Here is a 57,496-nt window from a genome sequence, read left to right on the forward strand (position 1 = left end):
CTTGAAAGAGTATCTTAAGCTTTTAAAGGACGAGAGAAATTTCCGCCTTTTAAGCACCGTCCAGCTCATGTGCTACTTTGGTGTGTGGTTCTCGCACACCGGCATCTTTACGCTACTTATCTCGCTTGATGCTCCTGTTTGGGCGCTTACACTAAGTGCGGCGATGGCGTTTATCCCAGGCGTTGTCATCGCTCCGTTTAGTGGCATTTTGGTTGATAAATTTAGCCCAAAACCGATGCTTGTTATCATGATGGCGGTTGAGACCATAAGCGTTTTTATGCTGCTTTTTATAAACTCACTTGATTATTTATGGTTGCTTTTGCTTATCATTTTTGTCAGAAACGGCGTTGGCGGGATGTATTTTCAAGTAGAAATGAGCGTGCTACCAAAAATTTTAAGCAAAGAGAGCCTAAAGCTTGCAAACGAGATCCACTCGATCATCTGGGCGGTCTCATACACCGCTGGCATGGGGCTTGCTGGCGTTTATATACACTTTTTTGGCATCAAAAGCGCCTTTTTGCTCGACGGAGCTCTTTATCTTTGCAGTTTTGGCTTTTTATATCTTTTAAAGCTAGACGAGCTAAAGCCAGAATTTATAGAAAAACCTCTAAAAATGCTCAAAAATGGGCTTAAATATCTAAAAGAAAATAGGCTCATTGTGCATCTTATATTTTTGCACGCCTTTGTTGGTATCACTGCTTATGACGCATTGATCGCGCTTCTAGCCGATTATAAATACGCAAATTTGCTCTCAACTTCGCTGGTTATTGGCCTACTAAACGCCTCAAGGTCGATCTCGCTTATGTTTGCACCGGCCATACTTAGTAAATTTATGAATAAAAAAACTCTCATCTACATCTATATCGGTCAAGGGCTTGGCATCATCATCTGGGCGCTCTCTTTGCGAAATTTTTATCTCTCACTCATTGGCATCATCTTTGCAGGATTTTGCACCTCAAGCCTTTGGAGCTACACCTACACACTGCTTCAGCAAAACTGTCAAAAAGAGTTTTACGGCAGAGTGATCGCGTATAATGATATGGTTTTTCTTGGATTTAGCGCGCTTATCTCATTTGCGATCGGCTTTTTATACGAGCTTGGACTAAGCGTGGAGATGATCGCAACCTTTATGGGAAGCCTCTTTTTCATTGGAGCCTTTTACTACCACGTAGTTTCAAAAAGGTATGAGATAAGATAGTTGCATATAAATGGCTAGAAATCAAGCCATTTATATTTGCTTACTTTCTAGCGGCTTTTACTGCTTCAAGTAGCTCTTCAAAGCCTGCTTTACTTGAGTGCTCGACATCTTTTAGTATCTCGACACCTGCTAAATGTCCCTTATCTTTGTCAGCAAAAATCGCCATAGCCTTATCTAGTCCGTGATGGACATTTTCGTGGTGCGCAGCTATGCTTGAGAGGGTTCTTGGATCTTTGATGATGGTATTTTTCACATCCTTTTCATACCACTTGCCAAATCTACACTCATGCACGTCTTGAATTTTATTTATCTCGCCAAGCAAGACGCCTCGGTAGCCATTTAGCTTCATGTTGATGTGATCTATCTTGCCGTTGCTTACATTGACCTCGTTTGTTACGTTTAGAGCTTGATTTAGGATGTTTTGCGTGTTGGCATTTACGCTTGAGATGTTGCCCTCAAAGCCTCCTAAAATTTGCATCGCATTTGCTGAAATTTTAGAAAAACTCTCGCTCATTTCGATCATTGTGTTTGCGCTTTGCTTAAGGCCATTTATATTTACTTCAACCTCAAGCGTAGCCTTTTGTGTGCGCTCTGCAAGCTTTCTAACCTCATCTGCAACGACTGCAAAGCCTCGTCCATGCTCGCCCGCACGAGCTGCCTCGATAGCAGCATTTAGCGCTAGCAAATTTGTCTGATCTGAGATATCTTTTATGAGATTTATGATCTCAACGATAGAATTTACGCTTCCATCAAGTGAAGAGGCGTCATTTGAGAGATCGCCGCTCATCTGGCTTACTTGCTCGATCGAGCTTAAAATTTCAGCCGTTTGAGACTTGAGCTCGCCTGTTTCTTTGAAGGTTTTTTCATTTAAATGGTTTATATTTTCAAGCATTTTTAGGTTTTCTTCGATGGTTGATTGTAAGAAATTCATACCATCTTGATAGCTAGTAAGCAGCAAATTTACAGCCTCTTGCTTATCCTTAGCTTGCTCTTTTGGCTCGCAAGTTTTGGCATTTTTTAGCTCATTTTTAAGTGCTAAAATCTCAGCCTTTAAAGCTTCATTTTCTCTTTCTAAAGCTTCATTTTTACTACCAAGCTCTTTGCTTTTGCTGTCAAAAAACATTTTTCATCCTTTAAAATTTGTAAATTTTGCGTAATTATAACTCTTTTTACTTAAGCCAGTCGTCTAAAATTTTAATTTGCTCTTCAACGCTTTTATTTGCCGTGCCACCTTTTGAAGTGCGGGCCTCTTTTGAAGCGTGTAGATCTAGAAATTTAATGGCATTTTCATCTAAATTTTCATCGACACTTTTTAGCTGCTCTTTGTTTAGCTCACTTAGATCAAGCCCCAAGCTTTCAGCCTTTGCGACAGCCTTGCCGGTGATAAAGTGCGCCGTTCTAAATGGGATATTTTTCTCACGCACTAGATAGTCCGCTAGATCAGTGGCACTTAGATGCCCTGTTTTTGTCGCTTTTAGCATGTTTTTTTCATTAAATTTAGCCGTTTTTATCATCTCATTTAGGATAGTAGCCGAGCTTAAAATGGTCGAAACGCTATCAAAAACGCCCTCTTTATCTTCTTGCATATCTTTATTGTAAGCAAGTGGCAAACCCTTCATCGTCGTTAGCAGTGCTACTAAATTGCCATTTACACGCCCATTTTTGCCGCGTATGAGCTCGGCGACATCTGGATTTTTCTTTTGAGGCATAATGGAGCTACCTGTGCTGTAAGCGTCGCTAATGCTTACAAAGCCAAATTCCTGCGAGCTCCAGAGTATGAGTTCTTCACAAAGCCTAGAAGCGTGCGTCATAAAAACGCTAATGTTAAATAAAATTTCAAGCGCAAAATCGCGGTCACTCACGCTATCCATCGCATTTTGCGTGCAGCCTGCAAAGTCAAGCTCGCTTGCAACGATAGTTCTATCTATCTTGTGCGGCGTGCCTGCAAGGGCTGCTGAGCCAAGCGGACTTAGGTTGTTTCGCTCATACGAGCTAACAAATCGCTCAAAATCCCTCTTAAACATAAACGCGTATGCTAGCAAATGGTAGCTAAGGCTTACTGGCTGGGCATGCTGAAGGTGCGTGTAGCCTGGCATTAGCGTATCTTTGTGGTTTTTGGCTAAATTTGCAAGCGTGGCGATGAGCTCTTTAATGAGAGATGAAATTTCTAAATTTTTCTTCAAAACGTAAAATTTAAAATCAAGCGCAACTTGGTCATTTCTGCTTCTAGCTGTGTGAAGCCTGCCTCCAAGCTCAGCTCCGATGATCTCGCTAAGGCGCTTTTCAACGGCCATGTGGATATCCTCGTCCTCTATCTTAAAAGCAAATTTACCAGCCCTTATCTCAGCCAAAACCTCATCAAGCCCCTTTATAATCGCTTCTGACTCGTCTTTTTTCAAAATTCCGCAAATGCCAAGCATTTTAGCGTGCGCCTTACTGCCAGCGATATCCTCTTCAAAAAGATTTTTATCAAAATTTATAGAAGCGTTAAATTCCTCAAGCAACTTCGAACTAGCCTCGCTAAATCTGCCCTCCCACATCTTTTTATGTGCGTTTTCATCTTTTTTCATAGCTTTGCCTTTGATTAGTTTTGCGTGATTTTAACAAAATGGTGCTTAACTAGGCTTTTACAAGCATTTTAAAAATAAAATTTTTTGATCAAAAAAGAGAAATGTAATATAAAAATTATGCTAGAGTAGTAAAAAAGTTATATATATAATTTACATTTAAGGTTATTAAAATATAATTCGCCCAGCAACTTTTTAAAAACTATTTCAAGTTTTTTGATTTATTGCCGATATAGTTTTAAATGAAGAAATAAACTAAAAAGGAAGGATGATATGCAAATAGATGCAAATATGAACTCAAATGTTTTCTATCATAACGGCTACACATCTATATCATCAAGTAGCGCTAAAACCAGCATATTAGTATCTTCTGGCTATGGTACAAAAGATATCGTTAGAAGTAATGATGTGCATGTCGAACAAAGAGAAGAAGTTAGACAAAAACCTACAATTATTAGAAAAGAAGATGTCACAGAGTTACAAAAAAATTTAGAAAAATTACAAGATCAAAGAAGTGATATAGCTGATCAAATTTCAAGCATTCAATACCTGAAAGATCGTGATTCTATGCAAATGCTTCATCATCTAAATTTAGAACAATCAAGCATTCAGAATAACATTTTAAGTATTAAAACTCAGATGACAGAAATGGTACAGGCTTAAGACTAAGCCTTACCGATAATAGTTTTTAAAACCAAACAAAAATCCTCTAAAAAGTATCCCATTGACTTATAGAAGTTACTGCTAGCATTTTGTTCAAGCTCTTTTGCAAGTTGCTCGGCATAAGGCAAGAAAAATGAGAGGCTAAAAGCAGCAAGAAGCTGCATAGACTCTTTTGTTGCCTCTTTTTTTAAGATATTTGCTATCAAAATGAGCTGATTTGAGATGCTATCAACCTCACCCATTTTTGGCTCAAAATTTATAGCCTTGTAAAATTGTGCCAAATCATCTTTTGCGCTTGAGAAATAGTAGCTTGCTTCAAATTTTGCCTTCAAAATGACAAAATCATCACACAGAGCCGCACTGCTCTCATCTTTGATAAATTTAGCGTAAAGCTCATTTCCTTTTACGTTCGCATCACTCTTTGTCTGCGTTATCCACGCACTTGTCTTTTTGATACGCATAAAAGATGAGACACCCAAGATGCCATTAAAATTTGTAGCAAGTGCAGCCGCTACGACGCTATAAAGCTCTCCAAGTCTCAAATTTAATCCTTAAGCTTCAAATATCTAAGTCTAAGCGCATTTAACACAACAGTGACCGAGCTTAAGCACATCGCCATAGAGCCATAAACTGGGCTTAGAAGCAGCCCAAAGACAGGATAGAGAACTCCAGCAGCCACTGGTATGCAAATGGCGTTATACATAAATGCCCAAAATAAATTCTCTTTTATGTTAGCAATAGTCGCATTTGCAAGCTTTACAAGCCCGCTCACGCCACGCAGATCGTTTTTTACAAGCACGATATCACCAGCGCCTTTAGCGATGTCTGAGCCTGAGTTCATAGCGATGCCAACACTTGCTTCTTTAAGTGATGGCGAGTCGTTTATGCCGTCCCCAACAAAGATCACGCCACCTCGGCTCATGAGCTCTTTTACCTTGTTAAATTTATCCTCAGGTAGCATATTTGCGTAGTATTCGCTCACATTTAGCTTGCTAGCGATATTTGCCACTACTTTTTTATCGTCACCTGATAGGATCACACTTTGTAAATTTAGCCTTGCAAGCTCGTTTATAACGCTATTTGCCTCATTTTTTAGCTCATCGCTTAGCGTTAAAAAGCCACTAAATTTTTGATTTAGCGCGCAAAGTATGACGCCGCTTCCATCATTTGTAGCCTCTTTTATCGCCTCAATATCAGCTTCATTTAGCAAGATATTGTTTGCTGCGAGCAGTTTTTCATTGCCTATTATTATCTTGTTACTTTCATCTTCATAGACGATGCCTTGACCAACTACGTTTTGAAATTTGCCATTTAGCTTTTGTAAATTTATGTAATTTTGTTTTGCGTATCTTACGATCGCTTTTGAGATCGGATGCTCGCTTAAATTTTCAGCAGATGCCACTAGCTCTAGCTCTTTTTCGCTCAAATTTGAACTCTTGACGCTGATTAGCCCCTTACTTAGCGTGCCAGTTTTATCAAATGCTACAAATTTAGCATCTTTTATAAGCTCCAAAACCTCTGGATTTTTCACCAAAATCCCAGCTTTTGCACCACGCGCGAGGGAGCTTACGATTGCTATTGGCGTGGCAAGTCCTAGTGCGCATGGGCATGAGATGATAAGCACGCAGATCGCGCTAGAGATCGCATAGGCGAAATTTCCACTAAAAATTATCCATATTAAAAATGTAAGAACTGAGATCGCCACCACACTTGGTACAAAGATGTTTGCTATCTTGTCAGCCAGCCGTCCGATAGGCATCTTTTTAGAGCTAGCGTCGCTTAATAGGCTTAAAATTTGAGATAGCAAGCTTTCAAAAGAACTCTTTGTCACTTTGACGCTTATGTAGCCATTTGTGTTTAGAGTGCCGGCAAATACGCTATCTCCCACCTCTTTATAAACTGGCAAGCTCTCTCCTGTAAGCATAGAAGCATCTATCTCAGCGCCACCTTGAACTATCACGCCATCACTTGGGATGTTGTAGCCATTTTTTACGATGACGATGTCGCCTACTTTTAGCTCATTTACATTTACCTCTTTGCTCTGTCCGTCTGGCATGACCAAAAAGGCGGTTTTAGGCGAAATTTTAAGTAGTGTCTTTAGGTAGTCGCCTGCCTTTGCCTTTGAGCGCTCTTCAAGATACTTACCTAGCAAAACAAAGGTTATTATCATCGCTGCGCCCGAGATATAGACGTTTTTTAGATCATCTGGGATGAAATTTGAAAAGATCACAACAAAAAGCGAGTATAAAAACGCACTGCCGCTTCCAAGAGCTACAAGCACGTTCATATCGTAGTTTTTGTTTTTAACAGCCTCTATGGCGTGAGCAAAGAAGTCTTTGCCACTAAAAGCTAGCACCAAAAATGCTAAAACTAGCATGAGTAAATTTACTAGCAAGCTCTGAGGTGCGAACATCTCAAGCGCCATTATCACGATGCTTGCTATAAATGCAAATATAAATTTATTTCTGATCGCAGTTATATGCTCGTCTCTTTTGGCTTCAAATTCATCAATATTTGTCGCCACAAAGTAGCCAAGCTTCTTTATCTTTTGCTCTAAAACTTCACGCACGCTGGCGTCTTTTAGGACAAACTCACCGCTTGCGTTTGCAAAATTTACATTTGCTTCAAGCACCCCATCTATCTTTTTAGAAACTTTCTCGATAGCGTTTGAGCAATTTACGCAGCTCATTCCCGCTATATTTAGCTTGACTTTTAAAGGCATATCAAAGCTCCTTTATAACGTCAAATCCCAGATCAGCCATTTCTGATTTAAATTTCTCTACATCGCCATCTTTTATATCGACGCTTACTTGCCTTGGCTCTTTGCTAAGATCGACTTTTATCTCGCCAAAGTCATCTTCAAGTGCGTTTTTTATAGTATTTGCGCAGTTTTGGCAATGCACGTTATTTACCTCAAATGTTTTCATATTATCTCCTTTATCATGTGGTCGTATTCGTGTAAATTTATGATCTTTTTGGTGTTAAATTTAAAGCCAAGACTCTCGTAAAATTTACGAACTTTTGGCTTATTTACATCAACTATCAGCGAGACCTTTTTATGTCCTAGCTCTTTTGCTTTGGCAAATGAGTGCAAGATAAGCTCTTTTGCTAGCCCTTGGCCTCTAAATTTCTCATCTACAGCGATGCTATCTATATAAAACTCATCATCAAAGCACTCTTTTTCTATCTGGGCATCTTTGCCAAGCGCCTTTAGATGCTGAGAAATTTCTCTATCAAACTGCCACGCGTCGCCACCAAAATAAGCACACATAGCAGCGATGATCACGTCGTCACGTTTATAGACATAAACATTTTTATAACTAAGTCTGTTTGTCTCGCTTTTAAAAAATTTCTCTAAAATTTCGTCGCTTTTTGCAGGATCGTCGTAGCCACTTAGCTTGTAGGCGATATCCTCCATCGCTAAATTTAGTAGTTTTATGCAGATTTTTGCATCTTGTTTTTGAGCATTTTTTATCATGGCATGATTATATGCCTTTAGCTTAAATTTTTACCAAATATTATTTTCAAATTTGCAAATTATGCACTTTAACAGGCAAACTAAAAATGTTTTAAAAAAGTATAAAATTTTTTTAGTTATAATCCGTAAAAAATTTATTTAAGGATATTTATGGGACGAGCATTTGAGTACCGAAGAGCGGCAAAAGAAGCTAGATGGGATAAGATGAGCAAGGTATTTCCAAAACTTGCAAAGGCTATAACTGTAGCGGCAAAAGATGGCGGATGTGATCCAGATATGAACCCAAAACTTCGTGCAGCCATCGCAGCAGCAAAAGCTGAAAATATGCCAAAAGATAACATCGATGCGGCTATAAAAAGAGCAAATGGCAAAGATAGCGCTGATATCAAGACTATCTTTTATGACGGCAAAGCAGCTCACGGCGTGCAAATCATCGTTGAGTGCGCTACTGACAACCCAACAAGAACAGTTGCAAATGTAAAAGCGATATTTAGCAAAAATGGCGGAGAAATTTTGCCAAGTGGCAGCCTTAGCTTTATGTTTACAAGAAAGAGCGTTTTTGAGCTTGAAAAACCAAGTGCAGATATCGAAGAGATCGAGCTTGAGCTGATTGATTACGGACTAAGCGACATCGAAGAAGATGAAAACGCACTATTTGTTTATGGCGATTATGCAAATTTTGGCACACTTCATGAAGGCATAGAGAAGCTAAATTTAGTAGTTAAAAAAGCTTCACTTCAGTACTTACCAAATCAAACCGTGAGCCTAAATGAAGAGCAAATGCTTGAGGTCGAGAGGCTTCTTGACAAGCTAGAAGACGACGATGACGTCCAAGCAGTTTATACAAATATCGAGTAAAAAGGAGCAACATGCGTTTTGATGAGTTAAAAGTTTATGATATAAATTTAGACGAGCTAAAAAAAGATAAATTTGCAGTTTTAAAGACAGAAAAAGGCGATATCAAACTTGAGCTTTTTGCCGAGGATGCACCGCAAGCTGTTGCAAATTTTGTCCATTTGATAAAAACAGGCTTTTATAATGGCCTAAATTTTCACAGAGTTATACCAAATTTCGTCATCCAAGGCGGCTGCCCAAATGGCACAGGCACAGGCGGTCCTGGCTGGAGAATAAAATGCGAATGCGATAACCAAAAGGTAAAACACGAGCGTGGCAGCCTTAGCATGGCTCATGCAGGTCGCGACACTGGCGGATCGCAGTTTTTCATCTGCCACAGCAAGCAACCTCATCTTGACGGTGTGCATACAGTCTTTGGAAAGTGCGCTGATGACGAGAGCTTAAAGGTGCTTGATGCTATCAGACAAGGCGACAAGATCCTCTCAGCAGAGATCAAAGAGAGCCTATAAAAGGGGAATTTATGGATAGTGCAAAAACGCAAAAAAGTCTCTTTGTGAGGCTATTTACCAATCTCGCCATTTGGGTTGTGATAGGTATAGTTGGCGGTGTTATCGTTGGTATGGTCGCACCTGAGCTTGGCATAGCGAGTAAGCCAGGCATTGATTATTTTATAAAAGCCCTTAAAATTTTAATCGGCCCTATCATCTTTTTAACAATCGTCTCAGGTATCGTCGGACTTGAGAGCTTAAAAGATCTTGGCACCATCGGACTTAAGGCGTTTATCTACTTTGAGATAGTTAGTACGCTTGCTCTTGCTGTTGGTATCATCTTTGGCGAGACGCTTCGTCCAGGACACGGCATGAACCTTGACTACACTCAGCTTGACGCCTCAAGCGTAGCTAAATTTACATCTCAAGCTGGCAACATGGACGCAAATAGCGGCTTTTTAGCACATACGCTTCACCTTTTAAGAGGCGCTGTGCCAGTAGATGACATCTTCCCTTACGTGCATATACTTGATCCATTCATAAAGTCAAACACACTTCAAGTGCTTTTCATGGCGATAGTCGTTGCCATCGTGCTTTCACTACTTGCTCATGATAAAAAGCAAGCTTGTCTAAAACCGCTTGAATTTATCCAGCACTACGTCTTAAAGCTACTTACTTGGCTTATGCTATTTAGCCCAGTGGCTGCCTTTTCGGCGATGGCTTATCTGATCGGTAAATTTGGCATCGGAACGCTTCTTGGCATGATGGAGCTTCTTGTCGTTATGGCACTTGCAAGCTGCTTTTTCATCTTTGTCGTGCTTGGCGTCATTTGCTACTTTGCCAAGGTCAATGTCTTTAAATTTATGCGCTTTATCTCAAAAGAGGTCTTGGTCGTTTTTGCGACAAGCTCGAGCGAGACAGCTCTTGCACCACTTATGCAAAAGCTAGAAGCAGCTGGTATAAATAGAGGCGCAGTTGGTCTTATCATCCCGACTGGCTACTCATTTAACCTTGACTGCACCAACATCTATCTAAGCTTAAGCGTTATCTTCTTAGCTCAAGCGTTTAATATCCCGCTAAGTTTTGAGCACCTAATAAGCATACTAATCGTGCTAATGATCACAAGTAAAGGCGCGGTTGGCGTTACAGGATCTGGCTTTGTCGTCCTTGCTGGCACACTAAGCGCACTTCCAAGCACTGGCATACCAGTCGTCACCGTGGCTGTGCTACTTGGCGTTGATAAATTTATGTCAGAGATGCGTGCTGTTGGTAACCTTTGCGGCAATGCCGTTGGCTGCATGATCGTATCTATCTGGGATAAAAAGGTCGATATGGAGAAATTTAGATACGCACTAGATCATCCAGACGAATTTCACTTCCACTCATAATAGAATTTTTAAGGGGCAAATCGCCCCTTTTTATCATAAAATTTACTTCAAAACTTAAAGTGCTTATCCCCTATTTTTACAATACCAAATGAAAATTTAGAAATTTTATTTTTAAATATAGAAACTAATATTATAATTATTGAAAATTTTAATTTGGAGGAGTTATGAAGACATTAGGCATCATAGGCGGCATGGGACCACTTGCCACGGCTGATTTATACAAGAAGATCATCGATATAACCCCAGCAACTTGCGATCAAGAGCACCTACACATCGTTATCGACTCATACGCTCAGATAGAAGATAGGACAAAATTTATCATGGGCGAGGGAGAAAGTCCGCTTCCAAAGCTAATTCAAAGTGCTAAACTTTTAAAAAATGCTGGCTGCGAGGCGATGCTAATGGCTTGTAACACAGCTCACTACTTTGCTCCAAGCATAGAAAAAGAGGCTGGAGTAAAAATTTTGCACATTGCAAAAGTTACAGTAGATGCCTTGCAAAAGAAATATCCACACGCTAAAAATATCGCTGTCATCGCAACAAGTGGCACAAAAAAGGCTGGCGTTTATGATCAAATTTTAAAAGAGCGCGGGCTAAAGAGCGTGGATTTTAGCAAAGAGACGCAAGATGTCATCATGGAGTGCATCTACAAAGGCGTCAAAGCTGGCAAGCTAGAAGAGTATGTGCCGGTATTTTACGAAGTGCTTTCAAACATTGAAGCTGACGTTTATATCGCAGGTTGCACCGAGATACCGATGTTTTTACCATTTATCAGCAGCGAGTATAAATTTATAGATGCGACATTTGAGCTAGCAAAAGCTGGCGTAGAATTTGGACTAGAAAAGAGAGTATTTTGATTAAATTTGGCCAGATATCTGGCCAAATTTTCGTTTTAACTACAAAGATTGCTTATATTAAAAAATTTTTGGGTGATTTTTAGAGCTTAAAAAGTGTGGTTTTATAGCGAGAAGCTTTAGAAAGTCTAGTGAAATTGAGTGTTTTGCTTTAAATTTAGCTGGTTCGTTTTGGCTAAATTTTAGTTCTAGCTACAAAGATCGTTTGTATTAAAATTTCTGATGTCAGGCGATTAAATTTTTAAGGCTTATAAAGAGTAATTTTTTTGTTGAGAAAATTTTAGAAAATCTAGTTAAATTTGACCGAGCTATTTCGCAAAATGTTTTAAATTTTATATTAGAAATTTGAAAAAGAGCTATATTTTATAGCTCTAAAATTTTTACTATTTGATAGTTTAAATTTAAAAAGCCTTGCAGGCAAAATACCCGCAAGGGCATAAAATTTTTAAGCTTTTGGACCAGCTTTGGCGTACTCAACGCCCTCTTTTACATCTTCGTAGCGTTTGAAATTTTCAACAAACATCTTTGCAAGCTTGTCGCGTGAAATATTGTACTCAGCTGGGTGTGTCCATGTATTTATTGGATTTAGCAGTTTTGTCTCGACACCATCGAGCTCTTTTGGGATAGCGAAGTTAAATTTATCAAAATTTTCAAATTCGCATTTTGTGATGCTGCCGTCTAAGATCGCATTTATGCAAGCACGAGTTGCTTTTATGCTCATACGCTTGCCAACGCCGTAAGCACCGCCGCTCCAGCCTGTATTTACAAGATAGACATTAACGCCGTGTTTATCGATCTTCTCACCAAGCAGTTTTGCATAGACGGTTGGGTGAAGTGGCATAAATGGCTCGCCAAAGCAAGCACTAAAAGTAGCTACAGGCTCAGTTATACCACGCTCTGTGCCAGCAACTTTTGCTGTATAGCCACTCAAAAAATAATACATCGCCTGCTCTTTTGTCAGCTTTGCAACTGGAGGAAGCACGCCAAAAGCGTCAGCACTTAAAAAGATGATATTTTTTGGATGGCCTGCGCTTGAGCTTGGCTCGTAGTTGTCGATGTGATAGATCGGATAGCTCACACGTGTGTTTTCAGTCTTTGAGCCATCTTTGTAATCAACCACTCCGTTTTCATCAGCCACTACGTTTTCAAGTAGAGCGTCACGCCTGATCGCTGCGTAAATTTCTGGCTCGCTACTTGGATCAAGGTTGATACATTTTGCGTAGCAGCCGCCCTCAAAGTTAAACACGCCATCATCGTCCCAGCCGTGCTCGTCATCGCCTATTAGTTTGCGTTTTGGATCGGTTGAAAGTGTCGTTTTGCCAGTGCCAGATAGACCAAAAAATAGCGCTGTATCGCCCTTTTCGCCTACGTTTGCAGAGCAGTGCATGCTTAGCTTGCCCTCAAGTGGCAACCAGTAGTTCATCATAGAAAAAATGCCCTTTTTCATCTCGCCGCCATACCATGTGCCACCGATCACTGCGACATTTTCTTCAATGTTAAAAATGACAAAGACTTCTGAATGTAGCCCGTCAGCCTTGAAGTCCTCATTTTTTGTCTTGCAAGCGTTATATACTACAAAATCAGGCTCAAATTTAGCCAGCTCCGCTTCACTTGGGCGGATGAACATATTTTTTACAAAGTGCGCTTGCCACGCTACTTCGGTGACAAAGCGGACTGATTTTTGGCTCTTTTTGCTAGCTCCACAAAATGCATCCTGGATGAAAATTTCTTTACCACTTAGCTGCTCTTTTGCTTTTTTAAGAAGCTTGTCAAAAAGCTCTTTTGTGATAGGCTGATTTATCTTGCCCCAAGCGATGTATTTTTGGCTTGGATCTTGCTTGACAAAGTACTTATCTTTTGGGCTTCTGCCTGTAAAAATTCCAGTATCAACCATAAATGTGCCGTTACTTGAGACTCTGCCCTCATTGTTTGCCTTTTCAAGCTCAAAAAGCTCGTCGTAGCTTAGATTATGATTTATCTTTTTGATCTCTTTTAGACCTAGCTCGTCTAGCTTATTTATCATGTTGTTTCCTTTTAAATTTTCGTTTCTTTATAAATTCTGACCTAAAAGTCATCAAAATGTTAATCAAATTTCGCTTAACACTATCTTTTTAAAATGGGCAAATTTATTTAAATTTAGCCACCACTTGATTGTTTGCGACACTTTGACCTTTGCTAACCTCAATAGAGCCTATGATGCCGTCTTTTGGGGCCTTAACCTCTATCTCCATCTTCATCGCTTCAAGCACGACTATGGCCTGACCTTTTTTGACATGGTCACCTGCGCTAACTAAAATTTTATGCACAGCGCCTGGCAAGCTTGCGACGATATCATTTTCTGTTGCGCCTGCTGCTGCACTTTTGGCACTTTTTACGCTCTTGCCTTCAACTTCAGTGATTGATTTTACTTGGATGCTGTCGTTAAAGCCTTCGCTTACTTCGACATTGTAACGGCTGCCATTTACGACGACACTATATCTGCCGCTTTGAGTTTGTCTGCCCTCATTTGCCTTAGCGTTTGGATCGATCTTTCTTACATTTACTTTGGCTTCGCCTTTTAAGAACGCGATGCCTTTTTCTTTACAAGCTGCTGCTATAAAGACGTTTTCTTCGGTAACTTTGATCTTATTTTGTTTTAAAATTTCTTTTACATGTGCAAGTGACTTGCTCTCATCTTTATCAGCTATATCAACTGCGTGTTTTGTGGTTGGTTTTAGCCCTAGTTGCTCGCTAGCAAGCTTAATAATCTCTTTATCAGGCGTAACTGGGGTCTTGCCAAAGTAGCCAAGCACCATTTTGCCGTATCCCTCAGCGATCTTTTTCCACTTGCCAAACATAACGTTATTAAAGGCTTGTTGGAAGTAAAACTGACTAACAGGGGTCACTGAAGTGCCGTATCCGCCCTTTTGCACCACTTCGCGCATAGCAAGGATGACCTCTGGGAATTTATCTAAGATATTGTTATCTCTCATCATCTGGGTATTTGCAGTGAGCGCGCCACCAGGCATTGGTGAAAATGGTATTAGAGGGCTTACTTGCACAGCTTCAGGCGGCAAGAAGTACTCTTTTAAACAATCATTCAAAACGCTTTCGTATTTTAAAATTTTCTCCACGTCAAGTCCGCCAAGATCGTAGTTTTTGCCTTTCACTGCGTGAAGCATGGTTAAGATATCTGGCTGACTTGTGCCGCCACTTACTGGGCTTGCAGCTAGATCTATGCCATCAACGCCAGCTTCAAGCGCTGCAAGATAGCAAGCCACACTTACGCCTGCAGTTTCATGTGTGTGAAGTCTGATATGAGTTTTTTCTGGCAACAATTTTCTAGCCATTTTTATGGTTTCATAGACCTTTTGTGGGCTGCTTGTACCACTTGCATCTTTGAAGCAAACGCTGTGATAAGGGATATTTGCATCTAAAATTTCTCTTAAAATTTTCTCATAAAATTTAACGTCGTGAGCTCCTACACAGCCACTTGGCAAGTCCATCATAGTAACGACGACTTCGTGTTTTAGCCCGTGATGAGCGATCCTCTCGCCTGAATATTTTAAATTTTCAACATCATTTAGTGCGTCAAAATTTCTAATAGTAGTGGTTCCATGTTTTTTGAAAAGTTTTGCGTGAAGGTCGATCAGCTCGCGGCTACCGGTGTCAAGTGTGACGGTATTTACGCCCCTGCTTAGAGTTTGAAGGTTTGCTTTTGGTCCTACGATGCTTCTAAATTTATCCATCATCGCAAAAGCGTCTTCATTTAGGTAAAAATAAAGGCTTTGAAATCTCGCTCCGCCGCCAAATTCAAAATGCTCTATGCCAGCCTCTTTGGCTGCTTCAAGCGCGGGCAAAAAGTCATTCATAAGCACTCTAGCGCCATAAACTGACTGAAAGCCATCTCTAAAGGTCGTATCCATAACATCGATAAATTTCTTTGCCATATTTCACCTCATTAAATTTATAAATTTACTAAAAAGCGGTCATAAAAAATGGCTAAATTGGGCAGAAACTCAAATTAGCCATTTTGCTTGCTTTTGGTATTTTACAACCAAAAACTTTTATATCATTTAAAAAGTGAGAGTAAGAAGTTAAATAATCCGCCGTGGCTCGCATCAAGCATCGGCTTTATCTCCATCAAAAAGACGCAGAAAAAGACTAAAACTGCTACTTGGATGATGATGTAAGGCACCACGCCTTTATAAATAGCAGCTGTTTTTATCTCAGCAGGTGCGACTGATCTTAAGAAAAATAGACTAAAACCAAATGGCGGTGTCAAGAATGAAGTTTGTAAATTCATAGCAACTAGGATCGCTAGATAGACTGGATTTATGCCAAGTTTTGCGGCGATTGGCACCAAGATAGGAAGCACGATATATGAAATTTCAACAAAATCGATAAAAAAGCCAAGCACAAAGATAACAGCCATACTAAAGATGATAAAGCCCCACTTCTCACCTGGTAAATTTGTCATGAAATTTTCAACTATCTCATCGCCTCCAGTGTAGCTAAAGACCATAGAAAAGGCAGTCGCACCAACAAGTATGGCAAAGACTAGAGCTGTAGTTTTTACGCTCTCAGCCAAAGCCTCTTTCATCATAGAAAATGAAAATGTCCTATAAAACATAGCGAGGATGATAGCACCCACGCAGCCAAATGCCGAACTTTCTGTCGGCGTAGCGATACCTGCAAAAATGGATCCTAGCACACAAATAACTAGTAAAAGCGGTGGGAAGATCGCAGTTAGCGCTCTAACAATCTGCTTAAATTTACTAACGCCGCTCTCATCTTTTACGATAGGAGCGACCTCTGGTTTAAGATAAGCAACTATCAAAATATAAACTATATAAACCCCAACTAGCGTGAGTCCTGGCACAACAGCTTGGTGAAAAAGCTCGCCAACTGGCACTGAAAAGATATCGCCCAAGATAATAAGCACGATAGAAGGTGGGATGATCTGACCAAGCGTACCAGCAGCGCATATCGTGCCACATCCTAGGGATTGGTCGTATTTATACTTTAGCATTACAGGCAAGCTTATAACGCCCATAGCAACAACGCTAGCACCTACAACGCCAGTTGATGCAGCAAGAAGCGCTCCAACTAAGATAGTGCTTATCGCAATACCGCCACGAATTTCACCAAATAGCATGCCCATGCTCTCAAGTAGTCTCTCAGCTAGCTTTGACTTTTGAAGCACGACGCCCATAAAGACAAAGAGTGGAACTGCTATAAAAATTCTACTCTCCATGATAGAGAAAATCCTATAAGGCATGAAGTTAAACATATCTTTAAACACTTCTATACTGCCAAGTAGTCCATCGCCATCGCTAAGGCTCTCTACAACACTACCAACCATGCCAAATATCATCGCAACCGCGCCAAAGGTAAATGCCACTGGAAAGCCAATGCCAAGCATCAATAGTGCGGCTATAAACATTATTAATCCCGCCATATTTTCTCCTTACTAGCTTTCTTATAGCGATTTAAATTTTTTATAAAAAAGCCGATCGCAAAAAATACAAGCACATAAAATGAAAAAGGGATCATCGCTTTTATGATCCATCTATGGGTAAGACCGCCTGGATCTGCACTGGCCTCTGCTGAGCTGTAAGCATCTCCTACAAATCCAAATGATAAATTTGAAACCAAAAGCGCAAATGGTATGATAAAAAATACAGTGCCAAGCATATTTACAAGGGCTTTATTTCTTTCTGAAAATTTAGCATAAAAGATATCAACTCTAACATGTGCGTCCTCTTTTAGAGCATAGCTCATGCCAAGTAGAAATATCACAGCAAAAAAGTGCCACTCAAGCTCCTGAAATGCAACGTTGCCGTAAGAGAAAAAGTATCTTGCCACAACATTAAAAAATACGTCTATTATCATCAAAGCCATAATAAACATACAAATATAGCCGACTATATCACCAGCTTTGTCAAAAAATCTCTCAATCTTATCCATTAAAAACCTTTAACAGTTCATTTACCATGATGATGAGCACACAAACTGGTGCTACATATCTTAGTAAAAAATACCATGTATTAAATACAAAATCGCTCATATATGGGCTAAATAGCACATATAAAGCATCTCTTTTCATAAAATATCCTACAAATATCGCTCCGCCGATACCGCTAATTGGTAGCAAGATATTTGAAGCAGTAAAATCTAGGAAGTCAAAGAAATTTTTACCAAATATCATGAATTTATCGCCAACATTTTCTATATTTGATAAAAGACATAAAAATCCCACTATGAAAATCCCAGCTCCAACTATGCTAAGAGCCTTTCTTCTACTCATGCCATACTCTCTGATCAAGAAAAATACAAATGGCTCAACGATAGATATCGCTGAAGTGATACCAGCAAAGATAAGCGCAGCAAAAAATGCCACCGCTAAAATTTGACCTATCACGCCAAGCTTAGCAAAGAGCGTTGGTAGCGAGATAAAGACAAGTCCTGGACCTTGAGACGGAGTAGCTCCAAATTCAAATATAAAGGTAAAAATAACAAGACCTATCATAATAGCAAGAGCGATGTTTATAAAGACGATACTTAGCGTTGAAGTGGCTAAATTTGTATCGTCGCTTAGGCTAGCTGAATAGGTAATGATCGCTGCCATGCCAAGAGATAGCGTCCAAAATGCAAGTCCAAGAGCTAGCAAAAGTGAGTTAAACGAAATTTTACTAAAGTCAGGGATGAGTAAGAACTCGGCTGATTTAGAAAAGCCATCCATCGTCATAGAAAATATAAGCATGATCAAAACCATGATAAATAGGCTTGGCATCATCCAAACATTTAGCTTCTCTATGCCGCTTTTTACGCCTTTTGAAAGGATGTAAAAGCAAGCTGCAAATGCTATAACAAAATAAAGCGTCTGCTCTCCAAGACCATGCGTCAAAAGATCGTTAAATATCACTTTTGAGCTATCTATATCGCTTGGCAAGCCAGAAAAAGATAGGACAAAATACTTAAAGACCCAGCCGATGATCACGATATAGTATGACGAGATGATGGCCGCTGTCACCATGGCTAAAATTCCAACCAGTTGCCATAAATTTTTATTTTTAGCTGCTAGCTTTCTAAAAGCATTTACACTGTCGCTCTCGCTAAGCTTGCCGATACTAAGCTCTGCCATAAAGATAGGCACGCCGACTAGAAAAGTTATCAAAAGATATAGGATAATAAACGCCGAACCGCCGTTTTCACCAACCATGTATGGAAATTTCCATGCATTGCCAAGTCCGACAGCCGATCCAGCGACTGCTAGGACATAGCCTATTTTAGAAAATTGTTCTTTTGCCATATTATGAGATCTCCCTTATTAACACCACCAGAACTAAAAGTGGAGCCACAAATCTAATTAAAAAATACCAAATTTTAAATATAACCTTGCCCATATAAGGCACAAATAGCTCTTTTAAAAGCTCAAATTTCATAAAGTAGCCAACAAATATTGCAAACAAGATGCCACCAAGTGGAAGCATGATGTTTGAGCTAAGGTAATCAAGCAAGTCAAAAAAGCTCTTACCAAAAAATGTAAGTGCATCTTTAAATTCGCTTGTGCCACTTAATGCACATAAAATTCCTAAAATATAAACCACACAAGCAACGATTAGGATCGATTTGTTTCTACTAAATTTTAGGCTTTTGCTTAAGAAAAATATAAATGGCTCAACCATCGAGATAACCGAGGTGATGCCAGCAAAAAATAGTGATATAAAAAATGTAAATGCCAAGAAATTTCCAAGCAAGCCAAGCTTAGCAAATAGCGTCGGTAGCGAGATAAAAGCAAGTCCTGCGCCTTTTGATGGCTCTGAGCCAAACTCAAATGTAAATGTAAATACGATAAGGCCGATGATGACGCTTATTATGATGTTCGCAAAGACGACATAGAGCGAAGAGGTAAATAAATTTGTATCATCACTTAGACTTGATGAGTAAGTAAGTATGCAGCCGATACCAACGCACATCGTAAAAAAGGCAAGTCCAAGAGCGTTTAAAACAGCTGCTTGATCTATCTTTGAAAAATCAGGCACTAGTAGAAATTTAGCCGCTTTATCAAAGCCCTCCATGCCAAAAGAGTAGCCAAGCATAAGCAAAAGCAGGATAAAAAGAGCTGGTATAAGATAGACATTTATGCGCTCGATGCCGCTTTTTACGCCTTTTGTAAGGATGAAAAAGTAGGCAAAAAATGCAATACTAAAGTATAAAATTTGCTCACCTATGCCATTTGAGGTGAAATTTACAAAAAGTGTCTCTGAACTTGCGATATCTTGAGGTAGCTCACTAAGACTTAAAATGACGTATTTTAAAACCCAACCAATGATGAGCGTATAAAAAGATGCGATGAATAGCCCAGTCACCATGATAACACCGGCAAATTTCCAAGAGCTTGCCCCTTTTGTAGCTAGAGATTTAAACGCTCCAACCGTATCTAGGCGTGAAATTTTACCCATCGCCATCTCAGCAAAAAATATGCTAAGACCAACAGCAAAGGCAAAAAATAGATATATAAGAATAAATGCCGAACCGCCGTTGCTGCCGACCATGTATGGAAATTTCCAAGCATTACCAAGACCGATAGCCGCTCCAATTATTGAGAGGATAAAGCCAATTTTACTAAATCTCTCTGCCATTATTTACCTGCCATCTGGTAGATCATTATCGCACAAATGGCAACTGGCACGACATATCTTAAGAAAAAGTACCAAATTTCAAAAAATGCTCTTCCCATAAAATCTCCAAAGAGCAGATACAAACTCTCTTTTTTAAGTTTATAGCCAACAAAAAAGCTAAATACGATAGCGCCTATTGGCATCATGATATTTGATGTGAGAAAGTCAAGCGCGTCAAAAAATGGCTTGCCACAAACGTTAAAAGCACTTGATGTTTCTGAATAATATGAAAGTATGCAAAAGATGCCCAAGATATAGACAAAAGCGCCGATGTAAAGAAGCGCCGTCTTTCTTGAAATTTCAAATTTTCTAACCAAATAATAAGCAAAAGGCTCAATCATCGAAACTGCGCTTGTGATGCCAGCAAACAATAGCGATATGAAAAATGCAACCGCCATGACGTTGCCAACGATGCCAAGCTTTGCAAAAAGCGTGACAAGCGAGATAAAGATAAGGCCTGGACCACTTGCCGTGCTATCAGCCCCATAAGCAAATATAAAGGTAAATACGACAAGCCCCATCATAATGCCTATTAAGATATTTATAAATATGATAGAGAGTGTTGATTTTATTAAATTTGTGCGCTCTGGTAAATTTGCAGCGTATGTTGGTATGACGCCGACGCCCATAGATAGCGAGAAAAACGCAAGGCCTAGAGCCTGCAAGATAACATCTGGCGTGATCGCACTAAAATTTGGTACAAATAAAAATTTAGCCGCCTTAACAAAACCATCTCCCATGCTAAGTGCGTAAAAAAGCATGCAAACGAGCAAGACAAAAAGGCTTGGCATCATCCATATATTTAGCTTTTCGATGCCACTTTTTACGCCTTTTGAAACGGCAAAAAATACCATTAAAAAAACCAAGCTAAAGCAAAGCACAGCACTGCTTAGGTCATTTGATAAAAGTGTGTTAAACTGCTCGCCTGCCGCTTTTGTGTCAGATAAAAGTGGCGAAAAACTAAGATAGATATACTTTAATATCCAGCCAATAACAACCATATAAAATGAAGCTATAAGTATCGCGCCGATCATGAAAAAGCCAGAGAGCGACCAAGCTTTTTTATTTTTTGGAGCGAGCTTGTAAAGAGAGCTTACGATGTCGCTTTCGCCAAGTTTGCCGATGCTAAGCTCTGCTAAAAACGCCACAAATGCGATAGCAAATGTAAGAAGCAAATATAAAATTATAAATGCTGAACCGCCGTTATTTCCCACCATTGTAGGAAATTTCCAAGCATTGCCAAGACCCACAGCAGAACCAGCCATAGCAAGGACAAAGCCTATCTTTGAAAATTTCTCGTTTATCATTGAAAACCTAAGATTAAGAATAAATTAAATTCTTTCAAAGATAGCATAAAAAAACTTTCATTTTTCTAAGCCAAGAATTTTTTATAGGCAATTTAAATTTTTAGTGTTTTTATTTGAAACAAAGTTTTGTTTTTGTAATATTACGGCTCATAAAGTTTAAGTAGGGGACAGATCCGAAAGAGCTTTAAAATTTTAAAGGAGCAACGATGAAAAAGATCGTGTTTTTAATTCTTGGTCTTGCTGCATTCGCATTTGGCGCTGACGGCGAGATGATCAGATCATATTCAGTTATCGCTGGCGGTATCGGCCTTGGCCTTGCAGCTCTTGGCGGTGCTATAGGTATGGGTAACACAGCTGCTGCAACTATCAGCGGAACAGCTAGAAACCCAGGTGTAGGTAGCAAACTTATGACTACAATGTTTATCGCTCTTGCGATGATCGAAGCACAAGTTATCTACGCACTTGTTATTACACTTATCGTTCTTTACGCAAACCCAATGCTTGGCTAACGTAAAGCTTAAATTTAGCCCCTTTTTTGGGGCTTTTGTTCTTTCTGCGATCATGGTGGAATTGGTAGACACGCTATCTTGAGGGGGTAGTGCCATTAGGTGTGCGAGTTCGAGTCTCGCTGATCGCACCATCTTATCTCTCTTTCTAAATCAAAACCTTAAATTTCTAAGCTATAAAAAAGGAAAATTTTATGTTAGATAAAAAACTTGCTTTAAAACAATTACAAAATGAAGCAGACGATGCCGCTATATACTCGCTTCTTGAAGCTAGCGAAAAAGACGATGAGAATAAAAAAATACTTCGAAAATTAATTGCAGAAGAGAGACGCCACTATGCTTTTTGTCAAAAGATAACTGGCGAAAGCAGAAGTGCAAATTTATTCAAAGTCATCTTATACACAATACTTGTTAAAATTTTTGGTACCTCTTTTACTCTAAAATTTATGGAATCACGCGAAGAAAATGCGGAGAAATTTTATCTTGACATAGTAGATGAATATCCTGAAGCTCGTGATATTTACGAAGAGGAGATGAACCACGAAAATAGTCTAATCTCCATGCTAAAAGACACAAAGCTCGTAAATGCTGGTGGCATCGTGCTTGGCATGAATGATGCTTTAGTTGAGCTAACAGGCACACTTAGCGGCATCGCGCTTGCATTTTCAAATACAAAATCAGTTGGCGCAACAGGCCTTATCATGGGCGTGGCAGCTGCACTCTCTATGGCTGGCTCAGCGTATCTTGAATCAAAAGAAAATCCAAGTGATGAGATCAAACCGCTTACCTACTCACTCTACACAGGCGGTTCATACATCATAACAACGGCATTTTTGATACTTCCATTTTTCATCTTTACAAGCGGTCTTTACGCCGTCTTGTCGATGTTTTTCTTTGCGCTAGTTGCCATCATTACTTACAACTTTTATATAAGCGTGGCAAAGGAGCTTAAATTTTTACCAAGAGTGATTGAGATGTGCGTGATAACTTTTGGCGTTGCGATCATATCTTTTGGCATCGGCTTTTTGGTTAAACACTATTTTGGACTAGATGCTTAATCCAAAATTTCATACCAAGTGTAACTATCATCCCCAAAATTCCCACTAAAAAGTGGTTTTAAATTTAGATCAATGCTCAAATTTTCACCAATTTTGAAATTTGAGCTTTGATATATAAGTAGCCATTTTACATTTGCTAGCTTGCCCTCTTTTGCAAGTTTTAAAAACTCGCCAGCTCCTTCAAACATGCAAAGTCCTTTTAGATCAAGCTCTTTTTGAATGCTGACTTTGCGATCTGGCACGCTAAAAAGTGGCAATGTTTCATCAAATTTATCGCTTCTTGAGTAGATTATGACGTCTGGGTTTTTGCCATTTTTTATAAGTCTGGTATCGAGCCTTGGTCGGTCTGTCCGCACTGTGTTGCCACCGATCACCAATGTGTCTATGACGCTTCTTAGTTTATGCACATGCGTGCGGCTAAGCTCATTTGTGATGATGCCACCACTTGCCACGCCATTTTTACTAAGAGCGATTTTTAAAAAGCTAAATCCACCATTTTGATATGCCAAAAATGGCTCAAGCAGCTTATCACAGCGCTCTTTTAAAATGCCAAATTTAACTTTCACTCCAGCACTTTGAAGCAAATTTCCACCGCCACTTGCTATTTTATTTTCATCGTGGCTGCCAATTATGACCTCGCTAAAGCCAAGCTCTTTTAGCAAATTTGCACAAGGTGGCGTTTTGCCATGATGCGAGCAAGGCTCAAGTGTGACATAGGCTTTTGCATTTTTTAATAAATTTGAGTGGTAATTTAGTATAAATTCGTAGCTGAATTTTGGCTCTAAAAGACTAAATTCGTTCTCTTTTATATCGGAGCTAAATTTAGAATTATATGCTTTTATAAAATCATCTTTAAATTTTTCACTTTTTTTGCAAAGCGCAAAGAGTATCGCTGTCGGTTCAGCGTGTAAATATCCAGCCTTTTCATGAGCCTTGCAAGATAAAATTTGCCCATTTTCATCAAGGACAAGGCATCCAACGGCTGGATTTGGGTGGGTCAGGATCTGAAATTTCCAAGCCTCACTTAAAGCAAGACCCATGTAAAATTCCTCGTTCATCCATGCCTCTTTAAAAAACACACCAGCCTTTGCCAGTGTGTTTTCATAAATTTACGACAAGCCGTCGATCTTGCCCTCTGCGTCTATCCTCATATTGACCGCAGCTGGCACCTTTGGAAGTCCTGGCATCAGCATGATCTTACCGCAAACCGCGACGATAAAGCCAGCTCCAGTTCTAATGTCAAGGTCTTTTACACTAAAAGTAAAGCCCTTTGCTCTGCCCAAAAGCTTCGCATCATCACTAAAAGAGTACTGAGTTTTTGCGATACAAACTGGCAAATGGCTCAAATTTAGCTCTTTTATCATCTCAAGCTTTTTAAGAGCGGCCTCTTCAAAGACCACCTCGCCAGCTCCATAAATTTCCTTAGCGACCTTTTCTATTTTAGTTTTTGTATCGTCACTCATCTCGTATGTGAAATTTATCTTGCTTGGCTTATCGCACGCTTTTAAAACTAGCTCAGCTAGCTCAAGCGCACCTTTGCCACCTTTTAAGAAATTCTCGCAAACTGCTACTTCTACGCCAAGCTTTTGGCAGTACTCTTTTACGAAATTTATCTCTTCATCGGTATCAAAGCCAAATTTATTAAGCGCCACAACCACGTTTTGACCAAATTTACCTTTTAAATTTTCGATGTGTCCACCAAGGTTTTCTATGCCTTTTTTAAGTGCGTTCATATCTGGTTTTGTGATCTCGTCTTTATTTGCTTCGCCGTTATATTTTAGCGATCTGATCGTGCTTACAAGCACCACAGCGCTTGGTTTAATCTCGGCAACCCTGCATTTTATATCTAAAAATTTCTCCGCGCCAAGCTCCGAGCCAAAGCCAGCTTCTGTGATGACGTAGTCAGCCAAATTTAGAGCTGTTTTTGTTGCGATGACTGAGTTGCAGCCGTGTGCGATGTTTGCAAATGGGCCGCCATGCACAAGCGTAGGTGTGTGCTCTAGTGTTTGAAATAAATTTGGCTTGATCGCATCTTTTAAAAGTATGCAAACAGCGTCTTGGCAGCCTAGATCACGCACGTAGATAGGCTTTTTATCGCTATCATAAGCAACCATGATGTTTGCCACGCGCTCTTTTAGATCAGAAAGACTTGTGGCTAGACAAAGCACAGCCATGATCTCGCTTGCAGCGGTGATGTTAAAGCCATCTTCTCTTGGCACGCCGTCCGTTCTGCCGCCCTGACCCACAGTGATAAATCTAAGCGCGCGGTCGTTCATATCCATACAGCGCTTCCATAAAATTTTCTCGATTTTTAGTGGGTTTTCTTGATAGAGGCTATTATCTATCATCGCTGAAATGAGGTTATTTGCCGAAGTTATCGCGTGAAAATCGCCAGTGAAGTGTAAATTTAGATCCTCCATCGGCGCAAGCTGCGAGTAACCACCACCTGCTGCTCCGCCCTTTATGCCAAAAACTGGTCCCAAAGATGGCTCGCGAAGTGCTAGGCAAACCTTTTTATTAAGTGAATTTAGTGCGTCAGCTAGACCGATCGACATAGTCGTTTTGCCCTCGCCGTATGGGGTTGGATTAGTCGCGGTGACTAAGATGAGCTTTGAGTTTGATGGCTCAAGTCTAGGGGAAATTTTGGCCTTAAATTTGCCGTAAAGCTCAAGCTCGTCTTCGTTTAAGCCTAGTTTTGCGGCAACTTTACTGATGTGTTCAAGTTTAGTTTGGTGAGTTATCTCGATGTCGCTTAGCATTTTACCACTCCAAATATGTTTTTGCTTTTTTTATCTCACTGATGTTGATCTCAAAAATTCCCTCTTCGTTTTCTACTGCGATGCTCTCTTCGTCCGCTTTTACGAGTCTTCCTGCAAATTTCTCAGCCTCTGTTTGAACTTTAACTAGCTCGCCAACACTCGCTTTAAAATGAGATGGCTTGCTAAGCTTTCTCTCAAGGCCAGGCGAGCTAACCTCAAGGTTATAATCCCCGCTAACTGGCGGTGTCACGTCAAAGATAGGCGAGAGCAGACGGCTCACTTTTTCGCAATCATCAAGGCTCACTCCGCCATCTTTTGTGATATAAACTCTAAAAATAGCCCTGCCATTTTCATTTGCGATCTCGCTGTCGTAAAGCTCAACGCCGCATTCGCGTATTAGTTTGTCTAAGTTATCCATTTTTGTTTAAATCCTTTGAAATTTTATCAAACAACTTATCCATATGGTTTTGATACTCTAATCTATCGTCAAATTTAAAGTGAAAATTTGGACACCTATACCAGCCCTCAGCCGCCATGCAGTGGTTTTGCAAGTGCCTACAAACGCGCTTTAAATGCCCCAAAATATACTCTTGCTCGCGCTCATCAAACATCATCTTGTCAAGATAGACAAAGGCGTCGTATCTGCCCTTTTTGCACTCGACGTCAGTGACGCAAAGCCCCTTTAAAATGCTATCTTCAAGAGTGGCTAGAGCCTCTGGTATGAGCTCTTTTAGCACACTCTCTGTTCTCATACGCTTTATTTCGTTAGCGTTCATAGAGTAGCTTTCTCCTTGACTTCTTTGAAGCTTTCGATGTAGTCATTTTCTCTAATGTCGTTGAAATTTTCGATACCAACGCCACACTCGTAGCCTTTAGCAACCTCTTTTACGTCATCTTTGAAGCGTTTTAATGAGCTAACTAAGCCCTCATAAACGACCACACCTTCTCTAATAAGGCGAATTTTTGCCCCTCTGTTTATCGTGCCCTCAGTGACGATACATCCAGCGATAGTGCCAACTTTTGGCACGTGGATCACTTGGCGAACCTGTGCTTGGCCAAGCTGCTCTTCTCTGATGATAGGTGACATTAGTCCGCCTAAAATCGCCTTCACGTCGTCGATTAGATTATAAATAACATTGTAAGTTTTTATCTCGACGCCGCTCTCTTTTGCCTTCTCTTTTATCTCGCCAGTTGGCCTTATGTTAAAGCCAAGGATGATACAGTCGTTACTTGCACTTGCAAGTGCAACGTCGCTTTGCGTGATGCCGCCAACGCCTGAGTGGATCACATTTACTCTGATCTCGTCATTTGCTAGTTTTTCTAGGCTTGCTTTTAACGCTTCAAGTGAGCCGCCAACGTCAGCTTTGATGATGACTGGAAGTGTCTTTAGCTCGCCCTCAGCGATCTTGGCGCTAAGCTCATCGATACTAACCTTTGTGCTCTTGCTAAGCTCTTTTTGGCGGATATATTCAGCCTTTTTCTGCGCGTATTCACGAGCCTCTTTATCAGTTTTTACGCCTATTAGCGTCTCGCCAGCCTCTGCTATCTCGCTAAGACCCACTATCACGCCACATTCGCCTGGTTTTATCTCTTTTAGTGGCCTACCCTGATCATCAAGCAAGCTTCTTATCTTACCGTATGCAACGCCTGCTACGACTGTATCTCCGACATGAAGCGTGCCGTTTTCAACGATGATGGTAGCTACTGGACCACGGCCTTTTTGAAGTGAGCTCTCGATGACAGTTGCTTTTGCGTTTGCCTTTGGATTTGCCTTTAGCTCCAAAAGATCAGCTTGTAAAAGCACGATCTCAAGTAGATCATCTATGCCCATACCTGTTTTTGCAGAGATCGGCACAAATTCATACTTGCCACCCCACTCTGTTGGCATGATGTCAAGCTCAGCAAGAGCGGTTTTTACTAGATCAGGATTTGCTGACTCTTTATCCATTTTATTTATCGCGATGATTATTGGCACACCAGCGGCTTTTGCGTGGCTAACTGCCTCTTTTGTCTGTGGTTTTACGCCATCATCTGCTGCAACAACTATGATAACTATATCAGTTACACCAGCACCCCTTGCACGCATGGCTGTAAATGCCTCGTGGCCTGGAGTGTCGATAAATGTGATGTTTCTGCCATTTTTATTTACCATATAAGCGCCCACGTGCTGAGTGATGCCACCAGCCTCGCCTGCTGCTACGCGAGACTTTCTTATGTAGTCAAGTAGCGAGGTTTTGCCGTGGTCAACATGACCCATGATGGTTATAACTGGCGCTCTTGGCTGGAGATTTTCATCGTCTTTTATCTCCTCCTCATAGGCTGCTACATAGTCAAATTCTTTTTGATCATCGATGATATTTACCTCGACGTTAAACTCATCAGCCAAAATTTCTATCGCATCTTCATCCAAAAAGTCATTTTTAGTTGTCATCATACCAAGCATAAATAGCTTGCCTATGACCTCGCTTGGCTGCTTATTTAGCTTTTCAGCAAATTCATAAACGCGAATTTCTTTTGGGATATTTATCGAAGTTACAGCTTCGCTATTTTGTTTATTTTCAGGCTTTTTGTGTTTTTTTCTAGCTCTTCTTTGTATGCCACCATCGCCAAATGAATTTATCGTGTTATTAACGGTTGTCTTCATCGCATTTGGCTGTTTTGTCCTTTGCATCGGAGCTGGGGCTGGGGTTTTAAAGCTAAAATCAGGCAACACCACCACATCTTCATCTTCAAGCACGATGTCACCAAAGTCACTTCCACCGAGCAAGTCCATCTTCTCAGCGCTATCTTTTTTGCTTACAACTGTTACTTTTTTCTCTTTTTTCTTTTTTCTAGCCAAATTTTCATCGCTAGCAGAGAACATACTCTTAAAATCACTAATGTTAGTAACAGCCGCCTCAGCCTTTTTCTCCTCTTTTACAGGAGCTGGCGCCTCGTAATCTTTTTTCTTTTTAACTATCACAAGACCGCGTCGTTTTTGAGTGACATCAGCCAAGCTCTCTTTTGGTTTTGGTGCTTCTGCTGGCTTTTGCTCGACCTTTACAGGCTCTTCTTTTTTAGGCTCAGTTTTAGGTTTTTCCTCTGAAATTTGCGCCTCTTTTTTAGGCTCTGCTTTTGCCTTTTCAGGCTTTGGCTCAGCCTTAGTAGCTGCCTTTTTAGGCTCAGTTTTAGGTTTTTCTTCTTTTTTTGCTGGCTCTTTTTCTGTCTCTTTTTTAGGCTCTTTTTTTGCCTTTGGCTCGCTCTTTTTCTTTTTAAATTTATCTGGTATTACGCCAGTTTGAACGTATTCATATATTGCCTCAGCCTCTTCAAGGCTCACAGCATTTGAGTGAGTTTTGACCTTTAGGCCTAGTTCTTGAGCTTTTTCGACTATCTCTTTACTTGGATAGCCAAGCTCATTTGCGATCTCTGAAATCCTAACATTGCTCATTTAAGAGTATCTCCTTTAACTTCGGTGCGTCAAGTCCGATGGCACCTTTAGTTTGTTTATCAATTATTTTTTTTAAAATTTTGTCGTCTTTTTGCAAACAGCCATCACATAGATAGAAACTGCGGCCATCTCCTTTGCCGCACTCTAAATTCTTGCCTACCAAGCGGTATCTTTTTAGCAAGTTTTGAGAAAATTTAACTTTGCAAGCGACGCATGTCCTTACTGGATTATTTTTATTCATTATACCTTTTTAAACTTGTTTTTAGCTTTGCGTAATTTCGTATCCATCGTTATCAAATGAAAAAATTTCCACTCTAAAATCACCAAATTTACTCTTTAAAGCATCTTGTAAATTTTTAGCGTCATCTTTATATGCGATGTTTAAAAAGCTTGAGCCTGAGCCTGAAAGTGTGCTCATTAGCGCTCCATTTTCATAAGCTACCTTTCGCACCTCAAAAAGCTCTTTTAAAGCGCTCATTCTGCGCTCTTCATGCATCATATCTTCGCTTGCTACCCTTAAAAGATCATATCTTTTTTCATAAAAACAAGATGTCAAAAATGCAGCGTGAGAGAGGTTATTTACACACTCTTTCATAGTGTAGTTTTTTGGCAAAATTTGTCTTGATGAAGCTGTGCTCATCGGCTTATTTGGGATGACGACGACCGCTTTTATATCATCGCTTAAATTTATTTTATTCGCATAAACATTGCCGTTTTTTACAACTGCGCTGATAAATCCGCCATGAACTGCTGGCGAGATATTATCTGGATGTGTTTCATAGATGATCGCTTTATTTAAAACGACGCTTTTGCTGGCCTTAAACCCAGCCATCTCGTAAGCTGAAGCTATGGCTCCGACGATCACTGCAGAGCTGCTACCAAGCCCTCTTGAAAATGGGATATTGTTTTCAAAAACTATTCTGAAGTTTTCATTTTTGCCGGTTAGCTCTAAAAAAATTTCATTAAAAATGCTTAGAAAAATGTTGTTTCTCTTTAAATTTGTGCTATCACTTCCCTCGCCATTTATCGAAACTGAGCTAAATTTAGATGGTTCGATCTTTACGCTATTAAAAAGCTTTAAACTAAGTCCTAAAGCGTCAAAACCAGGTCCTAAATTTGCACTTGTGGCAGGGATTAAGATATTCAAATTTTCTCCTAAACAGCTTGGATGATATAATTTGGAAGTGTATCTGAATTTAGTTTTAATTCATCTAAATTTAAAGGCAACACAAATCTCACAGGCTCAACTTTTTCAAGTGAAATTTCGCCATTTTTTAGCACAAAGCTTAAATTTTTATTTGCCCTGATCGCTTGGCCGCCATTTAGACTAAAGCCACTTACTGCGTAAAATTCACAGCCCTTTACCAAAGAAAAAGTCTTTAAGATGACGTAGGCCACCTTTAGCCCCATAAAACTGCCTGGCGTGTTTGCGTAGATGATCTTTGTAATGTTAAATTTAGAGGATAAATTTTCTAGGATTTTTATAAGAGCTTCGCTGACGTGCTCATCAGTTGTGATCTCATCAAATTTTACGCCATCTTTATAGACTCCGACCAAAAGCGGAGTCGATAAAGAGACTACTAAAATTTCAATATTTTTTATGCAAATACCTTTTGATACTCTTTTAAAAGCTCGCCACTAAGTGTTGCGATCTCATAATTTTTCTCATCTGCCATTAAAGCAAGTGTTAGTTTGTGGTTTAGGTCGTGGCTGCCCGCAAATGCTGTGTAGTCACCTAGTAAAGGTGCTCCAAGCAAGCTCAAATCGCCAACTGCATCTAAAATTTTATGTCTTACAAACTCATTTTCAAATCTCAAACCCTCTGGATTTAAAATATGCGTATCATCGATAGCCACGGCATTATCAAGAGATGCACCAAGGGCTAAATTTTGAGCTTGCAAGCGTTGCAAATCTTTTAAAAAGCCAAAAGTTCTAGCTCGAGCGATATTTTTTACAAATGAGCTCTTGCTAAATTCAAAAAGATATCTTTGCTCGCCGATAACTGGGTGGTCAAATTTGATCGTATAGTCAAATTTTGGATTTCTTGAAGGCGAAGTTCGCACAAATTTTGACCCCTCAATCACCTCGACCTCGCGGCGGACAAGGATGACTTTTTTACCAGCGTCAAGATGTCTTATACCAGCTTCATCAAGCAACATACAAAAGCTTATCGCACTGCCGTCCATGACAGGAATTTCATTTGCATCAACTGAAATTCTAATATTATCAATGCCGTATCCATTTACAGCTGCCATTAGGTGCTCTATCGTGCTGATAAAGCCCTTTTCGTTGCCAACGACGGTTGCCATTTGCGTATTTATAACGTTTTTAGGCTCAGCTTTAAAACTAATACCAAGATCTTCGCGGTGCAAAATAATACCTGAATTTGCATCAAGAGGTTCTAGTATAAGTCTTATCGGCTCACCCTTATGAAGCCCTATACCAACGGTCTCAACGCGTCTTGCGATAGTAGTTTGTTTCAAAAATTTTCCTTATATTTTTTTGTTCGGTTATGATAGCACTAAAAAATCAAATTTGCAAATTTAATTCTTATCTATCATCGCCTTTGCGGCATCCAAGACACTTGTCACATTGTCTTTTATCCACTTTTTATCCATCCATTGTTGAGGCCTTACCTCTTCGCCTTGGACTAAAATTCCAAAGTGAAGGTGATCTCCAAGTGCAAGACCGCTCGTTCCAGTTGTGCCTATTTGATCGCCAGCAGCAACCATATCGCCCTCTTTTACCTTCGCACTTGAGCAGTGTCCGTAAAGTGAGTAAAGTCCAAATCCATGATCGATCACAATGTTTAAGCCATAAATTCCATTCTCAGACGCTAGCACAACGCGACCTGCGTTGCTGGCTATTATCGGAGCTGATGCCACGCTTGCAAAATCAATACCCATGTGCCATGACTCACTTACTTGCTCATTATTATATGTATAGAAGCGGTGATCGGCAAAATCAGCTACTTTCTTGCCATTTCTAAGTGGGTAAAATGGGATGATATTAAAGCCATTTGTGATGTCAGTATCGACGTTTGAAGTGAGTGCTGTTATCTTCTCTTCATTTGAGTTTCTTAGAGTTTCATTGACAAATTTCATCTTATCAAGCCTAGAAAGAGCGTTTGGATCTTTGGCGTATTGATCTGTTAGATCAACGATCTTTCCGTCTAAAAATCTATCATTTAAAGCAATGGTCGAAGTTTTGTATTTTACATTTTCATAAAAATATCTCACGTGAGATTTACTCTCATTACCCGCAAAGTCTCTTGCGATGACCTCGGCGCTAAAGTTTTCAACCTGCACTGGCCAAGCAACAAGTGCTGCGTAAAAGCCCTCTTTGTAAAATGGCACGGCCTTAAATTTCTTACCAAAATTTGTCTGGACATAGACCTCTTTTAGCTGATTGTCAGTCGCTCTAAAGACAACAACTGCGCTACCGCCTTTTGAGATAGAGTAAGACTGAGAAAGCACGTAAAGATCAGGCTTAGAGGTATCAAGCACGACTTCAACTTTTTTGCTTGCTTTATTACCTGTAAAAAAGCCCCATTTGCTAGTATCGACCGCTTCTATGCTCATCTCATAAGTATCTTTTTGAGCAAAAAAGCCAGTCTTTGGGAAGGTTAAATTTACATCAAGCTCAGTGCTTGGATTTTGTATGATTTGATTTAGTAAATTTAGGTCATTTTTGCCGTCATTTATGCTAATGCGCACAAATTTTATGCCGCTGTCATCTTTAAATTTGATATTCATAGGCGAGCGAAGGTTCCAATAAACCTTATCAGCAACGCCGATAATTGGCTCGTTTCGCTCAAAGTCTTTCGACATCAAAGCATATCCAAAGCCACCAGCTAATATCAAAACAAGTAAAACTACAACAATACCAAAACCGCCTATTCCACGTCTATACATATATTATTACCTTAAATTTTATTTGCGAAATTTTACATTTAATCAATAAATTTTTAGTTAATTACAAAATTTCTCTTACAGCTCTAGCTTCGCTCATCCAATCAAAAAGCTCATCCCAGCGCTCATCTTTTATGAGATCTTTGCATAAATTTAGCTCTTTTTCAAACATATTTATCGCTGCAACGACATTATTTTTATTTTGCTTAAAGATATCGCTCCACATAAATGGTGAGCTCTTTGCTACACGTATCATGCCCTTAAATGTCGGTCCTCCAAGTGCAACGATATGCCTTTTATCCTCTTCTTTTAAGATCCCGCTAGCAAGCGAAAATGCAATAGCGTGAGGCAGATGCGAGATGAGACCCACGTGATGATCATGCTCTTTTGCACTCATGAAAATGATCTTCATACCAAGGCAAGAAAATAGCTCAACGCTTCTTTTCACATGCTTTTCTGCGCTCTCAGCAAAGTCGCAAACTATGACAGTTGCCCCTGTGTAAAGTGACTTAAAGGCAGCCTCAGGACCAGAGTACTCGGTACCTGCCATAGGGTGAGCTGGGATGAAATTTTTACGAATTTTTTCTGGCACGGCTTCTATTATCTTTTGCTTTGTCGAGCCAAAATCAATGATCGTCGTATCTTCGCTAATATCGGTTAAATTTTGCACGATGCTCACGATAGCTTCGACTGGCACAGCCAAAAAGATGATGTCACACTTCTTTTTCATCTCATCGATGCTTAAAATTTCGTGCACCAAGCCAAGTTCGAGCGCTTTTTTGCTGTGATTTTCATCTTTATCATATCCGCTGACACACGAGATCAGCTTCTCATCTTTTAGTGCAAGACCAAGCGAGCCACCCATAAGACCAAGCCCGATGATACCTATTTTCATAAAAAACCTTTAAAATTATAAAATTTAAATTTTTTAAAAATAAAATATGATATTATACGCACTTATACTAAAACTCTAGGTTAAATTTAATGAAAAAGAAATTATTTTTACTAGCACTAGCTTTAAGCGGTCTAAATGCGCAAACGATTCAGTCAATAAATTTCAAAGGTCTAATCCACCTTTCACCTGATGTAGCCACTCAGATAATGGGGCTAAAAGTCGGTCAAGAGCTAACTCCAAAGCTTAGCGATAAGGCCATCACAAATTTATACAAGCAAAATTATTTTGATGATATCTACATAGAAGATACAGGTAGTGGCAATCTTTTAGTAAAAGTAAAAGAGAAGCCAAGCGTAGCTAGAGTCGATCTAAAGGGTGTTGTGACAAATGACAAAACTGCGATCGAATCGCTAATCAACATAAAACCTGGTAATATGTATGATGAGCTAACTATAGAAAAAACAAAAGAGAGAATTCGCCAGTACTACGAGTCAAAGGGCTACTTTGACACAGTTGTCGACGTAGAAAAACAGCCAGTCGCAGACAACGACAGCTCGCTTTTCATCACTCTAAACATCAACCGTGGCGAAAATATGATAATCAAAAAGGTAAATTTAGTCGGGGCAAAAGAATTTGACTACGATGATATCGAGCCAGTAGTTGCAAACAAAAGTAGAGAATTTATGGGCTGGCTTTGGGGCAGAAACGACGGTAAAGTTAAACTTTTCGAGCTTGAAAACGACCCAGCAAGGATTCAAGATAAATATTTTCAAAAAGGTTATCTAGACGCGACGGTTTCATCACCTTATCTAAATTCATCATTTGATAACTACACAGCTGATCTTACATACTACATCCACGAGGGCGAACCTTATAAGGTTTCAAATGTAAGCATCACAGCACCTGAAGAGCTAGGACTTGATACTAAAAAGATCATAGATGATTTTAGACTTGAAGCTGGCGATACGATGAACTCAGCAAGACTTCGCCAAGATATGAAAAAGCTTGACGATATGGTTGCTGACAAGGGTTATGCATTTGTCAAAGTCTATCCAAAGACTGATAAATTTGATGAAAATAAAACAGTTGATATCGACTACGAAGTAGATCCTGGCGAAAAAGTATATATAAGAAATGTTCAAATTTCAGGAAACGATAGAACAGTTGATCGTGTTGTAAGACGTGAGCTATATCTAACTGAGGGAAATTTATATAGTAGAACCGACCTTCAAGACTCAAAAGATGCATTAAAAAGAACAAGCTACTTTGACGATGTCGAGATAGAAGAAGATCCAGTTGATAAAAACACAGTCGATCTAAAAGTAAAAGTAAAAGAGGCTTCAACTGGCTCGATAAGTGGTGGTATCGGATACGGAAGTAGTGATGGCTTGCTACTAAACGCTGCACTTTCTGACACAAACATCTTTGGCTCTGGTCTTCAAGGACAAGTAAGCGTAGATAAGAGCGATAGAGAGCTTTCAGGTCAGATAAGTCTTACAAATCCAAGAATTTTTGACTCAGAGTATAGCCTTGGCGGAACACTCTATGCAAACGACTATGACTGGAGAACATATAAAGAGAGAAGCTATGGCTTTAGCACAACACTAGGTAGAAAATTAACTAGAAATTTAAGTGCATCACTTACTTATAACATCGAGCAAAGTAAAGTTACTCTAAAAGATGATGAACTAAGAAATATAAATAAAGACACAGGAAAAGAAATTTATAGAGAAGGCAAGGCCATAAAAAGTGCTATAACTCCGGCTTTAACATATAATAGCACTGATGATTACTACTTGCCAAGACGCGGCATCATAGCTAGTACATCATTTGAGATAGCAGGACTTGGTGGTGATATGGATTTTGTTAAAAACCGCACAAATTTCAACTACTATCTAGGTCTTAGAGAGTACATCGACTACGATCTTATCTTAAGATATAAAGCAAGCTTTGGCAAAATTTGGGAGAGAGGCTATACTCCGATCAATGAAAGACTTTATCTTGGTGGTATAAGAAGCTTACGTGGCTACGAGAGCAGAACCGTATCTCCAAAAGTAAAATATAATGGCGACTACTATGAATACGGCGGCGAAACATCATTTAACAACTCAGTTGAGATGAGCTTCCCTATAATAGAGCGTGTCAAAATGCGTGGCGTTGTATTTTATGACTATGGTATGATCGGCGAAAATAGCCTAAATGAGATAAAAAGATCATCAGTTGGTACTGGTATCGAGTGGATAACTCCGATCGGACCACTTCAACTAATCTTCGCAAAAGCTCTTAAACCTAAAGAGGGCGATGATACAAATACATTTGAATTTACTATCGGAAGACGCTTCTAATAATATACTTTTAAGGGGCTAGTTTGCCCCTTAAATCCCCCGCAAACAAACAAACTTTAAATCATATAAGAAAAAGCAAGGCTAACATTAGATATAATCCCACAATTTTTAATATAAGTGGGTAAAAAGATGAATTTCTCAGACATTTTTTCAAAGATAAGAAAAGCTCAACCTCGTCCAGAAGAAGCACCTACACACTGGGTAAAATGCGACAACTGCCACTCACTGATGTATTACAAAGAAGTTGAAGCTTGTTTTAATGTATGCCCAAAATGCGGCTACCACATGAGATTAAAAGCTGATGATCGCATAAATTTGATCTGCGATGAAGGTAGCTTTGTAGAATTTGACGCAAATTTAAAACCAGTAGATCCTTTAAATTTTGTCGATAAAAAATCATATAAAAAAAGAATCACAGAAAATAAAGAAAAAACAGGACGCACAAGCTCAGTGATATGCGGCGAAGGCAAATGCAATGGACAAGATATCCAGCTAGTTGTTTTTGACTTTGGCTTCATGGGCGGCTCATTAGCTTCAGTCGAGGGCGAAAAGATCGTAAGGGCGATAAAACGCGCGATCGAAAAACGCCAAGCCTTAATCATCGTAAGCGCATCTGGTGGCGCTAGAATGCAAGAGAGCACATTTTCTTTGATGCAGATGTCAAAGACTTCAGCAGCCCTAAAACTTCTTGACGAAGCCAAACTCCCATACATATCAGTGCTTACCGACCCTACAATGGGTGGTGTTAGTGCATCATTTGCATGGCTTGGAGATCTAATAATCGCTGAACCTGGTGCGCTAATAGGCTTTGCGGGACAAAGAGTCATCAAACAAACCATAGGTGCTGATCTCCCGGAGGGCTTTCAAAGGGCTGAATTTTTGCTTGAGCATGGCCTCATAGATGACATCGTGCCAAGAAGCGAGCACAAAAAATATATAAGCGATATGGTTAAATTTCTTACAAATAACAAAGCTATGATCTCTAAAAGCGAAGTGACAACTCCTAGCGAAGCTGGCTTTGAGCTAAAGCTAAAAACCAAAGGGTAAGTTTGGAAATTTCGGTTTTTAGCATTCAAAAATCATCGCGTGACAACTTTGAAAACGAGATACAAGAATATATAAAAATGAGTGCAAAATTTGCCAAGATAAACGACAAAATCATATTTAATGAAAAGATAGCAAAGGCTCAAAGCAGCGGTAGAAGCGATGCACTAAGAGCTTATGATGAAATTTATGAGCCAAATTTAAAAGGCTTTTGCGTGATGCTTGATGAAAATGGCTCACAGCTAGACAGCCAAGAATTTGCTCAAATTTTAAACTCAAATTCACAGATCAATTTTTTCATAGGTGGAGCTTATGGGCTTAGCCAAAATTTAAAAAACAAGGCACAAAAAGTCGTAAGCTTAAGCAAGATGACTATGGCGCACAAAGTCGCCAAGCTCGTACTTTTTGAGCAAATTTTTAGAGGGCTTTGCATAAATGCAAACCACCCATATCACAAATAAAGGAATATAAAATGACTCAAAACGAGCTAAATTTTTTCAAAAAGCTACTTGAAGAGCGAAAATTACAAATCAAAAAAAATATTTATGACTCATCAGTTGAAGTAAGCGGTTTAAGAGATAGTGGCGTAAGCGATGAATTTGACATAGCTTCAGTAAATACCGACCAGCTTATAGAGCAGTCTATCTCAACCCAACAACGAGCCGAGCTTCACGAGATAGACGAGGCGCTTGAGAAGATAGCAAACAAGACTTATGGAATTTGCGATATGTGCGAAGAGGAGATCGGCGTCCCTCGCCTAAAAGTAAAACCGCATGCAAAATACTGCATAGCTTGTCGTGAGATAATAGAAAAAACAGCAAAAAACTAAGGAGAAAATATGAAAACCAGAAAATTTCTCGTCTACTGCATCATCTACACAGCAGTTGTTGCAGGACTTACCTATTCTCTTAATAGTTCAGACTTCACCTTTGAGCTCTTAGGTCAAGCCATAACCTTGCCAGTAGCTGTCTGGGTGGCACTTCCAGTAGCCCTTTTGGCGCTCCTTGCCCTACTTCACATCGCATATCATGGATACGCCTTTTATAGATATAAAAAATGGATAAAAAAAGATAGCCAGCTCTACAAAGACCTAGCAAAAGAGACTCTTCTTGGCTTTGAGAGCAACAAAGACTTCAAAACCGATACTTACAAGATCGCCTCACAGCTCACACGCTCTATCTCACCAGTAGGCGAGCTTAAAGATGTTGGTGTCGATGACGGCGAGATAAACAACATCTTACAAACCATAAAAAGCATAAAAAACAAAGAGATCGTCGATCTAAAGAAATTTAGACTAGCAAAAGATAGCAAGCTAAACATCCTAAACGAGCTAAACAAGATCGAGCAGCTGCCTACTTACTATCTTGATGTGCTTAAAAACCAAGAGCAAAACGAGAGCCTTAAAAAGGCAGCCTTCGATAAGCTCATAAAAACAGCTTCATTTAATGAGATCAAAAAAATCGATCCAGAGCTAGCAAGCGAAGATATAATGACCATTATCACGCGTTTCGTAAATGATGAGATCGACCTAAGTAGCGATGAAATTTTCGATCTTTTAAATAATGCAAAAGTAACAAAAGCACAATACGACAAAGCAGCTATAATGCTTAAAAATAAACTAAAACCAGACGCATTTATCGGCATTTTTGAAAAGCTAAAAAGCATCCACGCTGACGCTGATGAAGCCTACGTATATGCGCTATTTGAGCTTCAGATGCTTGATAAAGTAAGAGAAGCTATCGAGGGCAGCGACCCTGATGAGTTTAAAGAGATAAAGGTTCTACTATTTTTGCGAGATAACGGCAAAATGGTGCCTAGTTCGCTATTTTTTAAATGATAGACTTTAGTAAAAAGCCACTTTTCTTAGCGCCACTTGCTGGCTTTTCTGACCTGCCGTTACGAAGCGTCGTCAAGAAATTTGGCTGCGATGTCACTGTTAGCGAGATGATCAGCGCAAATGCCTTGGTCTATGAGAGTAGTGACAAAACCCTTGAAATGCTTAAAAAATCCCCAAACGAAGAGCCCTACGTCGTCCAAATAGCTGGCAGTGATATAGAAAATATAAAAAAAGCCGTGCAGATAGTCAATAAATTTGATGGAATTTATGGGCTCGATCTAAACTGTGGCTGCCCTGTGCCAAAGGTCGTTAGACAAGGAGCGGGATCTGCGTTACTAAACGATCTAGACAAACTTCAAAGCATAGTCTCAGCCATAAAAAGTGTCTCAAACAAAGAGAGCCTAAGCGTTAAATTTAGACTTGGCTTTAACGACAAAAATGAAGAGAAAATCGCAAAGGCCTGCGAAGAAGCGGGCGCAAACTACATCGCAGTGCATGGTCGCACCAGAGCTGGTGGATACACTGCAAAGGTTGATTATGAAGCGATCACTAGAGTAAAGGCGAGCGTGAAAATCCCAGTCGTTGCAAATGGCGATATAAACGCGCAAAATGCAGATGAAATTTTAAATCTCACAAAATGTGACGCCCTAATGATCGGCAGAGCAAGCATCGGCAATCCTTGGATATTTCACGAGATAAAGACCAAAAGTAGCGTGGATAAGGCGCTAAAACAAGAGATCATACTAGCTCACTTCGACGCTATGATCGAGCACTACGGCGAGCACGGACTTTGTATATTTAGAAAGCATTTGCACCAATACAGCAAGGGCATAGATGGCGCTACGAGCTTTAGAAATGAGGTAAATTTCATCAAAGATGCCCGCGTGATGAGAGAGCGCATAAGGGAGTTTTTTGCCTAGATGCAAGGCTACATCCTGCGCGTGCAAAAGGTCAGAGACGAGGACCTTTTAGTCTTTGTGCTAACGCCAAATTTGCTCGTAAAGTCATATAGATTTTTTGGCGCTCGCCACTCAAACATCATGACTGGCTACAAGATCGACTTTGAGCTAGAGCAAGAGGCGAAATTCCTACCAAAGCTTAGAAGCATACTTCACCTTGGCTTTAAATGGCTGCTAGAGCGCGACAAACTCATCATTTGGCAGCAGTTTATGCGCCTACTTTATGATCATCTAAAAGAGGTCGAGCAGCTCGATGAAATTTACTTTAACGAGCTTGATCGCTGCGCCAAACAGATGCAGCTGCAAAATCCAAAACGCCTTATCATCGAAAGCTATGTTAAAATTTTAGAGTATGAGGGCAGGCTTCACAGCGAGCTTGAGTGCTTTATCTGCGACGAGGAGATAGAAAGCGAGCTTTGCCTCACTCGTGGCTTTTTGCCATCTCACAAGCACTGCCTTGATAGGAGCGAATTTGACGCTAGCAAGATCAAAAATTTGTTTGACACAAAAAGCACGATCGAGCTAAACGACGATGAGATAAACCGCCTTTATAAAATTTTACTTGACGGACTTTAGGCTTTTACCTTCGTCCTCTCATCAAATTCTTTTAAAACATCCATTATCTTACTTGCTAGCCCCTCAAGCGTGTGATCTTTTTTAAGCTCTAAATTTCTAAGCTTTAAAATCCTAGCTAGTATATCTTTTAGATCTTTCTTGCCAGATAGTATCTCATCATAATAAGCCTTTGGTATGCCTATCTCACTTCTATCTTGTTTTGTAAGTATTAATGAACTTTTATACACACTAAGAGCCTCGTCAGTGATCCTTGTTGTGCCACCTTGCAGCACAAGACCTTGCTCGTTTTTCAAAAATGCTACAAAGATTTGCTCCTTAGTATAGCCTTGTTCATTATCATATACAGACATATCAGGCTTGAAGTCATATCCAGCACTACTAACCCACATATAAGGGATAGTATGCTCAGTTGTCATCACTTCTGGAGAAAAGTCAAGGAAATTTCCATTGACTTCTACGTTTATATCTTTTAGATCATTGATTAGCTTGCGTGCATTTTCTACGTCTTGAGTTGTTCTAAAGATATGAGTTATCTTTTCATTGCTTCTATCGGTTAGTCCATCTAGTTCATCGCTAGTCATCCTACCCATTAGATATTCAGAATAATCTATTTTTTTATCTTTTGAAAAGTAGCCCTTTGGCATCTTTGCTAGATCTTCATTTGAGTAAAATTCTTTACCCTTGCTAATAACTCCAGCTGAAATTTGATCAAAAATTTTATAGTATTGCTTTATAGTATCTGCTAGATCGATATTTGCAAAGCTATCCTCTCCAAAGAGTGCATTATCTTTCTTTGTATCCATTGAAATATTTGTATAGTTTGGATGTTTTTGATTGTGCAGCACTATAGCATCAAGCGTGCTTTTGTGGATTTTAAAGTCCTGCGGTAAGCCTGCAGCCTTGTTAAAATCAGCTCCCATAAATCCTTTAGCATCTACACTATATCCATAGCCCTCTTGTGAAGTAAATTTAGCCTGATAAAGAGAGTCGATACTACTAGATGAAACAAAGTCATTCTTAGGAGTAGTGGTTTGGCTGATTGAATTTATATTTGGAGTGTTAGGTAAGAAATTTGCAAAGCCTTCGTTTTTTGTCTGTTTTTGGTAGTGCTGTTTTGTTAAGATGGAGTTATAAGAGACTTTCATAGCTTACTCCTTGAATTTGGCTTCAAAGAGTAAGCAAAAGTTGTGCCGAAAATTTTATTCTTATCTATCTTTTGCAAATCAAATCGCTGGAACACATTTTGCTTTAAACTATAAAAGAAGCTAGGAGGTCAAGCTATGAACGATATTAGCATCTTAGGCACAAATTTAAATTCATATACTAAGCAACAACACAAGCAAGATAGATCTGCAAATTTTAGTGATATCTTTAACCAAAAGACAAACGAAGAAAGCATTAAGCCAAGCCAAGAGCCAGCTAAATTTAACTATATCTCTTCTTCACAAAACAGCCTCATCTCTTTAAATTTCAGTGATCTTCAAGCTTATGGCTACACAGTGGATAAAGCAGGCTTTATGGGAGCTGATTTTAACAAAGCAGCAGGCTTGCCACAGGACTTTAAAATCCATAAAAGCACGCTTGATGAGATAGTTAGATACAACAACAAGACATATCTTTTTACGCAAGATAGAAGTAAGGCTGCCTTTGAAAAGATAGACGTAGCTGATACCACAAAGCACTACTATAAACTTTTTAAAAGCATTGTAGGCTATGAAAAAGATAGATATAGCGAAGCTGATCTAGCAAATTTGCCAAAAGGCTTTAGCTTGGATACTAATCAAAAAACCTTTGGTAAAAATTCAAATTTCTTAAAAGATGTGAGCCTAATATCCGTTACAAATGTATATAAAACATTTGATCAATTTAATGATGCAAGAAGCGTTAGAAATGAACTTAGAGGCTTTGGAGTAAGCCACGAGGTCTATGAGCTAAATTTTAGCAAAGAGCATCTTGATGCAAAAGCCAGTAATGAATATACATTTAATCCTGACATGTCAGTATATCAATCAGATGATACTTACAGCAGTGCTGGTGTGTTTGTGGGATTTTTAAAGAGCTTTAGTCCTATCGCTAGTGATAGTGGCGAGACAAAGCTTAGCGTAGAAGCAAGCTCTTACTCAAAGCTAATGAGTGAGCAAAGCTTAGCTGATGATATAGTGCCTCTCTCAAGGCTTTTGAAAAATGAGAAGATGATTAAATTCATCTTAGAAGAGCTACTAAAGAGAAATTTACTCACTTCAAAAGATGACAAAAGTGCTAGCGAGATAGTAGATAGTGTGCTAGCTCATGCCACAAAGCTTCAAAACGAGACAAAAATATAAATAGATAAATTTAAAAGGTGGCTGTCTTTAACCAGTTAAGCCATCTTATTTAAAATTTGCTTCTTATCTATCTTTTGCATAAGTTCTAAGACATCTATGCCTCTTTTTTCTTTAAATTTTAAAAGCTCTCTTGCATAGAGAAATTTTTGATCCTTGTTTATATCATAGGTCTCATACTTCTTCTTAACCTGCATAGGTTTAAATTTCTTCTCGCTTTGTTCTTTGGCAAAATTTGCATTGTATTCTTGTTCTTCTTTGTGTAGTTTGGCTAGAAATTCTTTATGCTCTTTTGTAGTTTTTTCTACATCTTCTTTATAAAGCTTTTTAAACTCTTCTATACTTAGATCAGCTCTAACAAACAAAGCAGCACCATCATTGCTCATCATAGTGCCTTCTGGAAATGATTTTACAAAGGCTTCTAGTTCTGCTTCCTCTTCTGCTGTGCCAAGACCAATCATAAAGCCATTTATTGTTGGCTTGCCATCAACAGAGTTTGTAAGTAGCCAATCCATGTGAGATTGTAATACATTGATCTCAAATTCTTCTAAGGTCTCTGGATATTTTGATAATAAAGCTCGCCTTTCATCAATGGTATAGCTATACTTTTTAGAAAGCATATTGTCTATCTTCTCTATAGTTTCTGTTATCCAGTTTTCACTACTTCTGTCTTCTTTGATGTATTTTTCAACATTATCAATTATTAAATTTTGCATATATGAATCAATTAAAGCCTTTTCTTGCTCCTTTGACATTTTTGTATTTTCTTTTTGGGTAGTTGTTTCTTGTATCGGTGTGTTGCTAAGTCCGTTTATGCTAGTCGTCATTTTCAATTCCTTTGAAAGTAATGGCCTACAATAAAATTTGTAGACCACTTAAATTTTTACCAACCGCCTAGGTCGGATTCCATTCTTCTTTTAAAAGCGTCTCGTAGTTGTCTAACAACAGTAAAGAACATCTCGTGTCAATTAATTTTTAATAGCCTTTTTCGTTTAGCATTCTGTAATTATCACATCCTAACTGAAGCCCTAAATCACAAGCCTTGCCATAGTATTGTTTTGCAGTGGAAAAATTTTGCCTTACACCTTGACCGTTTTTGTATAAAATCCCTAAATTATTACAACCCCCTGCCTCTCCACTATCACAAGCTTTCTGCCATAATTCAGCAGCTTTTTTGTAATCTTGTTTTACACCTTGACCGTCTTTGTATAAAACCCCTAAGTTAGAGCAACCCGCAGCATCTCCCCCATCACAAACTTTTTGATAAAACTGGGCTGCTTTTTGGTAATCTTGATTTACACCTTGACCGTTTTCGTATAAAACCCCTAAATTATAGCAACCATCAGCATCTCCACTATCACAAGCTTTTTGATAAAGCTTGACTGCTTTTTGGTAATCTTGATTTACACCTTGACCTTCTGCGTATAAAACTCCTAAGCTATAGCAACCCCCAGCCACTCCACTATCACAAGCTTTTTGATAAAGCTGGGCTGCTTTTTGGTAGTCACCTTTATCGTAAGCTTCGTCTCCCAATTCAATAAGATCTTTGGAAAATCCAATAGAGAATAAAACTACAAGTAAAACTAAAATTCTTTTCATTTTTTTACCTCCTTAATGTAAACTATATAGACGATATTTTGTCTTTCTTAAACTTAAATTATTATTAATTATATATTTACTTTTGTGATAAAATAGTATATATAAACTTACCTACCATTTCCTATACTTTTTCTAGAAAACAAACTCTGGTTTTAGTTCATATTTGTTGGGTTTATTTAGGAGAAGTGTGTCAAATTTTGTGCAATGTCTTTTGTTTTTTCATTATTTGCAAGAGCGTTTTGAAATTTGGCACTTTCGGACTGCTCTTTTTGAAGTTTCCTTGCTTTTGCCTCAGTAGCTACTGAGCTATACTTTTGCGTGCTAACACTAAAAATGCTCATTTACGATCCTTGCTTATCAAATTTATATTTAGTAAGCAAGGGACGTTCCTACTTAAAAATGAGTTTTACTTTTTGGGTGGTTTGTAAGAAATTTGGTTTTAAATTTAGCTCAAAAGGGCAAAAATGAAGAGTTAAATTTACTCTTCACTGCCTTCGTTAATACCAAAAAATGTATCTGTGTGGATGTTTTCAAATGCTGCTTTAAGCGATGTAAAGAGCTTTGGATTTTCTTTTTCTAAATTTGCTAGAAGCTGCTTAGTCTCATATCTAGCGTGTGGCATCTTAACGTCAAATCTCATCGCAGGACACGCCTCATCGCCAACAACTCTTAGCTCATTTTTGATCGCATTTTCGCGAAGCTGTCTCTCACGCACAAAGATAAATGGCCTGATCACGACGATGCCATTTTTAGCTCTGTATTTTGGAGCAAGCGTCCTTAGCGCGCCATTATAGGTGAAATTCATAAAAAAGCTCTCTGCTGCATCGTCCAAGTGGTGAGCGATCGCAAGCTTGTTAAAGCCATACTTTAGCGCATAGGTGTAAAGATACCCTCTTCTCATGCGTGAGAAAAAGCTGCAAAAGCTAGAATTTTTGCGGATCTTCTCCTTTGATATCTCAAATATCGAGCTATCTATCACCTCGTGCTCTATGCCGTGCTCGTTGCAGTGCTTGGTCAAATATGCGTAGTCCTCGCCCATGCCGTAACTTAGCGTCACCGCCTTAAACTCAAATTTCTCAGGCGTGACGTTTTGCACATGCTTTAGCACGTGAGCGAGTGCGAGGCTATCTTTGCCGCCACTAAGACCGAGTAAGATCTTATCTCCGCCCTCTATCATCTTGTATCTAGCGTTTGTCTGACCAACCTGCCTTAGTAGCCTTTTGCTAAGCTCTATCATAAGCTCTCCACCATTTCTAGGATAAATTTAGCGCTCACGTTTGCTGAGTCTTGCAAGAATTTATCAAAGTCAAACTCAGCCTCGTTGCCAGCTCCGTCGCTGATGGCTCTAAGGATGAAAAATGGCACGCCAAGTGTCTCGCAAACTAGCGCAACGCTCGCACCCTCCATCTCGGTAGCACTAGCGTTAAATATCTTTTTGATCCACTCTTTTTTCTCGTTGTCACAGATGAACTGATCGCCAGTTGCGATGATGCCTGAATTTAGCCTCATGCCCTTTTTGCTAGCAACATTTTTAGCTAGCTCATTTAGACCCTCATCACTCTTGACAAAGATACTTGTCCCTGGCACAAAGCCGTATGGATGTCCAAACGCCGTGATGTCAAGATCGTGCTGCACAAGGCTAGTGGCATATAGCATATCGCCTATCTTTAAGCTCTCATCAAGTGAGCCAGCAACACCAGTAAATAGCAGCTTTGAAGCCTTAAATTTCTCTATCATCAAGGTCGCAGTGATCGCCGCATTTACCTTGCCGATCTTCGAGTAGGCGATGACTAGGTCTTTGCCTTTGTAGTTTGCTTCATAAAATTTATTATTTGCATATTCGGTAGTTTTATACTCGCCAACCATCTCAAGGATCGGCGTTATCTCCTCTTGCATCGCTCCAAGTATCGCTATCATCTCTCCTCCAAAATCTTCACAACCTCTTCAAGGCTCGCCATGTCAGTGACGCTATATGTCGGCCTCTCGGTGATCTTTTTGTTTATGCCTTTTAGTGTCGCCGCACCAAGCTCGATAAAGCAATCAACCTCATTTTCATAGTTTTTGATGCTTTGCTTATAGTGAACTGGATGCGTTAGCTGCTCTTTTAAAAGAACTAATGCCTCTTTTTTATCAGTGTAAATTTTTGCATTTACATTTGAAACGACTGGGGCAAAATTCTCAGCCAAAACGCCCTCAAGCTCGTTTGCTAGTTTAACACTAGCTGGCTCAAGTATCGGACAATGGCTAGCTACTGACATATTTAAAAGCATCGCTCTTTTTGCACCTGCTTCTTTAAATTTTGCCTCATATTTAGCAAGGTCAGCCCTCACGCCAGCTACAACTATCTGACCATCGCAGTTGTAGTTCGCAGCGTAAATTTGCAAGCCCTCATTCTGTGCGTTTTTGCAAATCCCCTCAACAACTTCATCGCTAAGTCCAAGCACTACCATCATACCAGCATCTTTGCCAACGCAGGCTTCTTGCATAAATTTACCACGTAAATTTACAAGTCTGATCGCTTCAACAAAGCTAAACGCACCACTAACCGCAAGAGCTGTAAATTCTCCTAGAGAGTGACCTAAGCTAAATTCTGGCTTAGCTTTTATGTGCTCGCTAAAAGCTAGATAGCTCATAAGCGAGTTTAAAACGATGGCAGGTTGGGTAAATTCTGTCTTGTCTAGCTTGTCGTTTTGAGTAAATAAAAGCTCTTCAAAATCAATGCCTGTGTCGTTGCAAGCGTCATTTAATAGAAGTTTTGCCGAAGAGAAATTTTCATAAAAATCTTTCCCCATGCCAACACTTTGCGAGCCTTGACCCGCAAAAATAAAAGCAAATTTTTTCATTTTGGCTTCTTAGTGGTGGTGATGTCCGTGACCGCCACAACCGCAACCACCTTCGCCATGTCCGTGACCGCCGCAGCACTCATGCTCGTGATCATGATCATGTCCGCCACAACCGCAAGTGTGAGCGCCTGCTACCATGCCAGTTGCTTTTTCATCTTCAGTCGCGTCTCTAACTTCTAAAATTTCAACATTAAATAGCAAGTCTTTGCCAGCGTATGGGTGGTTAAAATCAACTGTTACTTCATCATCTTTGATCTCTTTAACGATGACGCGAACGCTTGATCCATCTTCATTTTGACCAAAAAGCTCCATGCCCTCATGTAGGTCTATGCCAGCAAATTGCTCTTTTGGAAGTGACTGGATGGCATCTTTATTGTATTCGCCACAACCTTCAGCAGCTTTAATGTTTATAGTAGCTTTGTCGCCTGATTTTAATTTGCTAACTTCTTCTTCAAGCTTTTCTATAATATGGCCATGTCCTGTAATAAAAGAAATTTGACCACCATCTTGCATATTTGACTCTAAAATTTCGCCAGTATTAGCGTCTTTTAGCTCATAAAACATTGTTATAACTTGATCTTTACTCACAATAATCTCCTTGGAATTTAGTTTTGATTAATGTGAGATTATATCTAAAAAAGAGTAAATTTTAGTTTCTGTTAGGAGCGGCTTTAGCTTCTTTGCTATCTGGATAGCCTACTTTTAAAGCCTTATAAAACCTGTTGGCACTTTGAGTATCACCGATCTTATCAAAGCTTATAGCTGTGTGATACAAAAGTTTTGGAGTGTAGTCAGCCTTATCTTCACTTTGTATACTTTTTTTATAGTATTGTATGGCTGTGCTGTATGATTTTTGACTATAAGCAACTTCGCCTAGATAATAATTTGAAGCACCAGTTTTATAGCCTTTTTTATTTAAGTATTCAAAATATTCAGCTGCTTCTGTGCTATTGCCAGAATTTAAAAGCTTAATGCCATCAGCTAAAATATCTTTGTCGCTTTTGCCACTAAAATTTGAAGTTGGCTTATTTTGTTGTTTTGGATTTGCATTTTGCTTTGGTTGAGCAGCATTTTTATCCATTATCGCGCCTAGTTTATTTAAGGCAGCAGTAATGTTTTTATAGTTTTTATCTTGTATCTCTCTAGTTTCATCAACATAAGCTTTTAGCGATGTCAAACTTACACCAGAATCGCTTATACCGCCATTGACTTTGGTTTCGATATCGTTCATTCTTTGCTCAAGCTTATTCATCCTAGCACTCATACTCTCGATCAAGCTTTGCAAGCCTTGAAGTTGTTCTGAAACATTATCCATGTTTTCTTCGATATTTTGAACACTTCTTTTGTTACTTAGAGTTGCCTTTTCATCATCTGTTAGTCCATATGGATTTGCGCTATCCATATTACCTGCGTCAAATGCTGAAACTTCTTGAGCTGAACCTATAGAGAAAGCGGCTCCAAGAAGAGCCGCAATGATTATTTTTTTATTCATTATTACTTACAGATTAAGGAAGTACTTTGAAATCTGCACGTCTGTTTTGAGCGTCGCAAGCTTTTGTTTTGTCTGTACAAACTGGGTTGCTTTCGCCAAAGCTTACTACAGCGATTCTATCAGCGCTAACGCCATTTCTTACAAGAGCGTCTTTAGCGCTTTTAGCACGTTTTAGACCAAGAGCATAGTTATACTCATCTGTACCCCACTCGTCGCAGTTACCTTCTACTTTTATAGAAAGAGCTTGAGCGTCAGCTTGGTTGAATACTGATGCATTTGAGCTAACAACACCTTGTTGATCAGCTTTGATGTTAAATTTATCAAAGTCAAAGTATACACTTTTAACTTGGCTCTCGATGTTAGCGATAAGAGCTGCTAATCTATCAGCATCACTCATGCTACCTGAGTTATCTGCAGATTGATTTGAATTTGCATTCATATCAACTTCAGGGTTTTTAGAGCTACAACCGCTCAACAATAAAGTTGCAACTGCAACACTTGCTAGAACTACTTTTTTCATTCCTTATCCTTTTTGAAAAATTTGGTCGAATTATAACATATTTTTTTTAAATATTATCAGAATATTACCAATCAATAGATTGAATTTTACCTACTTTTAGTGGGAATTGGAAACTTCTGTTCTCATTTAATCTAACAACGCCAAGCGAGCTTTGACCGCCAAGTTCTTTGATAAATACGACACTTTGACCATCACTTGAAAATCTTGGATAGTTATTTTTACCATTTGCTGTAAGCTGGCGAATAAAATCTGTTTGAGTTGAGATTAGATAGATATTAAAGCCACCACTAGCCTCTCTACTCGAATAAACTACATAGTTTTCAAAAGTGCTTACTGAGTTGTTGTTTTTACCATGAAATACCATTTGCTCAACACTTCCGCCTGAAGTTGCAGGTGTTGCGAAGATGTTTGGATATCCAAGTCTATCTGAGACAAAAACTATTCTGCTGTCATTATCTACAAAATTTCCATTTACGTCAATGCCTGGATAGTTTGTTATCTGAGTTAATTTTTTGCTACCTGTATTATAGATGAAAATATCTGGTTGATCTTTTGGAGCCATAGTCAATAGAATTTTACTTCCATCTTTGCTAACATCAGATGCTATAAGCATACCCATACTATCTATTATCTTTGTTTTAGTGCCTGAATTTAGATCATATCTAAACAAAGTCGGCTTATTATTTACATAAGATGTATAGTAAAATTTACTCTGATCAGCGCTTGCCCACTTAGGGAAGATATTTAGACCGCCACTTACTATTGTCTTTTGATATGTAAGTGTGTAATCAGCCACTATAATAGAGCTTTGGCGAGCCGAAGTGTATTTTGCTAGGATGATAAATTTCTCCATCCAGCCAACTGGTGGTAAATTTAGCTCATTTGTTAGCTCAACTATACTCTTGTGTGCCAAAAATGGGTACTTTGCACCATCTGGCATATTATAAACTCTCTCATACCTTGTAGTTGCAGTTTTTGCATCGATGAGTTTTACTCTTAAAGTAAGAGGTGAACCCATAGAACCTTCAAGAGCATATCTAAAGATAAGCTCAACACCTTTGTCGCTCATTGTATTTGTAGCTGCTGTTCCCTCGTAGGTTGAAGGCACGTGATCTTCTATAACCTCAAAGTCTGAGCTAACTTTCAAGTCGCCTAGCATGATCTTAAAGAATTTATCTTTAAAGCCCGCATCACTAACGGCTGTAGTTGCATCTTGCAAAGCTATCTTTGGCAAAGCAACACCTTGGTTTACAACAGATATGGTCGCATCAGCAGCATAAAGCCCTAGAGCAACGCATAAAAAAAGAAAAATTTTCTTCATCTCTACTCCGTAAATTTATAATTTTTTGTCTATTCTATCTTCTAAATCTAAATCAAAAGTAGTACTTTTGTCTGGATTAAATGGAAATTTCTCTGTAGTAAGCTTTTCCAGGCACTCTCTAACCTTTGCATTAAACTCTTCATTGTATGATAGCTCTAAAATTTCATAGCTGAAATTTCCACTTTGATCTATCATGAATTTCACCTTAGCTATATTTGCAGAGTCAGCTTTATAGCTTTGCCATCTTCTTTGAATTTGCTTTGTTATGGCTCCCTTTAATGGATCGTATGTGCCCGTCATTTGCGATTTTGGTGCGGTTGGATTTTGATCTATTTTTAGGCTCTTTATAATATCGCTAGCCTCTTTTGCAGCTTTTGAGCTAGAAGCCTCGCTTTTTTTGCGGCTTTGCACTTTATTTTCAGCCTTTTTTATACCATCATCTTTTTTAAGTTTAGTCGAGTCTATATCACTAAAGAGATCTTTTATATTTGGCTCTTTTGGTTTTGGCTTTTCAACTGGCTTTGGCGTAGGTTTAGGCTCAGGTTTTGGCTCTGGCTTGACCTCCTCTTTAGGCTCTTCACTAGGTTTTGGGATTTCAGGCTTTGGTTCTGGTTTTTTAGGCTCAGGCTTTGGCTCTTCTTTTGGAGGAGTTGGCAAGCTTGGAGTTGGCAGTGGCTCATCTGGCACAACAGGCTTATTTGTAGTCTCTTGTTTGTCTTCTTCTGACTCTTTTTTAGGTTCTGGTTTTGTCTCTTTTACGACCTCTTTTGCTTGTTTTGGCGCTTTTATGGTTTGATCAACTTCTCTATCAACCATAACTACATCCATAATAGCATCTTTGTCATCAGTATATTTTTTAGGAGGTTCGCTAAAAAAAGTAAGCTTTATAAACAAAGCAAGCACAATGATAATGTAAATACAAAACGCTACAAAAAACGAACTAAGCGTTGGAAATTTAACTTTATTAGGCATCTTAACCGTTTGTCTCTAAAGCTACTTTATTAAAACCAGCACCTTTTAAAGTCTTTAATACAAACATAACATCATCGTATTTTAAATTTTTATCAGCCTTTATGTATATAGGCGAGGTTTTGTCATATTTTGCACTCATAAGTGCAATGTTATCTGGAAGTTCAGCAAGACTCATTGTACTTTGATCTATTCTAACTTGTCCTTGTGCATTTATAGACACTATAAGATCTTTTTGTTTAGACGTAGATGTTTTTGCCTTTGAGCCATCTGGCAATGTTATATCTTCTTGATATGTTATAGTTGGCATTGTAACCATTAAAATAGCCAACAAAACAAGCATGATATCAACAAGAGGCGTTATGTTTAACTCTGGTGTTTCGTCGTCAAATTTAAGAGCCATCTATAACGTCTCGTCATCTTTTTTAAGTGCTATCATAACGTCAGCTTGACGCTCGATAACGCTCATTAATTCGTAAGCTTTTCTTTTTATAAGCAAGTTAAATGTATATGCTGGGATCGCAACAAAAATTCCGCATCCAGTAGCGACAAGTGCTTCTGAAATAGCTGGGGCTATAACTCCAAGAGATGAACCTGCACCATTTCCTAGCTGTGAAAATGTCTCCAATATGGATACAACTGTTCCAAAAAGACCGATAAATGGAGAAGTAGAAGCTATTACGCTAAGCCATGTAAGCCCACTTGTAGCATTCTTTTCGGCAATGCTTATGCAAACATTTAGCTTTTCTTTTGAAATTCTACCACTTGCACACTTCTTTAAAGATGAGTCATTTGGTATATTTTTAGCGCCCATAAGTAGTGCTTCAAGCGCATTTTGCTCGCGTTTTTGCCAAGCCCCTATGCCAGCCATTCTTGAAAAAAGAATTGTAAAACTAACTATAAAATATATTGACAACCAAGTTAAAACTATAATTGTAATAAAACTACTTCTTTGAATGTAATTTAAAAATATATCTATTCCGCCCACTTATCTTGCTCTCACTACATTTTCCATTTTTGATATAGTTGCTGCAAAAGCATTTGTATCACTGCTCATACTCTCTATCAAATTTCTAGCAGCTTCTAATGAATTTGCAAGCTCGCTTTCACTATTGCCAGAGACATAGACCGCACCGTCAGCTAGTATAACTACTTTGCCCTCATCGATCTTTGCATAGCCCCAGTTAATAGCAACTACATCATGCTTTTTATGCTTATCTTCTATATCTATAATACCTGCTTTTAAAAGAGATATTAATGAGGCGTGGTTTGGCAAAACACCAAACTCACCCTCGCTACCTGGAAGCACTACACTACTCACGTCATCATTAAATATCTGACCTTGAGGAGTTACGATCTCTAAATGTAATTTATCCATTACGCTTCCTTTTTAAATTTAAGCCTTAAGTTTTTCAGCTTTAGCTAAAGCCTCATCTATATTTCCAACCATATAAAATGCTGCTTCTGGTAGATGATCATATTTACCTTCTAAAATTCCCTTAAAGCCAGCGATATTTTCGTCAAGACTTACATATTTACCAGGGCTGCCTGTAAATACTTCAGCAACGAAGAATGGCTGAGACAAGAATCTTTCTATCTTTCTTGCTCTATCGACTGTTAGCTTATCTTCTTCGCTAAGCTCGTCCATACCAAGGATAGCGATGATATCTTGAAGGTCTTTATATTTTTGAAGCACAGCTTGAACGCCGCGAGCCACCTTATAGTGATCTGCTCCTAAAATTTGAGGATCGAGCATTCTTGATGTTGAATCAAGTGGATCAACAGCTGGATAGATACCTTTTTCTGCGATCGATCTGTTAAGAACTGTCGTAGCATCAAGGTGAGCAAAAACAGTTGCAGGAGCTGGGTCTGTAAGGTCGTCAGCTGGAACATAAACAGCTTGAACAGAGGTAATCGAACCTTTTTTGGTTGATGTGATCCTCTCTTGGAATTTACCCATCTCACTTGCAAGAGTTGGCTGATAACCAACAGCTGACGGAATACGTCCAAGTAGAGCTGACATCTCTGCACCTGATTGAGAAAAACGGAAAATGTTATCAATAAACATCAAAACGTCAAGTCCCATCTCATCACGGAAGTACTCAGCCATTGTAAGACCAGTTAGCGCGATACGGTTTCTTGCTCCTGGTGGCTCGTTCATTTGGCCATAGCACAAGGCAACTTTATCCAAAACGTTACTTTCTTTCATTTCGTGATAAAGGTCGTTTCCTTCACGAGTTCTCTCACCAACGCCTGCAAATACAGAGTAACCACTATGTTTAAATGCAACGTTGTGAATAAGCTCCATAATAATAACTGTTTTACCAACACCAGCACCACCAAATAGACCAACTTTACCACCCTTTGCATAAGGAGCTAGAAGATCAACTACCTTGATACCAGTTTCAAAAATTTCACTTTTCGTGCTTTGCTCTTCAAATGGAGGAGGATCGCGGTGGATAGACCAGTGCTTATCAAAATTTATACCCTCGCCCTCGTCGATCAAATCGCCAACTACGTTAAAAATTCTACCCAAAACTTTTTCGCCAACTGGGACACTTATAGGTGCGCCAAGCGCTTTAGCCTCTAGGCCACGAGTCAGACCCTCACTCATATCCATAGCAATAGTTCTAACTCTATTATCACCTAGGTGAGCAGCGACTTCTAATATTAGTTTATGTTTCTTGCCCTCAACCTCAAAGAAAACTTCAATAGCTTCATTGATCTTCGGCAAGTAGTCATTAAAGTCAACATCGACCACAGGGCCCATAACTTGACTAATAACACCCTTCATTCATACTCCTTTTATTTCATTGATTCAACACCACTGATGATCTCGATAAGCTCAGTGGTAATAGACTCTTGTCTTGCTTTGTTATAAGCAAGATTTAACTGTTTGACGCGTTGTTTAGCATTATTTGTTGCATTATCCATAGCTTGCATTCTAGCGCTGTGCTCAGCCGCCAAAGAGTCAACTAAAGCATAATACATACTATACTCAAAATATTTATTGAGCAATTCATCCATAATCTTAGTATAGTTGTCCTCTGGCTCAAATTCCATCAAAGAATTTGTCTCAACCGCAACTATCTTAGACGGCTCAATAGGCACAATATCATTTACTCTAATCTCTTGAGAAATCATATTTTTATAGCCATTGTGTATTAGCACAACCTTATCTGTTATGCCGTTTGTAAAATCATCAATAGCATCTTTTATGATCTTTTGAGCTTTTTCATATGTAGGTGATGAGCTAGCTCCGACGTAAGTCTCAAGTAGTTCAACACCTTGGAAATTGAAAAATTCTATACCTTTTTTACCAACAGCTCTTAGTCTAACTTTGATCTTTTTGGCTTTTAGCTCATCGATCATGCGCCTAACTGTCTTTATAGTCTGGACATTAAAGCCACCGCAAAGCCCTTTATCAGCGGTAACAAATATAATATCAACCTTTTCTACACTCTTTGTTGTGTTAAAAAATTTACTCTCAGTCATAACTGAAGCGTATTGATTGATCTTATAAGCTATCTCTGATAAAACCTCATTGATCTTAAGTGCATAAACTCTAGAGTAGCGTGCAGCCTCTTCAGCTTTGCGAAGCTTTGCTGTAGAGACAAGCTTCATCGCACGCGTCGTCTTTTGAGTGTTCTGGACGCTCTTGATCTTTCGTTTTATATCTTTTAAATTTGACATATCTTAGCCCTAGTTAGCGGCAAAAGTCGCTTTAAAATCTTTCAACGCTTTATGTAAAATTTCTTCTACTTCTTTATCAAGAACTTTTTTAGTTCTGATCTGCTCAAAAATTTCAGGGTATTTTGCCTCTATATATGGATATAGCTCAGCTTCAAATTTTGTTACATTTGCAGTTGCAACATCATCTAAATATCCCTTAGCACCAGCAAATATGATAACTACTTGATTCTCAACTGGAAGCGGAGAATATGGAGGTTGTTTTAGTACTTCAACCATCTTTTGACCACGCTCTAGTTGTTTTCTTGAGCTCTCGTCAAGGTCGCTTGCAAACTGAGCAAAGGCTTGTAGTTCGCGGTACTGAGCAAGGTCTAGTCTTAACGTACCAGAAACTTGTTTGATAGCTTTGATCTGAGCTGCACCACCGACACGAGAAACAGAAAGACCAACGTTAATCGCTGGGCGGATACCTGAGTTAAATAGGTCACTCTCAAGGAAAATTTGACCATCTGTAATAGAAATAACGTTTGTTGGAATATAAGCTGAAACGTCGCCCGCTTGTGTCTCGATAATAGGCAGAGCTGTTAAAGATCCCGCACCTAGCGCGTCATTTAGCTTACTTGCTCTTTCTAGAAGTCTTGAGTGAAGGTAGAAAACGTCACCTGGGTAAGCTTCACGACCTGGTGGTCTTCTTAAGATCAAAGACATCTCACGATAAGCAACCGCGTGTTTTGACAAGTCATCATAGATGATTAGCGCGTGGCGAGAGTTATCTCTAAAGTATTCACCCATTGTTACGCCAGCGTATGGGGCAAGGTATTGAAGCGCAGCTGCGTCACTAGCACCAGCATTTACAACTATCGTGTAGTCCATAGCACCATACTCTTCAAGTTTTTTAACGACTTGAGCAACGGTTGATTGTTTTTGACCGATAGCTACATAGATACAAATGACATCTTGACCTTTTTGGTTGATGATAGTATCGATAGCAACTGTTGTTTTACCAGTTTGGCGGTCGCCGATGATAAGCTCTCTTTGACCTCTACCGATTGGCACAAGTGCGTCGATAGCTTTGATACCTGTTTGAAGTGGCTCATGAACGCTTTTTCTTGCCATGATACCTTTTGCTTTTTCTTCGACGAAGCGAGATTCAGTAGCTTCGATTGGTCCTTTTGCATCGATTGGCTCACCGAGTGAATTTACAACACGGCCGATCAATGCGTCGCCAACTGGCACACGTAGAAGTTTTTTAAGTCTTTTTACAGAGCTTCCTTCTGTGATACCGCTAGTTTTTCCAAGGATAACTATACCAACACTGCTCTCTTCAAGGTTAAGAGCCATACCCTTTTCGCCGCTTTCAAACTCTACCATCTCACCAGCCATAACGTTTTTCAAACCATAAACGTTAGCAACGCCATCAGCGACTGAGATGACTTTACCGGTCTCTTCTACATCAACACTTAAATCAAAATTTTCAATACGCTCTTTGATTATCGTGCTAATTTCGTCAGCTTTAATTTTTGCACTCACGCTTTCACTCCTTTTTAAATTGCTTTTAATATATATTCACTCATTTGACTTTTTAGTCTGTCGATAGAGAAATTTACCTCGACACCTAAATCGTCTAACTCAACTTTTACACCGTTGTAATTGCTCTTTGAGCCATCAAGCTTAATCTTAGAGTTAAATTTCTTAGAGAAATTCTCTTCCAAAGCTTTTAGCTGCTCAGCGCTTAGATCAAAATTTCCGACAACCTCGCCACAATATGTATTTTCAAGCAAAGATTGTTCTATCTTCATCTCATCTAGTATCGCAGGTATAAGCTCTAGCCTTTTGTTTGCACCAAGAAGCTTTATAAAATTTGCAAATTTAACATCTTGATTTTTAACCAAAGATAGTACAAATTCAACCTTTTGTGAAGCCTTTAATGTCGGCAAACTTATAATGCTTTTAAATT

General features: G+C 39.2%; 59 protein-coding genes, 1 tRNA gene and 1 pseudogene (1 of these 61 only partly in view). 17 read left to right on the plus strand and 44 right to left on the minus strand.

All coding sequences use genetic code 11. From position 1 onward, the window contains the following. Nucleotide 1 precedes the first annotated feature (1 nt). Nucleotides 2–1,198 (plus strand): MFS transporter, encoded by a 1,197-nt coding sequence (locus G6W43_RS01625; RefSeq protein WP_194168999.1) that lies wholly within the window; start codon nucleotides 2–4, stop codon nucleotides 1,196–1,198. A 40-nt stretch (nucleotides 1,199–1,238) separates the two neighbouring features. On the opposite strand, the gene G6W43_RS10835 is transcribed toward G6W43_RS01625, so the two are convergent. The 3 genes and pseudogenes from G6W43_RS10835 to argH form a co-directional block, all read right to left on the minus strand. Beyond that, entirely contained in the window at nucleotides 1,239–1,547 is a 309-nt protein-coding gene (locus G6W43_RS10835) for a CZB domain-containing protein (protein WP_375338548.1), read from the minus strand. Nucleotides 1,548–1,604: 57 nt separating this feature from the next. Next, nucleotides 1,605–1,910 (minus strand): annotated as a pseudogene (locus G6W43_RS10840) (methyl-accepting chemotaxis protein); the annotation flags it as partial. Between the two features lie 457 nt (nucleotides 1,911–2,367). Then, nucleotides 2,368–3,768 carry an argininosuccinate lyase gene (gene argH / locus G6W43_RS01635; RefSeq protein ID WP_194169000.1) on the minus strand — a complete coding sequence of 467 codons (1,401 nt, stop codon included), beginning with the start codon at nucleotides 3,766–3,768 and terminating at the stop codon, nucleotides 2,368–2,370. A gap of 270 nt (nucleotides 3,769–4,038) precedes the next feature. Here argH and G6W43_RS01640 point away from each other — a divergent pair, with 270 nt between their 5' ends. After that, nucleotides 4,039–4,428, plus strand: a complete 390-nt coding sequence (locus G6W43_RS01640) for a hypothetical protein (RefSeq protein ID WP_103617029.1) — start codon at nucleotides 4,039–4,041, stop codon at nucleotides 4,426–4,428. 2 nt (nucleotides 4,429–4,430) lie between these two features. On the opposite strand, the gene G6W43_RS01645 is transcribed toward G6W43_RS01640, so the two are convergent. The 4 genes from G6W43_RS01645 to G6W43_RS01660 are packed head-to-tail and all read right to left on the minus strand — an operon-like array spanning nucleotide 4,431 to nucleotide 7,906. Then, nucleotides 4,431–4,970: an oxidoreductase gene (locus G6W43_RS01645; RefSeq protein ID WP_103567568.1), complete on the minus strand. Its 540-nt coding sequence runs from the start codon at nucleotides 4,968–4,970 to the stop codon at nucleotides 4,431–4,433. 2 nt (nucleotides 4,971–4,972) lie between these two features. Further along, entirely contained in the window at nucleotides 4,973–7,150 is a 2,178-nt protein-coding gene (locus G6W43_RS01650; RefSeq protein ID WP_107944410.1) for a heavy metal translocating P-type ATPase, read from the minus strand. Between the two features lies 1 nt (nucleotide 7,151). Then, on the minus strand, nucleotides 7,152–7,355 hold the full coding sequence (locus tag G6W43_RS01655; protein WP_009294304.1) for a heavy-metal-associated domain-containing protein: 204 nt from the start codon (nucleotides 7,353–7,355) through the stop codon (nucleotides 7,152–7,154). Further along, nucleotides 7,352–7,906 carry a GNAT family N-acetyltransferase gene (locus G6W43_RS01660; RefSeq protein WP_107944411.1) on the minus strand — a complete coding sequence of 185 codons (555 nt, stop codon included), beginning with the start codon at nucleotides 7,904–7,906 and terminating at the stop codon, nucleotides 7,352–7,354. Before G6W43_RS01660 ends, G6W43_RS01655 begins: the two co-directional genes overlap by 4 nt. A 150-nt stretch (nucleotides 7,907–8,056) precedes the next feature. On the opposite strand from G6W43_RS01660, the gene G6W43_RS01665 reads away from it, so the two are divergent. The 4 genes from G6W43_RS01665 (at nucleotide 8,057) to G6W43_RS01680 (ending at nucleotide 11,494) form a co-directional block, all read left to right on the plus strand. After that, on the plus strand, nucleotides 8,057–8,764 hold the full coding sequence (locus tag G6W43_RS01665) for a YebC/PmpR family DNA-binding transcriptional regulator (RefSeq protein WP_009294306.1): 708 nt from the start codon (nucleotides 8,057–8,059) through the stop codon (nucleotides 8,762–8,764). Nucleotides 8,765–8,775: 11 nt separating this feature from the next. After that, entirely contained in the window at nucleotides 8,776–9,270 is a 495-nt protein-coding gene (locus G6W43_RS01670) for a peptidylprolyl isomerase (RefSeq protein ID WP_012001370.1), read from the plus strand. Between the two features lie 11 nt (nucleotides 9,271–9,281). Then, nucleotides 9,282–10,637: a cation:dicarboxylate symporter family transporter gene (locus G6W43_RS01675; RefSeq protein ID WP_103558830.1), complete on the plus strand. Its 1,356-nt coding sequence runs from the start codon at nucleotides 9,282–9,284 to the stop codon at nucleotides 10,635–10,637. Nucleotides 10,638–10,801: 164 nt separating this feature from the next. Continuing rightward, on the plus strand, nucleotides 10,802–11,494 hold the full coding sequence (locus G6W43_RS01680; RefSeq protein WP_009294309.1) for an aspartate/glutamate racemase family protein: 693 nt from the start codon (nucleotides 10,802–10,804) through the stop codon (nucleotides 11,492–11,494). 442 nt (nucleotides 11,495–11,936) lie between these two features. On the opposite strand, the gene pckA is transcribed toward G6W43_RS01680, so the two are convergent. From pckA to G6W43_RS01715, 7 genes are all read right to left on the minus strand, one after another. Next, nucleotides 11,937–13,511, minus strand: coding sequence for a phosphoenolpyruvate carboxykinase (ATP) (gene pckA / locus G6W43_RS01685; RefSeq protein WP_180997211.1), 1,575 nt, complete (start codon nucleotides 13,509–13,511; stop codon nucleotides 11,937–11,939). A 106-nt stretch (nucleotides 13,512–13,617) separates the two neighbouring features. Continuing rightward, on the minus strand, nucleotides 13,618–15,420 hold the full coding sequence (locus G6W43_RS01690; RefSeq protein WP_103581546.1) for a biotin/lipoyl-containing protein: 1,803 nt from the start codon (nucleotides 15,418–15,420) through the stop codon (nucleotides 13,618–13,620). A gap of 122 nt (nucleotides 15,421–15,542) precedes the next feature. Continuing rightward, nucleotides 15,543–16,931: a TRAP transporter large permease gene (locus G6W43_RS01695; RefSeq protein WP_149702754.1), complete on the minus strand. Its 1,389-nt coding sequence runs from the start codon at nucleotides 16,929–16,931 to the stop codon at nucleotides 15,543–15,545. Then, nucleotides 16,919–17,440, minus strand: coding sequence for a TRAP transporter small permease subunit (locus G6W43_RS01700; RefSeq protein WP_021085810.1), 522 nt, complete (start codon nucleotides 17,438–17,440; stop codon nucleotides 16,919–16,921). Before G6W43_RS01700 ends, G6W43_RS01695 begins: the two co-directional genes overlap by 13 nt. Beyond that, nucleotides 17,433–18,785: a sodium-dependent transporter gene (locus G6W43_RS01705; RefSeq protein WP_194169001.1), complete on the minus strand. Its 1,353-nt coding sequence runs from the start codon at nucleotides 18,783–18,785 to the stop codon at nucleotides 17,433–17,435. Before G6W43_RS01705 ends, G6W43_RS01700 begins: the two co-directional genes overlap by 8 nt. Nucleotide 18,786: 1 nt before the next feature. Then, a complete protein-coding gene (locus G6W43_RS01710; RefSeq protein ID WP_194169002.1) occupies nucleotides 18,787–20,118 on the minus strand; it encodes a sodium-dependent transporter in 1,332 nt (443 codons plus the stop codon). Next, nucleotides 20,118–21,464 (minus strand): sodium-dependent transporter, encoded by a 1,347-nt coding sequence (locus tag G6W43_RS01715; protein ID WP_194169003.1) that lies wholly within the window; start codon nucleotides 21,462–21,464, stop codon nucleotides 20,118–20,120. Before G6W43_RS01715 ends, G6W43_RS01710 begins: the two co-directional genes overlap by 1 nt. A 206-nt stretch (nucleotides 21,465–21,670) precedes the next feature. Between G6W43_RS01715 and G6W43_RS01720 the strand changes: the two genes are divergently transcribed. From G6W43_RS01720 to G6W43_RS01730, 3 genes are all read left to right on the plus strand, one after another. Continuing rightward, nucleotides 21,671–21,973 carry a F0F1 ATP synthase subunit C gene (locus tag G6W43_RS01720; protein ID WP_004317263.1) on the plus strand — a complete coding sequence of 101 codons (303 nt, stop codon included), beginning with the start codon at nucleotides 21,671–21,673 and terminating at the stop codon, nucleotides 21,971–21,973. A 46-nt stretch (nucleotides 21,974–22,019) separates the two neighbouring features. Further along, a tRNA-Leu gene (locus G6W43_RS01725) sits at nucleotides 22,020–22,104 on the plus strand. Nucleotides 22,105–22,164: 60 nt separating this feature from the next. After that, nucleotides 22,165–23,028, plus strand: coding sequence for a VIT1/CCC1 transporter family protein (locus tag G6W43_RS01730; protein WP_194169004.1), 864 nt, complete (start codon nucleotides 22,165–22,167; stop codon nucleotides 23,026–23,028). Here G6W43_RS01730 and ribD read toward each other — a convergent pair. The 11 genes from ribD to G6W43_RS01785 all read right to left on the minus strand — a co-directional run bounded on the left by ribD (nucleotide 23,025) and on the right by G6W43_RS01785 (nucleotide 34,023). After that, entirely contained in the window at nucleotides 23,025–24,086 is a 1,062-nt protein-coding gene (gene ribD / locus G6W43_RS01735) for a bifunctional diaminohydroxyphosphoribosylaminopyrimidine deaminase/5-amino-6-(5-phosphoribosylamino)uracil reductase RibD (protein ID WP_194169005.1), read from the minus strand. The genes G6W43_RS01730 and ribD overlap by 4 nt on opposite strands. Nucleotides 24,087–24,137: 51 nt before the next feature. Further along, nucleotides 24,138–25,787 (minus strand): formate--tetrahydrofolate ligase, encoded by a 1,650-nt coding sequence (locus G6W43_RS01740; RefSeq protein WP_194169006.1) that lies wholly within the window; start codon nucleotides 25,785–25,787, stop codon nucleotides 24,138–24,140. 1 nt (nucleotide 25,788) lies between these two features. Further along, the gene (rimP, locus tag G6W43_RS01745; RefSeq protein WP_012001358.1) at nucleotides 25,789–26,205 is read right to left on the minus strand and encodes a ribosome maturation factor RimP; all 417 of its coding nucleotides are present in this window, start codon (nucleotides 26,203–26,205) and stop codon (nucleotides 25,789–25,791) included. Further along, nucleotides 26,198–26,563, minus strand: coding sequence for a 30S ribosome-binding factor RbfA (gene rbfA / locus G6W43_RS01750; protein ID WP_004317240.1), 366 nt, complete (start codon nucleotides 26,561–26,563; stop codon nucleotides 26,198–26,200). Before rbfA ends, rimP begins: the two co-directional genes overlap by 8 nt. Further along, a complete protein-coding gene (gene infB, locus G6W43_RS01755) occupies nucleotides 26,560–29,217 on the minus strand; it encodes a translation initiation factor IF-2 (RefSeq protein WP_194169007.1) in 2,658 nt (885 codons plus the stop codon). The genes rbfA and infB overlap by 4 nt, the downstream gene beginning before the upstream one ends. Continuing rightward, complete coding sequence (locus G6W43_RS01760) at nucleotides 29,204–29,458, minus strand: hypothetical protein (protein WP_012001356.1); 255 nt, start codon at nucleotides 29,456–29,458, stop codon at nucleotides 29,204–29,206. Before G6W43_RS01760 ends, infB begins: the two co-directional genes overlap by 14 nt. 21 nt (nucleotides 29,459–29,479) lie before the next feature. Further along, nucleotides 29,480–30,364, minus strand: coding sequence for a homoserine kinase (gene thrB, locus G6W43_RS01765; RefSeq protein WP_012001355.1), 885 nt, complete (start codon nucleotides 30,362–30,364; stop codon nucleotides 29,480–29,482). An 8-nt stretch (nucleotides 30,365–30,372) separates the two neighbouring features. Further along, the gene (locus G6W43_RS01770; RefSeq protein ID WP_012001354.1) at nucleotides 30,373–30,774 is read right to left on the minus strand and encodes a glycoprotease; all 402 of its coding nucleotides are present in this window, start codon (nucleotides 30,772–30,774) and stop codon (nucleotides 30,373–30,375) included. Nucleotides 30,775–30,815: 41 nt separating this feature from the next. Continuing rightward, on the minus strand, nucleotides 30,816–31,700 hold the full coding sequence (lpxC, locus tag G6W43_RS01775; protein ID WP_012001353.1) for a UDP-3-O-acyl-N-acetylglucosamine deacetylase: 885 nt from the start codon (nucleotides 31,698–31,700) through the stop codon (nucleotides 30,816–30,818). 60 nt (nucleotides 31,701–31,760) lie between these two features. Beyond that, the gene (locus G6W43_RS01780) at nucleotides 31,761–33,131 is read right to left on the minus strand and encodes a M23 family metallopeptidase (protein ID WP_103567586.1); all 1,371 of its coding nucleotides are present in this window, start codon (nucleotides 33,129–33,131) and stop codon (nucleotides 31,761–31,763) included. Nucleotides 33,132–33,192: 61 nt separating this feature from the next. Then, nucleotides 33,193–34,023, minus strand: coding sequence for a prephenate dehydrogenase (locus G6W43_RS01785; RefSeq protein WP_009294324.1), 831 nt, complete (start codon nucleotides 34,021–34,023; stop codon nucleotides 33,193–33,195). Between the two features lie 89 nt (nucleotides 34,024–34,112). Between G6W43_RS01785 and bamA the strand changes: the two genes are divergently transcribed. The 7 genes from bamA (at nucleotide 34,113) to recO (ending at nucleotide 40,784) form a co-directional block, all read left to right on the plus strand. Then, nucleotides 34,113–36,368, plus strand: coding sequence for an outer membrane protein assembly factor BamA (bamA, locus tag G6W43_RS01790; RefSeq protein WP_103618013.1), 2,256 nt, complete (start codon nucleotides 34,113–34,115; stop codon nucleotides 36,366–36,368). Nucleotides 36,369–36,497: 129 nt separating this feature from the next. Continuing rightward, entirely contained in the window at nucleotides 36,498–37,415 is a 918-nt protein-coding gene (accD, locus tag G6W43_RS01795) for an acetyl-CoA carboxylase, carboxyltransferase subunit beta (RefSeq protein ID WP_103569868.1), read from the plus strand. Nucleotides 37,416–37,417: 2 nt separating this feature from the next. Then, entirely contained in the window at nucleotides 37,418–37,873 is a 456-nt protein-coding gene (locus G6W43_RS01800) for a 23S rRNA (pseudouridine(1915)-N(3))-methyltransferase RlmH (protein ID WP_009294328.1), read from the plus strand. A gap of 11 nt (nucleotides 37,874–37,884) precedes the next feature. Next, nucleotides 37,885–38,241 (plus strand): RNA polymerase-binding protein DksA, encoded by a 357-nt coding sequence (dksA, locus tag G6W43_RS01805; protein ID WP_103580980.1) that lies wholly within the window; start codon nucleotides 37,885–37,887, stop codon nucleotides 38,239–38,241. 9 nt (nucleotides 38,242–38,250) lie between these two features. Next, a complete protein-coding gene (locus G6W43_RS01810; protein ID WP_194169008.1) occupies nucleotides 38,251–39,249 on the plus strand; it encodes a LapA family protein in 999 nt (332 codons plus the stop codon). After that, nucleotides 39,246–40,169, plus strand: coding sequence for a tRNA dihydrouridine synthase (locus G6W43_RS01815; RefSeq protein ID WP_194169009.1), 924 nt, complete (start codon nucleotides 39,246–39,248; stop codon nucleotides 40,167–40,169). Before G6W43_RS01810 ends, G6W43_RS01815 begins: the two co-directional genes overlap by 4 nt. Next, nucleotides 40,170–40,784 (plus strand): recombination protein RecO, encoded by a 615-nt coding sequence (gene recO / locus G6W43_RS01820; protein ID WP_021087592.1) that lies wholly within the window; start codon nucleotides 40,170–40,172, stop codon nucleotides 40,782–40,784. Here the strand turns inward: recO and G6W43_RS01825 are convergent. Beyond that, nucleotides 40,781–41,929: a Cj0814 family flagellar-dependent secreted protein gene (locus G6W43_RS01825; protein WP_194169010.1), complete on the minus strand. Its 1,149-nt coding sequence runs from the start codon at nucleotides 41,927–41,929 to the stop codon at nucleotides 40,781–40,783. The two genes, recO and G6W43_RS01825, sit on opposite strands and share 4 nt — an antisense overlap. A gap of 135 nt (nucleotides 41,930–42,064) precedes the next feature. Between G6W43_RS01825 and G6W43_RS01830 the strand changes: the two genes are divergently transcribed. Further along, the gene (locus tag G6W43_RS01830) at nucleotides 42,065–43,108 is read left to right on the plus strand and encodes a Cj0814 family flagellar-dependent secreted protein (RefSeq protein WP_103618017.1); all 1,044 of its coding nucleotides are present in this window, start codon (nucleotides 42,065–42,067) and stop codon (nucleotides 43,106–43,108) included. Between the two features lie 35 nt (nucleotides 43,109–43,143). Here G6W43_RS01830 and G6W43_RS01835 read toward each other — a convergent pair whose 3' ends face one another. The 18 genes from G6W43_RS01835 to G6W43_RS01920 form a co-directional block, all read right to left on the minus strand. Next, complete coding sequence (locus G6W43_RS01835; protein ID WP_103618018.1) at nucleotides 43,144–43,932, minus strand: cell surface protein; 789 nt, start codon at nucleotides 43,930–43,932, stop codon at nucleotides 43,144–43,146. Nucleotides 43,933–44,080: 148 nt separating this feature from the next. Beyond that, entirely contained in the window at nucleotides 44,081–44,704 is a 624-nt protein-coding gene (locus tag G6W43_RS01840) for a tetratricopeptide repeat protein (protein WP_103618019.1), read from the minus strand. A gap of 176 nt (nucleotides 44,705–44,880) precedes the next feature. Further along, the gene (locus tag G6W43_RS01845) at nucleotides 44,881–45,045 is read right to left on the minus strand and encodes a hypothetical protein (RefSeq protein WP_180997210.1); all 165 of its coding nucleotides are present in this window, start codon (nucleotides 45,043–45,045) and stop codon (nucleotides 44,881–44,883) included. A gap of 137 nt (nucleotides 45,046–45,182) precedes the next feature. Continuing rightward, nucleotides 45,183–45,941, minus strand: coding sequence for a tRNA 2-thiocytidine biosynthesis TtcA family protein (locus G6W43_RS01850; RefSeq protein WP_103618020.1), 759 nt, complete (start codon nucleotides 45,939–45,941; stop codon nucleotides 45,183–45,185). Further along, entirely contained in the window at nucleotides 45,938–46,621 is a 684-nt protein-coding gene (locus tag G6W43_RS01855) for a 5'-methylthioadenosine/adenosylhomocysteine nucleosidase (protein WP_103618021.1), read from the minus strand. The genes G6W43_RS01850 and G6W43_RS01855 overlap by 4 nt, the downstream gene beginning before the upstream one ends. Then, a complete protein-coding gene (gene fabD, locus G6W43_RS01860) occupies nucleotides 46,618–47,547 on the minus strand; it encodes an ACP S-malonyltransferase (RefSeq protein ID WP_103618022.1) in 930 nt (309 codons plus the stop codon). Before fabD ends, G6W43_RS01855 begins: the two co-directional genes overlap by 4 nt. Before the next feature lie 9 nt (nucleotides 47,548–47,556). Further along, entirely contained in the window at nucleotides 47,557–48,141 is a 585-nt protein-coding gene (locus G6W43_RS01865) for an FKBP-type peptidyl-prolyl cis-trans isomerase (protein WP_258031245.1), read from the minus strand. 55 nt (nucleotides 48,142–48,196) lie between these two features. Further along, on the minus strand, nucleotides 48,197–49,039 hold the full coding sequence (locus G6W43_RS01870; protein WP_103618024.1) for a tetratricopeptide repeat protein: 843 nt from the start codon (nucleotides 49,037–49,039) through the stop codon (nucleotides 48,197–48,199). Between the two features lie 13 nt (nucleotides 49,040–49,052). After that, nucleotides 49,053–49,559 (minus strand): OmpA family protein, encoded by a 507-nt coding sequence (locus tag G6W43_RS01875; RefSeq protein WP_002939415.1) that lies wholly within the window; start codon nucleotides 49,557–49,559, stop codon nucleotides 49,053–49,055. A gap of 64 nt (nucleotides 49,560–49,623) precedes the next feature. Beyond that, nucleotides 49,624–50,880: a Tol-Pal system protein TolB gene (gene tolB / locus G6W43_RS01880; protein WP_194169011.1), complete on the minus strand. Its 1,257-nt coding sequence runs from the start codon at nucleotides 50,878–50,880 to the stop codon at nucleotides 49,624–49,626. Nucleotides 50,881–50,895: 15 nt separating this feature from the next. After that, entirely contained in the window at nucleotides 50,896–51,852 is a 957-nt protein-coding gene (locus G6W43_RS01885) for a TonB C-terminal domain-containing protein (protein ID WP_103618025.1), read from the minus strand. 1 nt (nucleotide 51,853) lies between these two features. Beyond that, on the minus strand, nucleotides 51,854–52,252 hold the full coding sequence (locus tag G6W43_RS01890) for a biopolymer transporter ExbD (RefSeq protein ID WP_002939405.1): 399 nt from the start codon (nucleotides 52,250–52,252) through the stop codon (nucleotides 51,854–51,856). Beyond that, nucleotides 52,253–52,837, minus strand: a complete 585-nt coding sequence (locus G6W43_RS01895) for a MotA/TolQ/ExbB proton channel family protein (protein WP_009294341.1) — start codon at nucleotides 52,835–52,837, stop codon at nucleotides 52,253–52,255. Further along, the gene (gene atpC, locus G6W43_RS01900) at nucleotides 52,838–53,227 is read right to left on the minus strand and encodes an ATP synthase F1 subunit epsilon (RefSeq protein ID WP_002939398.1); all 390 of its coding nucleotides are present in this window, start codon (nucleotides 53,225–53,227) and stop codon (nucleotides 52,838–52,840) included. Nucleotides 53,228–53,245: 18 nt separating this feature from the next. Then, the gene (gene atpD / locus G6W43_RS01905) at nucleotides 53,246–54,643 is read right to left on the minus strand and encodes a F0F1 ATP synthase subunit beta (RefSeq protein WP_002939420.1); all 1,398 of its coding nucleotides are present in this window, start codon (nucleotides 54,641–54,643) and stop codon (nucleotides 53,246–53,248) included. Between the two features lie 11 nt (nucleotides 54,644–54,654). After that, nucleotides 54,655–55,542, minus strand: coding sequence for an ATP synthase F1 subunit gamma (gene atpG, locus G6W43_RS01910; protein WP_002939426.1), 888 nt, complete (start codon nucleotides 55,540–55,542; stop codon nucleotides 54,655–54,657). A 9-nt stretch (nucleotides 55,543–55,551) separates the two neighbouring features. Beyond that, nucleotides 55,552–57,069 carry a F0F1 ATP synthase subunit alpha gene (gene atpA, locus G6W43_RS01915; protein WP_009294343.1) on the minus strand — a complete coding sequence of 506 codons (1,518 nt, stop codon included), beginning with the start codon at nucleotides 57,067–57,069 and terminating at the stop codon, nucleotides 55,552–55,554. Nucleotides 57,070–57,083: 14 nt separating this feature from the next. Then, nucleotides 57,084–57,496, minus strand: partial view of a F0F1 ATP synthase subunit delta gene (locus tag G6W43_RS01920; RefSeq protein ID WP_149711935.1) — the 3' portion only. Its footprint extends 118 nt past the window's final position; the window shows 413 of its 531 coding nt (coding positions 119–531); the start codon falls outside the window, past its right edge; the stop codon is at nucleotides 57,084–57,086.

Source organism: Campylobacter concisus (assembly GCF_015229965.1).
GTDB lineage: Bacteria > Campylobacterota > Campylobacteria > Campylobacterales > Campylobacteraceae > Campylobacter_A > Campylobacter_A concisus_BD.

Bases quoted from the DNA above. Each gene is read 5' to 3' on its own strand.
- G6W43_RS10835 (WP_375338548.1), bottom strand. From the start codon at position 1,547: ATGAAGCTAAATGGCTACCGAGGCGTCTTGCTTGGCGAGATAAATAAA.
- argH (WP_194169000.1), bottom strand. From the start codon at position 3,768: ATGAAAAAAGATGAAAACGCACATAAAAAGATGTGGGAGGGCAGATTT.
- G6W43_RS01640 (WP_103617029.1), top strand. From the start codon at position 4,039: ATGCAAATAGATGCAAATATGAACTCAAATGTTTTCTATCATAACGGC.
- G6W43_RS01650 (WP_107944410.1), bottom strand. From the start codon at position 7,150: ATGCCTTTAAAAGTCAAGCTAAATATAGCGGGAATGAGCTGCGTAAAT.
- G6W43_RS01655 (WP_009294304.1), bottom strand. From the start codon at position 7,355: ATGAAAACATTTGAGGTAAATAACGTGCATTGCCAAAACTGCGCAAAT.
- G6W43_RS01660 (WP_107944411.1), bottom strand. From the start codon at position 7,906: ATGATAAAAAATGCTCAAAAACAAGATGCAAAAATCTGCATAAAACTA.
- G6W43_RS01665 (WP_009294306.1), top strand. From the start codon at position 8,057: ATGGGACGAGCATTTGAGTACCGAAGAGCGGCAAAAGAAGCTAGATGG.
- G6W43_RS01670 (WP_012001370.1), top strand. From the start codon at position 8,776: ATGCGTTTTGATGAGTTAAAAGTTTATGATATAAATTTAGACGAGCTA.
- G6W43_RS01675 (WP_103558830.1), top strand. From the start codon at position 9,282: ATGGATAGTGCAAAAACGCAAAAAAGTCTCTTTGTGAGGCTATTTACC.
- G6W43_RS01680 (WP_009294309.1), top strand. From the start codon at position 10,802: ATGAAGACATTAGGCATCATAGGCGGCATGGGACCACTTGCCACGGCT.
- G6W43_RS01690 (WP_103581546.1), bottom strand. From the start codon at position 15,420: ATGGCAAAGAAATTTATCGATGTTATGGATACGACCTTTAGAGATGGC.
- G6W43_RS01695 (WP_149702754.1), bottom strand. From the start codon at position 16,931: ATGGCGGGATTAATAATGTTTATAGCCGCACTATTGATGCTTGGCATT.
- G6W43_RS01700 (WP_021085810.1), bottom strand. From the start codon at position 17,440: ATGGATAAGATTGAGAGATTTTTTGACAAAGCTGGTGATATAGTCGGC.
- G6W43_RS01705 (WP_194169001.1), bottom strand. From the start codon at position 18,785: ATGGCAAAAGAACAATTTTCTAAAATAGGCTATGTCCTAGCAGTCGCT.
- G6W43_RS01710 (WP_194169002.1), bottom strand. From the start codon at position 20,118: ATGGCAGAGAGATTTAGTAAAATTGGCTTTATCCTCTCAATAATTGGA.
- G6W43_RS01715 (WP_194169003.1), bottom strand. From the start codon at position 21,464: ATGATAAACGAGAAATTTTCAAAGATAGGCTTTGTCCTTGCTATGGCT.
- G6W43_RS01720 (WP_004317263.1), top strand. From the start codon at position 21,671: ATGAAAAAGATCGTGTTTTTAATTCTTGGTCTTGCTGCATTCGCATTT.
- G6W43_RS01730 (WP_194169004.1), top strand. From the start codon at position 22,165: ATGTTAGATAAAAAACTTGCTTTAAAACAATTACAAAATGAAGCAGAC.
- ribD (WP_194169005.1), bottom strand. From the start codon at position 24,086: ATGAACGAGGAATTTTACATGGGTCTTGCTTTAAGTGAGGCTTGGAAA.
- G6W43_RS01740 (WP_194169006.1), bottom strand. From the start codon at position 25,787: ATGCTAAGCGACATCGAGATAACTCACCAAACTAAACTTGAACACATC.
- rimP (WP_012001358.1), bottom strand. From the start codon at position 26,205: ATGGATAACTTAGACAAACTAATACGCGAATGCGGCGTTGAGCTTTAC.
- rbfA (WP_004317240.1), bottom strand. From the start codon at position 26,563: ATGAACGCTAACGAAATAAAGCGTATGAGAACAGAGAGTGTGCTAAAA.
- infB (WP_194169007.1), bottom strand. From the start codon at position 29,217: ATGAGCAATGTTAGGATTTCAGAGATCGCAAATGAGCTTGGCTATCCA.
- G6W43_RS01760 (WP_012001356.1), bottom strand. From the start codon at position 29,458: ATGAATAAAAATAATCCAGTAAGGACATGCGTCGCTTGCAAAGTTAAA.
- G6W43_RS01780 (WP_103567586.1), bottom strand. From the start codon at position 33,131: ATGTATAGACGTGGAATAGGCGGTTTTGGTATTGTTGTAGTTTTACTT.
- G6W43_RS01785 (WP_009294324.1), bottom strand. From the start codon at position 34,023: ATGAAAATAGGTATCATCGGGCTTGGTCTTATGGGTGGCTCGCTTGGT.
- bamA (WP_103618013.1), top strand. From the start codon at position 34,113: ATGAAAAAGAAATTATTTTTACTAGCACTAGCTTTAAGCGGTCTAAAT.
- accD (WP_103569868.1), top strand. From the start codon at position 36,498: ATGAATTTCTCAGACATTTTTTCAAAGATAAGAAAAGCTCAACCTCGT.
- dksA (WP_103580980.1), top strand. From the start codon at position 37,885: ATGACTCAAAACGAGCTAAATTTTTTCAAAAAGCTACTTGAAGAGCGA.
- G6W43_RS01810 (WP_194169008.1), top strand. From the start codon at position 38,251: ATGAAAACCAGAAAATTTCTCGTCTACTGCATCATCTACACAGCAGTT.
- G6W43_RS01815 (WP_194169009.1), top strand. From the start codon at position 39,246: ATGATAGACTTTAGTAAAAAGCCACTTTTCTTAGCGCCACTTGCTGGC.
- recO (WP_021087592.1), top strand. From the start codon at position 40,170: ATGCAAGGCTACATCCTGCGCGTGCAAAAGGTCAGAGACGAGGACCTT.
- G6W43_RS01825 (WP_194169010.1), bottom strand. From the start codon at position 41,929: ATGAAAGTCTCTTATAACTCCATCTTAACAAAACAGCACTACCAAAAA.
- G6W43_RS01830 (WP_103618017.1), top strand. From the start codon at position 42,065: ATGAACGATATTAGCATCTTAGGCACAAATTTAAATTCATATACTAAG.
- G6W43_RS01835 (WP_103618018.1), bottom strand. From the start codon at position 43,932: ATGACGACTAGCATAAACGGACTTAGCAACACACCGATACAAGAAACA.
- G6W43_RS01840 (WP_103618019.1), bottom strand. From the start codon at position 44,704: ATGAAAAGAATTTTAGTTTTACTTGTAGTTTTATTCTCTATTGGATTT.
- G6W43_RS01845 (WP_180997210.1), bottom strand. From the start codon at position 45,045: ATGAGCATTTTTAGTGTTAGCACGCAAAAGTATAGCTCAGTAGCTACT.
- G6W43_RS01850 (WP_103618020.1), bottom strand. From the start codon at position 45,941: ATGATAGAGCTTAGCAAAAGGCTACTAAGGCAGGTTGGTCAGACAAAC.
- G6W43_RS01855 (WP_103618021.1), bottom strand. From the start codon at position 46,621: ATGATAGCGATACTTGGAGCGATGCAAGAGGAGATAACGCCGATCCTT.
- fabD (WP_103618022.1), bottom strand. From the start codon at position 47,547: ATGAAAAAATTTGCTTTTATTTTTGCGGGTCAAGGCTCGCAAAGTGTT.
- G6W43_RS01870 (WP_103618024.1), bottom strand. From the start codon at position 49,039: ATGAATAAAAAAATAATCATTGCGGCTCTTCTTGGAGCCGCTTTCTCT.
- G6W43_RS01875 (WP_002939415.1), bottom strand. From the start codon at position 49,559: ATGAAAAAAGTAGTTCTAGCAAGTGTTGCAGTTGCAACTTTATTGTTG.
- tolB (WP_194169011.1), bottom strand. From the start codon at position 50,880: ATGAAGAAAATTTTTCTTTTTTTATGCGTTGCTCTAGGGCTTTATGCT.
- G6W43_RS01885 (WP_103618025.1), bottom strand. From the start codon at position 51,852: ATGCCTAATAAAGTTAAATTTCCAACGCTTAGTTCGTTTTTTGTAGCG.
- G6W43_RS01890 (WP_002939405.1), bottom strand. From the start codon at position 52,252: ATGGCTCTTAAATTTGACGACGAAACACCAGAGTTAAACATAACGCCT.
- atpC (WP_002939398.1), bottom strand. From the start codon at position 53,227: ATGGATAAATTACATTTAGAGATCGTAACTCCTCAAGGTCAGATATTT.
- atpD (WP_002939420.1), bottom strand. From the start codon at position 54,643: ATGAAGGGTGTTATTAGTCAAGTTATGGGCCCTGTGGTCGATGTTGAC.
- atpG (WP_002939426.1), bottom strand. From the start codon at position 55,542: ATGTCAAATTTAAAAGATATAAAACGAAAGATCAAGAGCGTCCAGAAC.